Origin of the sequence: Bacillus sp. BR3(2024) (genome assembly GCF_039134555.1) — a bacterium.
Taxonomy (GTDB): Bacteria; Bacillota; Bacilli; order Bacillales; family Bacillaceae_G; genus Bacillus_A; species Bacillus_A cereus.
Map to the genome: position 1 here is coordinate 483015 of NZ_CP152433.1, position 41986 is coordinate 525000.

The window sequence follows — 41986 nt, forward strand, 5'->3', positions numbered from 1 at the left end:
AACATATGAAGGCTATCCATCTGGAACAACAACAATTAATCCAGCTGTTATTGAGGGTGGAAGACATGCAGCTTTTATTGCGGATGAGTGCCGGTTATGGATAACAGTGCACTTTTATCCGAATGAAACACATGAACAAATAATAAAAGAAATTGAAGAGTATATTGGAAAGGTGGCAGTTGCCGATCCATGGTTAAGTGAAAATCCGCCACAATTTAAGTGGGGCGGAGAATCAATGATTGTGGATCGTGGCGAAATTTTCCCTTCTTTAGAAATAGATAGTGAACATACAGCTGTAAAAACGCTTAGCTCAGTACATGAATCAATTCTTTCTAAAAATGCAATTTTAGATATGTCTGCAACGGTAACGGATGGTGGTTGGTTTAGTGAATTTCATATTCCAGCGATTATATATGGACCAGGTACATTAGAAGAAGCACATTCTGTAAATGAGAAAGTTGAAGTTGAACAGTTAATTGAATTTACAAAAGTGATAACAGCATTTATATATGAATGGTGCCACACGAAAAAATAGATTTGTACAGTAAAATCGTACGAGTATGTATACTTGTACGATTTTTTATTGAACTATTTCAGTGTTGAATATAAACAACTGAAATAGTTCTTTATTTTTCTATGTCTTTCGTTTCATTTCAATTAATTTCTCTTTCGCTAATTCAACGGCAATCGCATCATCTAAATAGCCAATTGGAAAGAGATAGTCGGGAATAATATCTGTCGATAATATGAAATAAAGTAATGCGCTCCCAAGAACTGCACGTTCTTCTTTTGAAATGGTTTCATTACAAAATTGTTGATACATATCTGTTAATTGTTCAATAAAAGGACCAGCACTATCAATTTGCTCTAATTTGCTTGCAAAACTGTCATGAATACGTTTTTCGCCTTCTGTTGTCTGGGCATAGCGTTCGTAATTTTCGAGTTCTTGTTTTACGCGAGTTGTAGTGTAATCGAAATCGAATAAGTTAGAGGATTGTAAAGTTTGCTGAATGGTATCAAGAGATGTGTACATATCCGTCTTTTCTTTATTAATGTGAGGAGAATCAGGATACATTTCATCAAATAACAATTGGGGTGGAACTTGCAGACATTCTGCAAATTTTTGTAGGTGTTTTTGTTTTGGCGGTTGTTTACCATTCATAATTCTTGAGATTGTTGCGGGATCAATATTTGTAAGCATTCCGAGTTGGCGCATAGATAAGGCACGTTCTTTTAAAAGTTTTTTTATTAATCTACTAAGCCGCTCATTTGGATTTTCTTTAGGCATAGCGAAGGCACTCCTTTTTATTGTTGAAAAAATGTTGAGCATTTATTACATGTATATGAAACAGACAGGCACAGTTGCTCAACATTTTCATAAGATGCATGGAAAAGTGAGGAAAAGGGGTGGCTATTTATGAGTACGGCAGGTCTATTTTCAATTTTTTTAATCGGGATTGCTTCTAATTTAGATAATGCAGGTGTTGGGATTGCATATGGCATTCGTAAAATTAGAATTTCGTGGTTCAACAATTTTATCATCGCATTTTTTGGGTTTTTATTTACTTTATTAGCTGGATTTTTTGGGAACTGGATTGCGTTATTTATTTCAGAGTTTACAGCAAACCTGATTGGAGCAATCGTTTTAGGGATAATCGGGGTGTTTATTTTGTGCCAGCCTTTCTTGGGGCAAAGAAATACCGTAGGCTCTAAAGATGGTAATGTACTTATGGGAATTTTACGTGATCCAGAAAAAGCAGATTTTGATGGTTCTAAAACAATTAGTTTTTCAGAAGCAATTGTATTAGGGATTGCGTTGTCTATTAATAATATTGCAGGTGGATTTGATGCTGGAGTAACAAACCTGAACCTTTGGGTTACAGCAACTATTTCAGGGGTGTTTAGTTTTATTTGTATTAGTAGTTTTGCGTATGTAGGGAAACGATTTTTAGCAGAATACTTAGGAAAGTGGGCGACAGTTATCGCAGGAGTGTTATTAATTCTTATTGGGATTGATCAGTTGTTGTAAGGAGAGTAGAAAACAAGGTTCGAGTATTTCCTTGGAAATACAGCAAGAGATTGCATATATCGACGTACTTTTCTCCATACTAATACGGATTTCTTTTAAGAAAGGGGGATTTGTATGGGACGCGGGAAAGCATTTGATCATAAGAAAAAAGGGCATGATCATCAACCACCTAAAGGTGCGTTCATTCATAAAGATGTAAATGAACATACTTTGGAAGAGGAAGAGCTACCAGTAAATATTGAGGCGTATAAAAATAGTTTAAAAAAACATTAAAAGCACCTACATAGGTGCTTTTTTACCGTATATCTTCAATTAATTGTTCCGATTCTTCATGCATACTGTACTCACTTAATACTTGAATGCAAAGCCACTTTAATTCCTCAATCGTATGCTCAAGTTCTTCGGGAAGCACATGATAAATGTCTTCAAGTCCCATCCCGAAATGAATAAGTTCAAGTACTTGATCATCGATGTTCCGGTCCATTAATAATTCAAGTACTTCTAAATTGAATATGTATCGGTGAGCTTCGTCGAGTGAAACAACTTTTAACTTCAAGCTTTCTACAATACTCAATATAAAAAGAAGGATTGTTTTTTCAAGAACAGGTTGTTTTCCCATTTGAAATATTAGTTTCATCTTTCACACCTCCACATATAGCGCTAGGTTGTACTATATTATTCGGGAGGGGGGAACAAATATGCATGATATAGAGAAACTTTCAGCACTGTTTTTGTAAGAGTATTGATAACTGACAAAAGGGAGGTTTTGGCGAAATAAAAAATCCTGCTAGTATAGCAGGATAACTCGCGATTAAAAAATGCTCCAACCTTCTTGAGCAGAAAGAAGTTCAAGAATTTTAAAACCAGCAATACTATTTCCGTTTGCATCTAAAGCTGGTCCGAAAATACCGATTCCCATGTCTCCTTTTACGCAGCCAAAAATACCACCGGCTACACCACTTTTTGCAGGAATACCAACACGAATTGCAAATTCACCAGATTCGTTATACATACCACATGTGACCATAAATGTTTTGCAAATTTTTGTAATATGCTTAGGGATAATTTGTTTTTTCTTATATGGGTCATATCCATCCATTGCAAAAATTAAGCCGATACGTGCTAAATCGATGCAGTTTACTTCAACTGCGCATTGACGAGTATATAAATCCATAAGTTCTTCAATATCACAATCGATAATTCCGTTTTGTTTCATATAATAACAAAGTGAACGGTTTAGATAAGCTGTCTCTAATTCTGAATCGGCAACTTTAGAGGAATAATTAATAGTAGGATTATCTGTTATTTCACGTACAAAGTGAAGAATACGTTCCATTTTTTCCTCGTTATCTTTTCCTGCTAACATGCTTGTAATAGCTAATGCTCCTGCATTTATCATTGGATTAAGGGGTTTGGACGGACTTGTCGTTTCTAACTTAATAATAGAATTAAATGGGTCACCCGTTGGTTCCATTCCAACTTTAGAAAATACATATTCTTCACCACGGTCTAAAAGGGCAAGGGCAAGTGTAATTACTTTGGAAATACTTTGAAGAGTAAATAGTGTTTGTGAGTTGCCTGCATGGATATATTCTGTTTCTTTATGGAAAATGGCAATCCCTAAATCGTCTGGATTTGCATTTCCTAGTTCGGGGATATAAGTAGCAAGTTTGCCTTTTTTCGTATATGGTTTTACTTGTTCTAACAACTGTTGTAAGTTGTTTGTTTCAATGCACTGCATAGTACCAACGCTCCTATTTTGAATTAACTAAGTTTACTTTTCCCGATATGCTCGGAAATAAATAATAACATGAAAAAGTGGAATGATAAAACGAAAGTTCAATGTGATATAATAGGTCTTTCGTTTCGAGTATTCTGTATTTTAAAAAGGAGAATTTTCCTTTTATATAACAGTTTGGAAATAGGAGATTTATCCATAAAAAGTTCAGAAATAAAAACTACACATCTATACAACTATATGTTATTATGGTTATGTAATAGAAAGCGTTTTCTAAAGCGTACTTATAATGATAACGATTTCATAAATTTGATTAGGGGGAATTAAAATGTTGCAGTTTTTACAACGTATTGGTAAAGCTTTAATGCTTCCAATCGCAGTACTACCAGCAGCAGGATTATTGCTTCGTTTAGGGCAACCAGATGTATTTGATATTCCTGTTATGGCACAGGCCGGCGCAGCAGTTTTTGATAACTTGGCACTTATTTTTGCAATTGGTATTGCAATCGGTCTTTCAGTGGATGGTAGTGGTGCAGCAGGTCTTGCAGGTGCAATTGGTTATCTTGTTATGAAAAATAGTATTGATGCACTTAGCAAAGGGTATTCAACTGCTGAATTACAAGGTAAATTAGGTAAAGTTCAAGATTTAATAGGTAATAGCGCAAATGTAGATCCATCTAAGCTTGCGGATACAATGACACAAGTATCTAAGGCTGCTGAATTATCGACTAAAGTAGATATGAAAGTTTTAGGTGGTATTATTGTTGGTGTTATAGCAGGACTTCTTTATAATAAATTCCATAAGATTAAACTTCCAGAATGGTTAGGTTTCTTTGCTGGAAAACGTTTCGTTCCAATTGTTACATCAGTTGTGATGCTAATATTAGGAATTCTATTTGCACAAATTTGGCCAACAATTCAAAATGGTATTGATGCATTAGCTCATGGAATTGTTAATTTAGGTGCAATTGGTTCAGGATTATTTGGTTTATTAAACCGTTTATTAATCCCAATTGGTTTACACCACGTAATGAACACATACTTCTGGTTTGTATTTGGAGACTTTACAAATGCAGCAGGTAATGTTGTTAATGGTGATATTGCTCGTTTCCTTGCAGGTGACAAAACAGCAGGTATGTTTATGACTGGTTTCTTCCCAGTTATGATGTTCGGTTTACCAGCAGCATGTTTCGCAATGATTGCAGCTGCTAAACCAGAAAAGCGTAAAGCAGTTACTGGTATGTTAGCTGGTCTAGCATTAACTTCATTCTTAACTGGTATTACAGAGCCTATTGAATTCTCATTCATGTTCTTATCACCAGTATTATATGGTATTCATGCTGTACTAACAGGTCTTTCTTTATTCATTACAACATCACTTGGCATTCATGATGGTTTCTCATTTAGTGCCGGTGCAATCGATTATGCTTTAAACTTCGGTATTGCAACAAAACCAGTCTTACTAGCAGGTATCGGTTTAATTTACGCAGCAATTTATTTCGTAGTATTCTACTTCTTAATTAAGAAGTTCGATTTAAAAACTCCTGGTCGTGAAGATGACGATGAGTTAGTTGAAGATGGTGATGCACCAGTTGCAGGTTCAATTGGTGAAACTTACGTAGCAGCTCTAGGCGGAAAAGAAAACTTAACAGTTATTGATAACTGTGCAACACGTCTACGCTTACAAGTAAAAGATGCTGGTCAAGTAAATGAAGCAGCATTAAAACGTGCTGGTGCAAAAGGTGTTATGAAATTAAGTAATACTAGTGTACAAGTTATCGTAGGTACAAATGTTGAATCTGTTGCCGATGATATGAAAAAACACGTATAAATAATGAGATTAGAGGATATTCAAAAAGATTGATAATATCAATTTTTTAGAGGATATCCTCTTTTTTTGTTAATAATTTAACGGGAATCTTACTTTTGTAAATTTTCTTTTTCTTTTTTGTACATATAGGTTGGTAATATGTGCAGTGCGTGATAAAGTAGGGATGATATAGAATGGATTATCCATAATCTACTAAAATAAATCTTTAGTAGAGGAATTAAATTATTGGTGAGTAAGGGGAAAAAAGCAATTATGGATCAGGAAAAAAATAATGCGAATGGGAAAGCACATCGGCCGATGGTATACATAAAAAGAACAATCATTCTCGTCTTACTATTATCACTTGTATATTTCATGTATACAAAAATTGTTGCGCACAATAAGAAAGAAGAAACTTTAAAAGCGGCAGCAGAAATGAAGAAACAAGAAGAGCTAAAAAAGAAAGAAGAAAAAAAGAAACAAGAAGTACAGAAGCAAAAACAAAAAGAGCAGGAAGAACAAGTGAAGCAAGCGCAAGCTGCGGAACAGCCTGCTGAAGGACCACCTCAAGAAATTAATGAAAACGCTCAATTGGACCAGTATTTAAAAAACGCAGGATTTAGTGGGACGGCTGTTATTGTGAAGAATGGAAAAGTTCTTTTGAATAAAGGGTACGGTATGGCAAATAAAGAGCAGCAAGTACCGAATAATTCAGAGACGACTTTTTATATTGGTTCTATTTCAAAGGCGTTTGTAGCAACTGCTATTATGCAGTTGAAAGATCAAAATAAATTGCAAGTAGAAGATACTGTTGCGAAGTATATTCCAAATTTCCCACAAGGTAATAGTATTCAGCTAAAACATCTATTAACACATACATCAGGGATTCCCGAATATGAGCAGGGAAAAGAAGATATTTCTCATGAAGAACTGATAAAGCGGATAGGTAATCAAAAGCGTATTGGTGGTCCAGGAGAGAAGTGGAAGTATTCCGATTCGAACTACTCTATACTTGCATACATTGCCGAGAAGGTAAGTGGGCAGTCACTCGAAGAATATATTAAACAACATATTTTTGCCACTGCCGGTATGAAACATTCTGGCTTTGGCACAGCGTTAGAACAAACAAGATTCCCATCAACGGGTTATAAAATAGTAAATAATAATATGACAACACCTAATATTCCAAGCATGTCACAACTTTATGGTTGTGGTGATATATATACGAGTGCACATGATTTATATTTATTTAATGAGGCGTTATACTCTGGAAAATTAATTTCAAAAGAGAGTTACGATCAAATGTTTACGGGTGGAAAAAAGGATTACGGGTTTGGATGGTACGTAGACCCAGGAAGCTATTCGAATCATGGTGTAATGCCAGGTTGGAATTGCTTAAACGGATTTAGTAAAAATGGCAGTGTATATGTTGTTTTATTATCTAACATTCAAAATAATATTAAATCATTTGGTAAAGTGAATAATGACATTTATTCGATATTGCGGAATATTGAAGTGTAAGAAACTATCCTTTTGGATAGTTTTTTTATGCTCTGAAACAAATATTTCTTTTAGAAAATGTATGTCTTACCTATCACAAAAATATCCATTTTGTATACATTAAGATGTATGGATGTAAAATTTTATAATCTAAAAATAATAGGAGGAGAAGTGTATGTGTCTGTTCAGAAAATATTGGCATAAATTATCAAGATTGTTTAATAGACAATTAGATTATTTTTTAGATAATAAGTTATTGCCTGCTGTGGAAAGACTTTTATTTTCACAAAACTTCGCGAGATTTATTCAAAGAAACTCTAAGCAAGCTACGGAAGAAGTTATTGAATCAAGTAGATTTCAATCTATTATTTGTAACATTTTAAAAGAATGCAATACATCACCTTTTAAAGAAATTGCAAAGCAGTATTTAGGTAAAAGCGTAGAGATTACGGTGACAGTTGGACAATTAACAGGTGTTATTGTAGCAGTTGGTGATGACTTTTTAACATTGCAAGAAGGAATAGGAACTGAAGTTTTATTACCATTTACAAGTATTATATCAATTAAAGAAGCTTAAGAAAGGAGAGTTATATATGTTATTTACTGATGAATTACGTAACCATGTTGGAGAACTAGTGCAAGTTGTGACAGCTGTAGAAATCATTGTAGGCGTTCTTTTATCTGTGACGGATGGGGCAGTAATTGTTCGTACTTCTCCTTCTTATGGACCACCAGAAGATGTAGTTGTGCGTATTCCTATTATTGCTTATGTTCGCTTGGAAGGGTAAGAGTGATACAAGTATGAGAGTGTCAGTTGTTATTCCAGTGCATAATGAAGCAAGTACTTTATCAAAAGTTTTAGTAGAGGTAAGAAAGCTCGAACCATATGAAGTTATCATAGTAGATAATGGATCGACAGATGGGACGAAGGAAATAGCATTACAGCATAATTGCCGTGTGATTTATTATAGATATTCTCTTGGTAATGATGTGGGACGGGCAATTGGTGCTAGAGAAGCAAAAGGCGAGATTGTTTTGTTTTTAGATGGTGATATCGTCATGAAAAGTGAAGAATTATACAATTTTATTAAAGGAATACGACAAGGACATGAGATTGTTTTAAATAATTTAACATGGTCCGTTTACTTGAAGATGAGACCGCATTATACGACGGTTGGAAAATATATGTTAAATCGTTATTTGAACAAGAAAGAGTTTGTTGTAGGTTCTTTAATTGCAATACCACATGCGATAAGTCGTAAAGTGATTGAAAAACTGGGGTGGTGGAATTTAGCAGATCCAGCATTATTTCAAGCGATGGCGATGTCTAGAGGAGTAGATATTTCTGATATGGCTTCAGTTGATGTCATCTACACAAATAAAGTTCGTCCTGTGCATACTGGTACATCGCCTGGCTCTCCTTATCCGAAAGCGACTAGTCGTATTATGGGTGATCATTTGCGAGCTTTACAATACGTAATCGAAACATATGGTAAACGCGGTGGTTTTTCAGAGGACAATAGAGATAGAGAGTTTGTAGGAAAGTATAAACCAGTTTTATTACAAAAGAATAAAGCGAAATATAGTGCCATTATCCCAGTATCAGAAGAGAAAATAACCATAAGGTCTGTTATAAAAGAAGTGAAAGAAGCAGGTGTAGATGAAATTATAGTTGTCGCGAATGGAGCAGATGTTGAGACTGTTAAACAGGCAAAGCTAGAGAATGTTATTGTTGTTGAGTTTACGAAGGCGCTTGGACATAATGTAGCACGAGCAATAGGTGCCATGCATGCTACGGCAGATATTTGTTTATTCGTTGATAGTGATCTTGTTATTCCAGCAAAAAAACTCACTCTATTTTTACATGCTGTTGAAGATGGAAATGACGTGGTGTTAAATGATTTACAATGCTTATTAGATATGTTTCATCCAGCAGATCCAATTAGTATGGGAAAATACTTTGTGAATTTGATAGCGAAACGACCAGATTTATGGAATAACTCACTAACTGCTGTACCACATGCCATTCATAAGAAGGTAATAGAGAAAATAGGATATGATTCCCTTATCATTCCGCCATTAGCACAAGTGAAAGCTATTTTAGAAGGATTCTCTATTACAACAGTAGAGTTAGTAGATGTTATAAAAACAAATCGCGTACGTCCAGAGCAACACGAATTTGTAAATGGGCGTATTTCAGCATTTGATCGTATTTTCGGTGATCAACTTGAAGCGGTTGCGTATTTATTACAATGTACGGACGAACGTGGTGGTTTTACAGATGGAGATAGAGATAGAGATGTAATTCAACAATTGAGAAGGGAAGAAGAGAATACAAATGAATAGTAGTAAAGTAGCTATTATTGGGCTAGGGTATGTTGGCCTTCCTTTAGCGGTACATTTTGCAGAAAGAGGGCATACAGTACTTGGATTAGATAAAGATATTAGAAAAATAGACTCAATTATAAAAGGAGAAAGTTATATTCCGGATGTTTCTTCTAAAGAGTTACAAAGTTTATTGACGAAAAAAAAATTAACAGTAAATACACCGGATCAAGGCATTGCTGATTTTCAAAATAGTGATTATGTTATTGTCACTGTCCCGACTCCAATTAATGAACAAAGAGAACCAGATTTAAGTGCCCTCATTTCAGCTTCGCATTATATACAACAAAACCTTCAAAAAGGACAAACCTTCATTTTTGAAAGCTCCACATATCCAGGTACACTTGAAGAAGTCATCCTACCTATTATTTCTCAAAATGGTAAAAAGGTAGGGGAAGATTTCTATATCGGATATTCCCCTGAGAGAATTGATCCAGCAAATAGTCAATATTCAGTTCAAGCTATTCCAAAAGTTATTAGTGGACAAACAGAAAAGTGTAAACAAAAGGTACAGGATTTATATAGTACCATTTTTGACGAAGTTGTACCTGTTAGCTCTCCGAAAGTAGCAGAGATGTGCAAGCTATTTGAAAATATTCAGCGCTTAGTTAACATTTCTTTAGTAAATGAACTAAACACACTATGTGAAAGTTTAGGCATTGATTTTTATGAGGCCATTGAAGCGGCATCTACAAAACCATTTGGGTTTACTCCGTATTGGCCAGGGCCAGGGATAGGGGGACACTGTATTCCCGTAGACCCTTTATATTTTCAATGGAGAATAAAAAAGAATGGGGCAATTAGTCAATTAATTGAGGCTGCACATATAATTAATGAAGAAATGCCAGAGAAAATGGTCCGGAAAGTAAAAAGTGTGGTGCAATTACCTGCAACGGTGTTAATTGTAGGGATTGCGTATAAAAAAGATGTAAATGATTTGAGAGAATCACCAGCGTTACCGATTATTCAATTATTAAGAAATCAAGGATACGAGATAGAATATCATGATCCTTATATTTCTTCCGCGGAAATTGGAGATAAGGTGTACCAATCTGTTTCTTTAGATGAAGAAAAAGTTAAAAAAGCGGATTGTATTTTAATTTTAACGGATCATTCTAATATTGATTGGAAGCTTTTTAAAGGAATGGATCGAGTAATAGATACACGCGGGATTGTAAAGAAGGTGAGTAAATGAGTAAGAAATGTTTAATTACAGGTGGGGCCGGATTTATCGGGTCGCATTTAGCTGAAGAGTTGATGAGAAGAGGTTATGAGGCCACTGTTGTGGATAACTTTTATAAAGGTAAAAATAAGTACCATAAAGAGTTAATGAAAGAAATCCGTGTTATTCCAATAAGTGTTTTAGATAAAAATTCTATTTATGAATTAGTAGATCAGCATGATGTCGTGTTTCATTTAGCAGCAATTTTAGGTGTGAAAACAACAATGGAAAAAAGTATAGAGCTCATAGAAACGAATTTTGATGGGACGAGAAATGTTTTACAAGCAGCGTTAAAAGGAAAGAAGAAAGTAGTTTTTGCTTCTACTTCAGAAGTATATGGTAAGGCCAAGCCGCCTTTCTCTGAAGAGGGAGATCGATTGTACGGGGCAACTTCTAAAATTCGTTGGAGTTATGCAGTTTGTAAAACGTTGGAAGAGACATTATGTTTAGGGTACGCATTAGAAGGTTTACCAGTAACGATTGTTCGATACTTTAATATTTATGGTCCAAGAGCGAAAGATGGTCCATATGCAGGAGTAATCCCGCGATTTATCCGCGCGGCACTGCAAGGAGAAGACATTCTCGTATATGGAGATGGAAAGCAGACACGTTGTTTTACGTATGTAAGTGATGCGGTAGAGGCAACGATTCGGGCAATGGATGAGAAGGTAAATGGTGAGATTATTAATATAGGTTCTGAGAATGAAAAGAGCATAAAAGAAGTAGCAGAAGTAATTAAAAAATTAACGAATTCTTCTTCGAAGATTGTCCAAGTGCCTTTTGAAGAAGTATATCCTCATGGTTTTGAAGAAATTCCAAATAGAAGACCAGATGTAACAAAATTAAAAGAGCTTGTTCAATTTCAGGCGAAAGTAACGTGGGAAAACGGATTGAAGGAAACAATTAAGTGGTTTCGTGAACAAAACAATGGCTAAGTCATTATCTGTTATTATTCCTGCATGTAATGAGGTCGATACGATTTCAGACGTTATTCAATCGGTAAGACCATTAAATCCAGTAGAAATCATTGTAGTAGCAAACGGTTGTAATGATGGAACAGAAGATGTTGCAGATCGTTTAGGGTGTAAAGTAATCAAGCATACAGAGCTACTAGGGAACGATGTTGGACGTGCAGTCGGCGCAAAACATGCGATAGGCGATGTATTACTATTTATAGATGGTGATTTTGCTATTCCAACTTCAAAATTAAAATTATTCCTTAATCCGATTTTATACGATCAGGCAGATGTAGTTTTAAATAATTTGGATGCATTATTTTTAAAAAGGCAAAAAACCACTTCTATTACAGTATGGCGCCAAATATTAAATGCAATGTTAGAGCGTGAAGAATTAAAAATGAATTCTTTATTAGATGTACCTCATGCGCTGACGAAAGAAGTCGTTCAAAGCATCGGATATGAATGTTTTGTTAATCCTATTGTGGCTCATTTACGCCTAGTTCAAAGTAAATGGAGAATTAGTCGTCATTGTGCTATTGACGTTATTACGCCGAATAAATTTCGTCCATTCCAGCATGCTGCATATGGGACAAATCTTTCCCAATCTGAAAAAAGAATGATAGGTGATCATATAGAAGCAGTAGCAGAACGGATATTAAGCAGTGATGAGCGCGGAGGATATTATGATGGAAATAGGAAAAGGGATAGTGTCTATCATACTTTAAGTTTTGAAGAGTTTTATCAAGGGTGGGGTGTTACATCTGATTTCTATAAAGGAAAGCAACTATCGGTTGTTATTCCCGTACAAGATGAAGAGAAAACAATTGGAAACGTTATAGAAGAGCTTCGCAAAATTGAACCCTTCGAAATTATCGTTGTCGTAAATGGTTCGTCAGATAAAACGAAAAAAATTGCAAAAGACAAAGGGGCAACGACAATTGTATATAAAGAAGCACTCGGAAATGATGTGGGGCGCTCACTTGGAACGTATTTTGCAAAAGGAGAAATTGTGTTATTTATAGATGGCGATTTTGTTATTCCAGCGAGTGAGCTATATCCTTTTGCGAAAGCTATTGCAGATGGAACAGATGTTGCATTAAATGATCTAAATCATTATTTAGATTTAAGAGTACCGCTTCATCTTGTAACTGCATTTAAATATGCATTAAATTTAGCTTGTGATAGAAAAGATCTAGGCGTAGGCTCTCTTATCGCTGTACCGAATGCGTTTAGCCGTAAGTGTTTGAAAGAAATTGGGTATAGATCTTTACTGGCGCCGTGTGTAGCCCAAGTGAAAGCTATTCTTTCAGGATTTGAAGTTGCATGTGTAAGTCGTGTTGAGGTCGATAAGATGAACCGTATTCGTCCCAGTGAACATTTTGCTAAAATAGGTCATCCACCAGCTGTACTTCGAATTATAGGTGATCATATAGAAGGACTAGATCAAATAATTGCATTAACAGACAATCGTGGCGGATTCTATGATGGCAATAGAAAAAGAGATGTTTTATAGAAGTAACAAAAAAAGTGTACAACATGTGTACACTTTTTTGTTCTGTTATAAAAACTATAACAGATTAGGAGATAAGAGTATTACAGCTCTACAATGGGTATTGTTCTTATATTACAAAATAGGACTCGTATATAAGGATACCAAAAAAATACAATTAAGGAAAGGGTTAATTTTAAAGACTTTTAAATGAAGTTAACACTATATATATAGTAGTTTGCTCAATATTTCACAAACATGTCACAACTATTTCGTTCACTTTCGTAAAAAAGTAGTATTCTAAGTGTGTAAGCTGTTATATAAAAAATCTTAGTCCTGTACTAATCAAAAATGGAGGAGATTAGGATGACTCAAGTATTAGAAAATGTTAAAAACGCATGGGAAAACTTTAAAGGTGAAAAATGGAAAGCAGAGATTGATGTTCGCGATTTCATTTTAAATAATGTAAACGTTTTCGAAGGGGACGAATCTTTCTTAGCAGAAGCAACTGAAGCAACGAAACAACTTTGGGATCAAGTAATGGATTTAACAACGAAAGAACGTGAAAACGGTGGCGTTCTTGATATGGATACAAAAATTGTTTCTTCTATTACATCACATGACCCAGGATACTTAAATAAAGATATTGAAAAAGTAGTCGGTTTCCAAACTGATAAACCATTTAAACGTTCTTTACAACCATATGGTGGTATTCGTATGGCAGAACAAGCTTGTGAATCTTATGGATACGAAATGGATAAAGAACTTAGTCGTATTTTTAGAGAGTGGAGAAAAACTCATAACCAAGGTGTATTTGATGCATACACACCAGAAATGAGAAATGCACGTAAATCAGGTGTTATTACTGGTCTTCCAGATGCATACGGACGTGGACGTATTATCGGTGACTATCGCCGAGTAGCGTTATATGGTATTGATCATTTAATTGAAGCGAAAAAAGCTGATTTGAATTTAACTGGTGGTGTAATGAGCGAAGATACGATGCGTTTACGCGAAGAGTTATCTGAGCAAATGCGTGCACTTCAAGAGTTAAAAGAAATGGCTGCTTCTCATGGCTTCGATATTTCTAAGCCAGCAACAAATGCACAAGAAGCATTCCAATGGTTATACTTCGCATACCTTGCAGCGATTAAAGAACAAAACGGAGCTGCAATGAGTCTTGGACGTACTTCTACATTCTTAGATATTTACATTGAAAGAGATTTAGCAAATGGTACTTTAACAGAAGAAGAAGTACAAGAAATTGTAGATCACTTCATTATGAAATTACGTCTTGTGAAATTCGCAAGAACACCTGATTATAATGAATTATTCTCTGGTGACCCAACTTGGGTAACTGAATCTATCGGTGGTATGGCATTAGATGGTCGTCCATTAGTAACAAAGAACTCATTCCGTTTCTTGCATACATTAGATAATTTAGGACCAGCTCCAGAACCCAACTTAACTGTTCTTTGGTCTAAACAATTACCAGAGAACTTTAAAAACTACTGTGCGAAAATGTCTATTAAAACATCAGCAATTCAATATGAGAATGATGACATTATGCGTCCTGAATACGGCGATGATTACGGTATTGCATGTTGCGTATCTGCAATGAGAATCGGTAAACAAATGCAGTTCTTCGGAGCTCGTGCAAACTTAGCCAAAGCATTATTATATGCGATTAACGGTGGCAAAGATGAAAAGTCAAAAGCACAAGTTGGTCCTGAGTACGCACCAATTACTTCTGAAGTATTAAATTATGAAGAAGTTATGCATAAGTTTGATATGACAATGGAATGGTTAGCGGGTCTATATTTAAACACATTAAATGTTATCCATTACATGCATGATAAATATAGCTACGAACGTATTGAAATGGCACTTCATGATACAAACGTTCTTCGTACAATGGCAACAGGTATCGCTGGTCTATCTGTAGTAGCAGATTCATTAAGTGCAATTAAATACGCAAAAGTAAAACCAATTCGTGATGAAAATGGTATTGCAGTTGACTTCGAGATTGAAGGAGATTTCCCTAAATACGGTAACAATGATGATCGTGTAGATGAGATTGCTGTAAATCTTGTAAAAACATTTATGAATAAACTTCGTAAACATAAAACATACAGAAACTCTGTTCATACAATGTCAATCTTAACAATCACATCTAACGTTGTTTACGGTAAGAAAACTGGTAATACTCCAGATGGCCGCCGTACTGGAGAACCATTTGCACCAGGTGCGAACCCAATGCATGGACGCGATAAAAAAGGTGCATTAGCTTCATTATTATCTGTGGCTAAATTACCATATGAAGATGCACAAGATGGTATTTCTAATACATTCTCTATTATTCCGAAAGCACTTGGTAAAGAAGATGATGTACAAGTACGTAACTTAGTATCAATGCTTGATGGCTATGCAGTAAAAGAAGGGCACCACTTAAATATTAACGTATTTAACCGTGAAACATTAATGGATGCAATGGAACATCCTGAGAAGTATCCACAATTAACAATTCGTGTATCTGGTTATGCTGTAAACTTTATTAAATTAACTCGTGAACAACAAATTGATGTAATTAACCGTACAATGCATGAAAGCATGTAAATGAAAAAAGGAGTCCCTTCGCTCTTAATATATAGCGAAGGGAGGCTGTTTCAATAAAGGAGGAAGTAACATGGTAAAAGGAAGAATACATTCTGTAGAGTCTTGTGGTACTGTTGATGGCCCGGGGATTCGTTATGTCATATTTACACAAGGGTGTTTATTACGTTGTCAATATTGTCATAATGCTGATACGTGGGAAATCGGTAAAGGTAAAGAAATAACAGTTGAAGAAGTGATGCAGGATGTGACATGTTACCTTCCATTTATTGAAGCTTCCGGAGGCGGTATAACAGTTAGCGGTGGAGAGCCATTATTACAGCTAGACTTTTTAATTGAGTTGTTTAAAAAGTGTAAAGCGGCTGGTATCCATACAACAATCGACTCTTCGGGTGGTTGTTATTCTGAGGAACCAGAATTCCAAAATAAGCTAGATATTTTAATGGATTATACAGATTTAGTTTTATTGGATCTGAAACATATCGATTCCAAAAAGCATCGTAAATTAACAGGGAAACCAAATGAACATATTTTACAATTTGCTCGTTATTTATCGGATAAGAATAAACCGATTTGGGTACGACACGTATTAGTTCCTGGTGTTACGGATAATGAAGAGGATCTACAAAAACTATCTAGCTTTATTCAAAGTCTGTCTAATGTTCAAAAAGTTGAAGTGTTACCATATCATAAGCTTGGTGTATATAAATGGGAGGCGCTTGGACACAAGTATCCACTCGCAAATGTAGAACCACCTACTGAGAAAAATGTAGAACATGCTAAATATATTTTACAAGCGGTCTAATCCAAATATTGGATTAGGCTTTTTGCTTTCTTTACAATAAAATCTAGAGTATATATTGATAAAAGATTATACTGAAAGTAGAATATCCATAATTTTGTACGGAATAAATGGAGAAATTTACATAATTGTAAAGGGAAATCAAAATAGTAAAAAGAATTAAGAAGTAAAAGAGTGAGTATCATGGAATAGAGAACACTTGTAAGTTATTGCGAAAGCTCTTATAGGAAAGTATAATGTAAAGATATGAGCACAGATAGGATTAAGGGGTCAATCTTATATGCTTTGCATATCCACGACAGGTACATAGCTGAAAGGGAATTATTAGAATCTGTTTATGTAATTTTTAAGGAAAATGTTTTTCCTATTGTCGTATATGCAATATGGAGAAACAAAAAGCTAGGAGTGGATTTGTTTGATAAAAAACCCCAAGGTTTTAATATTAACTGCACATTACGGTAATGGTCATGTGCAAGTAGCAAAAACATTAGAACAAACATTTCGCCAAAAAGGAATTGAAGATGTTATTGTATGCGACTTGTTTGGAGAATCACATCCATTTATAACTGACATTACAAAATATCTATATTTAAAAAGTTATACAATAGGAAAAGAATTATATCGTTTGTTTTATTACGGGGTAGAAAAAATTTATGATAAGAAAATAGCATCTTGGTATGCGAACTTTGGAAGAAAACGTTTGAAAACACTATTACAGGTGGAGAAACCAGATATTGTAATTAATACATTTCCAATTATCGCTGTACCAGAATTGAAGAAACAAACAGGTATTTCAATTCCTGTCTATAACGTATTAACGGATTTTTGCGTGCACAAAATATGGATTCATCGAGAAGTAGATCGTTATTTTGTTGCAACGGATCATGTGAAAGAATTGATGGTTGATATCGGTGTACCTGCGGAACAAATTGTTGAAACAGGAATTCCAATTCGGAGTAGTTTTGAGTTAAAGGTAAATCCAGAAATCATATATACTAAATATCAGTTATGTAAGAATAAAAAGATTTTACTAATTGTAGCAGGTGCTCATGGGGTATTAGGAAATGTAAAAGAACTATGCCAATCATTTATGTCAGTGCCTAATTTACAAGTAGTTGTCGTTTGTGGGAAAAATGAAGCTTTAAAACAGGATTTATTAAGTTTACAGAAGCAAAATTCCGATGCATTAAAAGTGTTTGGGTATGTTGAAAATATTGATGAATTATTCCGTGTTACTTCTTGTATGATTACGAAGCCAGGCGGAATAACATTAAGTGAAGCAGCAGCGTTGCAAGTACCTGTCATTTTATATAAGCCTGTTCCAGGACAAGAAAATGAAAATGCGATGTACTTTGAAAGAAAGGGAGCAGCAGTTGTCATTCGCGATGATAGTGAGGTTTTTGCAAAAACAGAGGCATTATTACAAGATGATGTGAAGCTTCTTCAAATGAAAGAAGCAATGAAAAGCATCTATCTTCCAGAGCCAGCTGGTCATATTGTAGATGCAATTTTGGCAGAAAATCATGCAGAACCGCGTCATATACCTATTAAATCACCTGCTCTTGCACAATCTTTTACTTAATATGAAACCCTCTTTGTATATGTAAAGAGGGTTCTTTATTATTTTCAAAGAAAATTCAGCCAGTTATCCACAAAAGGATTGCGCTTTCATTAAACAGTAAAGTCGGAATATTAACAACTATATCCACATTGTCCACAATTTTTAGAAAAATATCCACAATTAAAACAGCTGATATATGCTTTAATATAGAAAAATATTAAATGTTTTTGAAAATTACTAACAATTCTGTTGGTTTTGTGGATAAAGTTGTCCACAGCAAAAAAAGCCCCTTATGTATAAGGGGCTTTTTTTGCTTACTTCTATCAATCGAGAAAATTATTCATTTTCACTTTAAATGCTTTTCGAGCGATATCCTGCTGCACGATCTGCTTTTTGAAATTCGCGTTGATAGAGAACTTCTTGTGTACTAGATAATGTGTTTTTTGCTTTATCACGTTTCTTTTTATCCATTACAAATCACCTCGTGTCTTAAAGTTACTATTTATCGTTTCCAAAGACATGAGGGGATATACGCATATGGAAAATGTTAATGATTGATTATCATTTCAGAAAATTTAGATTATGCTTCTTTTAATTGATGAGCATCTTGGAAGGTTGTATCTCGCATTGTAGCAAGTGTGTATTGATCTTTTGGAATTTCATATAAGTTATATACTTCTTCGTTTGCGTTAATTTCATCATATACGGCTTTTCTTGTTTCGTTTGCTAGATTCACATATTGCAGTTTTTCTGCAGCTTTAATAGAACGAATATTTATTTTACGAATACGCATGAAAATTGTTTCAATATCTAATTCATAGAAAAGTTCACTAAAAAATGAATCTTTTGCCAATTTATTATAGCCTTTTCCATGATATGGTTTGCCGAGCCATGTCCCGAGAAATCCAGCTTTTTCTTGCACATCAAATAAAGTAATTGTTCCGATAGGGTTACCCCATTCATCTAAAATTGTGCGTGAAATTAATTCACCACGCTCTTCAGCTTCAATCGTTTGTTTTGTTAAGAATAAATATTCTTCATAAGAATAAGCCTTTTGACGCACAAAAGGGAAGACAGCTGGATCCACCATTAACTCGTATAGAACGTGGCTGTCGTGTAAGTCGCGTTTTTTCAACATACTAACTCCTCCTCACACGAGGGTAGCATGACGAAAAAACACCCCACCCTCGAAATTTTTATATCAATCTTTAAAAAATTTCGGGGTGGGAATCGAACCCACTAGAACCAGTTTCTAACGCTGGTGGCGCACCATTTGCCTTCCCCATTCATCAATTTGAAAATGATAATCACGACACAAATTGATTATGGTTTCATTCAGTTTATAATCGTATAATACTTTATCTAGTCAAAAAAATAAACTAGTTTTTTTTATTTTTTTTGTAAATTATTTTTCCATCAATCATAGTTAGTACAGGCTTGGCTAAATAATGGAAAGGATGATGAGTCCATAACACGAGATCGGCGTCTTTTCCAACCTCGATGCTTCCAATTCTATCCTCTAAACGCAAATTTCGCGCTGGGAATATGGTGATTCCTTCTAGTGCTGTTTTCTCGTCTAATCCTTCTCTTACTGCGACAGCGGCACAAATATTTAAATATTGAATGGGTGTATAAGGATGATCTGTTGTTATAGAAACTTCCACACCATTTTTAGATAATATATGGTAAGTATCCCATGTCTTGTTTTTTAGTTCGATTTTAGAACGACGTGTCAGAGTGGGACCAACTGAAACCTTCAAATTATGTTTCGAAAGCTCTTCAACAAGAAAGTGTCCTTCTGTACAATGTTCAATACGTAGATCGAGGTTGAATTCCGTTGCAAAGCGTAGCGCAGAACTAATATCATCTGCTCGGTGAGCGTGGATACGTACGGGTATTTCACGACGTAATGCTTTTAAAATAGGAAGCATTCGAAAATCAGCTTCGTGCCCGTAGTGTTGTGCTTCATAGAATGATTCCCGAAGTAACCCCATAATCCCCATACGTGTAATGGATTCTTTTGTTCCATTACTATGGACTTTTTTAGGATTTTCTCCAAAGGCAATCTTTAAACCAGCAGGTTCTTGAATAATCATATGATCAATACAAGTTCCAGCTGTTTTTATTACACAAGTAGTCCCCCCGATAATATTTTGACTGCCAGGCATAACGTGAACGGTTGTAATTCCGTTTTGTACAGCGTCTTGAAAGGCGATATCCAAAGGGTGGATTCCATCTAAAGAACGAATATGTGGTGTTGAAACTTCAGATGTTTCATTGGCATCATTTCCAGCCCAACCAGTGCCTTCATCATAGAGACCAAGGTGAGTATGGACATCAATAAAGCCAGGTAAGAGATGGAGTGCTCGTGCATCTATAACGGTCATATCTTGAGTAGGTTGAATAAAAGATTTGACCTCGGTAATTCGCTCTCCTGTAACGAGTACATCGCCTTGAAACTTTTGAGATGTAATAGGGTATACAATGGCTTGTTTGAGCAATATTTTCATAGGTACCTCATTTCTGTTACTTTATAATGCTAATGGAAGTTAAGGGAAAGTAACTGAAAGGTTATTTGTATGGTAATGCTTCGGATCCTAGAAAATGAAAGTTTTGAAAGAGCCCATGTAAAATTGTGTTTTAGAAGTACTACATTGTATGCGAAAGTATATTTTGTAATGCATGGTCTATTGCCGGAAATGTGTATTGGTATCCATGTTCAATTGCCTTAATGGGTAATACACGTTGCCCTTCTAGTACAAGTATGCTCATTTCACCTAATAAAGTTTGAATGATAAATGAAGGTACAGGCAACCAATGAGGCTTGTTCATTATAGTTGCAATGTTTTCTCCAAATTCCTTCATTCTTATGGGTGTTGGTGCTGTCATATTAAGAGGGCCATCAATTTCTTTTTTGTGTATGATGAAATCCATCATACGAACGACGTCGTCTATATGAATCCATGATAACCATTGCTTCCCAGAACCAATGGTGCCGCCGATATAGAATTGATAGGGAAGTAGCATTTTTGGAAGAGCTCCTCCATTTGCACCTAATACGACTCCAAATCTTGCGTAGATTGTTCGTATTCCGAGAGAACGTGCTTTAGATGCTTCTTGTTCCCATGAATATACTGTATTTGCTAAAAAGTCATTTCCAGGAGTCTCATGCTGTTCTGTAAAAGACTCTATTTCAGATGTTCCGTAGTATCCAATAGCACTTGCGTTAATAAATGTGTGTGGCTTTGTATGGAGTCCCTGCAATTGTTTAATGAGTCCTTTTGTTGTTTGAATTCTACTGTTTAAAATGGCTTTCTTTTGTTGCTTTGTCCATCTACTATTAATAGACTCTCCGGCTAGATTAATAACTACATCAATAGAAGAGAGGGGGAAGGTTTGTAAATCTGGTGTCCATTGAACATACTGAAGGTTAGGGTCGGAAGTTTCAGTAGTTTTTTTTCGTGTGAGAATGTAAACAGTATATCCTTTTTGAATAAAAAAAGTAGAAAGGGATTTACCGATAAAGCCTGTACCACCAGAAATTGCGATTTTCACAAGTATTTCCTCCTCATTATATATATTCTTGAAAAGAAAAAATGTTCCTCGACTATGTTAAAATAATAGAGAGGTGAGAGTATGGCTGTCATTACAAAAATAGAAGTACAAAAACGATCGAAAGAACGATTTAATATTTATATTGATAAAGGTCAAGGCGAAGAGTACGGATTTAGTGTGGATCAAGTAATCTTAATAAAACATGGATTACAAAAGGGCTTAGAAATTGATGAAATCGAGTTAGGGAATATTTTGTACAATGAAGAAGTACAAAAAGCATATTTACAAGCAATCTCCTATTTATCCTATCAAATGAGAACAAAACAAGAAATAGAAGATTTTTTACGAAAAAAAGAAGTGGGACAGGCCATCATCTCTGAAGTCGTTTCGAAATTATTACATGACCGATATATTAATGATAAAGAGTATGCTGTTTTATATACGCGAACGCAAAGTAATGTGAATCGAAAAGGTCCAACTGTTATTAAAAGAGAGTTATTAAATAAAGGTGTTCAGGATTTAATTATTACACATAGTTTACAAGAATATCCGAAGGAAAAGCAAATTGAGAATGCCTTGTTTCTCATAGAGAAGAAGAAAAAATCTTATCAAAAACATTCTTTTTTACAAATGAAACTAAAGTTAGATGAGATGCTTGTTCGAAAAGGATATTCTAGAGAAGTAATTCAAATTTGTTTGGAAGAATTGAAAGACGAAAAAGATGACGAAAAGCAACAAGAAGCGTTACACTATCATGGGAATAAATATTATGAGAAATATAAGAAGCATGATGGATGGACATTTGAAAACAAGATGAAACAAGCGTTATATCGAAAAGGATTCTCTATTGATGAAATCGAGATATTTTTGCAAATGAAACGCGAAGAGGAATGAGGAGAATAAGATGAATATGCCAAAACGCTACAGTGAAATGACACCGCATGAGCTAAGGGAAGAAATTGGCGCTTTGAAGGAGCAAGCAGTAAAAGCTGAGCAGCTTGGGATTGTCAATGAATTTGATGTATTAATGAGAAAAATGGCAATGGCTCGTGCTTATATGACGGATATAAACAAGTTCCATATTGGTGAAACATATGAATTAGTAGAAGAACCTGGTGTATTATTTAAAATTACGTATTTCAATGGGGTATTTGCTTGGGGATATAAGCAAAATGATAATGAAGAGATTGGCATACCAATTTCCTTATTGCAAGAAAAATAAAAACCAGAGAGCACATATCTCTCTGGTTTTCATCTTTGGTAGGCGTTAAAGGAGATAGGAGATTCTAAAATTGGCGTTTTTTACATTCATTTGCCAATATAATGAGAGACTGGGTTTGTTGCGTCTGTCCGTTAACTTGCGCTTTCGCATGTTTTGGACGAGTCCACGTATGGTTAAATAATTCAGAACGACTATCTAAGCGATCACGGTAGCTCATCTTTATCACCTCGTGTAGGAAGTTAATTTAATTTGTACTACTCTTCCTGCTGATTTGCAGCACGCATACGTTCTTGTGGGTGCGTGTTAATTGTGCCGTTAGGTCGTTTCGAAGCGAAGCGTGATTTCGCTTTCGGTTGACCGTCGATTTTGCTGTTGTTTTTTGACTCAGACCAAAATTCGGCTTGTTTACCCATTGCGAACGCCCTCCTCATTATCGGTTGATACCTTTTTAAGAAGTATCAATTATAGAATGTGCAAAATTGAAGAAACTATCCTTTAGAAATGAAGGGATAAATAGGTAAAAGGAGATTATAATATGAATGATATTTATGAAACATTAACGAAAGAATTATTAGACAAGAATGACAAGCTTTCTTACGCACAAGCTCGTGCGTGGGTTGAGTTACTATGGGAAGATTTTCAAACAACTTATGCAAAATCAGGTCGTTATCAAGGCGATGAAATGACGGAACAAGTGGTACGATCATGGATTAATAATCATGGTGTACGCCTTCATGAAATGCGGACAAATAATCCGAAGTATAGTCATTTAATTAATCAAGAAGATCATTTGAAACATTAAAAAAAGCGACTTAAGTCGCTTTTTTTAATGTGGAAGTAATTCCAGTTTTTTTCGAAGCTTTTCTTCACTAAAGATCCATCCTGTATAGGAACTAATAATATTTAAATTGTGGTCGAGCTGAACGATTGCAACAAATGGATAATAATCTTTACTTCGATATCGTAAATCAATGAATCGTACTTCATAATAATGGTCATGATCAAAAATATCCCAGCGATATACAGGAGAGAAAGATAGGAAGGCTGAGATGTTTTCATCTTGTTTAGCTGCTCGCATAATATTATTGTCTGGGAACGGTACCCGATCGAACTTGTCATATATCATGATGTTACCACGGTGCCATCTCGCAACGTAGTAATAATCAGCCGTAACGACTGCTAAATGGTAATGATAAAATCGGTAAGAAGGAGAAATGATAATCTTTTCGACATTTTTGAAACGTTTGTGTACAACGCTTCTTATATTTCTGTGCATCATAATCCGTCCGATATAGTAAACAATCATTAATATATATGCCGCTAAAGCTGTATATCCCTTATGAGAACCGACGAGCATGCAAGCAATTGCAAGTATATGGATAAAGAAAATTACGGTATCGAATGTATTAATTATGCCAAGTGCGACCCATTTTTTTGTGAAAGGTCGTAATGCTTGTGTACCATAGGCGTTGAAAATATCTACAAAGACGTGAAGAAAGACGGCAATAAATGACCAAAGTAGTAGATGAAGATATGGAGCTTCTGAAAAGAAGGCGAAAGAGATGCCACTTATAAGGAATGACCAAAGAATTACCGCGGGAATAGAATGAGTAATCCCACGATGATTTCTTATATATTTAGCGTTATTACGCAATTTTAGAACTGTGTCAATGTCAGGAATGTTGGAACCAGCAATTGTAGCAAGCATAACAGCTTGGGGGCCAATATCACTTTGTGCTATGGCTGGATCTAATGTTGCTAAGCTACCTAAAGTGATACCCATAACAAGGTGAGTGGCTGTGTCCATAGAAATCCACCTCCGTTTTTTATTAATGTAACTCTTTTTATTCGATACCTCAAGTCCTTTGCCTTCTATTTCCTATGTCATCTTACTTAAATTTTTTCCTAAAATCTTTATAATAGTACTTATATGCAAAAAAATGAGGGGGATCAAGTTTGACACTTGAAATACTAAACAATTTTAATATAGAACAGTTTCAAAATGATTTAATTGGTTGGTTTGAAGAAGAACAGCGTGACTTACCGTGGAGAAAGAATAAAGATCCATACCGTGTTTGGGTTTCTGAAATTATGTTGCAGCAAACAAGAGTAGAAGCTGTAAAACCATATTACGCAAATTTTATGGGGAAGTTTCCTACACTTGAAGCGTTAGCGAACGCAGATGATGAAGAAGTATTAAAAGCATGGGAAGGTTTAGGATATTATTCTAGAGCACGTAATTTACATGCGGCAGTAAAAGAGGTAAAAGAATTATACGGCGGGGTTGTACCAAGTGATGTAAAGAAAATTGAAAAGTTAAAAGGAGTAGGACCATATACAAAAGGTGCTATTTTAAGTATCGCATATGGTATACCAGAGCCGGCAGTTGATGGAAATGTTATGCGTGTATTATCTCGTATTTTATCAGTATGGGATGATATTGCAAAACCAAAGACTCGAAAAGTTTTTGAAGAGATTGTGCGTGAAATTATTTCAGTAGAAAACCCATCTTATTTTAATCAAGGATTGATGGAATTAGGTGCATTGATTTGTATTCCTAAAAATCCATCGTGCTTACTTTGTCCTGTGCGTGAGCATTGCAGAGGATATGCTGAAGGTGTTCAAAAAGAATTACCAGTAAAAAGTAAAGCGAAAGCTCCTAAAATGGTACCTATTGTTGCAGGCGTACTTCAAACTGAAGACGGTCGTTACGTTATTAATAAACGTCCAAGTACAGGTTTGTTAGCTAACATGTGGGAGTTTCCTAATGCTGAACTTGGAGAAGGTATTCGAAATCAGAAGGAACAGCTTATAGATTATATGAAAGAAAAATTTGAGCTCGAGATTTCTATTGATGAATACGCAATTAATGTACAACATACGTTTACACATCGTACTTGGGATATATTTGTATTTTACGGAAAAGTAACCGGTAATATTGTTGATACAGATACATTAAAATTTGTATCGAAAGAGGTATTTGAGCAATTACCTTTCTCAAAATCACACCGTACTATTTATGAAAATTGTGTGGAGAAAATTACAATGCAATAAATAAAAAAGTGTTCCCAATCTAGGGAACACTTTTTTAATCGTAAGAAATTTTTGTCCCATGAGTCCAACTAGCTTCACCTTCTTGTAAGCCGCCTCTTGATTCGATTTCTACTACAATTTCTTTGTAAATACTTTGCCCTTCTACATTTAAATAAGGCAGAACTTGTTGTAGTGAGTGATGAAAATAAGCTAATTCATCTTCTTTCCATTCATTTTTTGAAATCATCGTTAGTTCAGTCATATCGCGTCCTATATACATATTTCCACCTCCATTTCTTATAGTTTGAATAAGTAACAAAAGATATATGCGGAAATTATTCAAAAGAAAATTACGGATAGCTTCTAAGTGAATTGGTTACATTATTGATTGTGGAGGTGAGAAAGATGAGTAAAAAACAACAAGGTTATAACAAAGCAACTTCTGGTGCTAGCATTCAAAGTACAAATGCTAGTTATGGTACAGAGTTTGCAACTGAAACAGATGTACAAGCTGTAAAACAAGCAAACGCACAATCAGAAGCAAAGAAAGCACAAGCTTCTGGTGCACAAAGTGCAAACGCTAGTTATGGTACAGAATTTGCAACTGAAACAGACGTGCATTCTGTGAAAAAACAAAATGCTAAGTCAGCTGCAAAACAATCACAATCTTCTAGCTCAAATCAGTAATGAAAGAAAAACACTTCTCTAATTCGGGAGAAGTGTTTTCTTTTTGCGTGGATCGTTGTAATGAAAAGAAAGCGAACGACATAACTTCTAATAAGTCAACAAATGTAGTCAAAGGAGAAGGAAGTTAACAATTAGAATTATGTAATTAGGAACAATAACTGATGAATAAGTCCAAAAGGGGGTAAGTAATGAACGATTTTGATAAGTTGGTAGGGGAGCAATTAGAAACGATGGATGAGTTGTTAAAGTTACAAGCACATCTAGAGAAGTATCAACAAATTGAAATGAATGAAAAAGATACGTGCGATAAAAAAGAACTGCATTTTATCCGCCAGGAAATATATAGAACAGAAGTAGCGTTGAAGATGTTACATGAGAAATTTGAAGAACAAACGAATAGTGTAATCCAATCTTTTGCAACTGAAAAAATGATTTCAAATTTAGGATAAGATATATTGTTATCTTTAGGTGAAAAGTCCTTCTTTGTATGGAAATAGAGAAGGGCTTTTTCTATTACATGTCCTCGCTTATAAATAATACAGTACAATCCTTTTATCTCCTAAGAAGTGGTGGGGCATAGTATTCAACGATAAACCTCCTGCATATTCAGTTTGAAAAATAGAGTCTTATCCCTTTAGTTTTAAAATTTCGACAAAAAAGTTATAATAGAAAAAAAGTGAATGCCGTTCAAAGGGCATTTGCAGTTGAAAGAAGGGAGCATATATGGGATTTCCCAAAGAAGGAGAAAAAGTACAAATACATAGTTATAAACATAATGGCTCCATTCATAGAATGTGGGAAGAAACAACAATTTTAAAAGGGACACAGAGTCTTGTAATCGGAGCGAATGATCGTACAGTAGTTACAGAATCGGATGGCCGAACATGGATTACTCGTGAACCAGCAATTTGTTATTTTCATGCCAACTATTGGTTTAATGTGATTGGGATGCTTAGGGAAGATGGCGTATATTATTATTGTAATTTAAGCTCACCTTTTGCGTATGATCCTGAAGCATTAAAGTATATTGATTATGATTTAGATATTAAAGTATATCCAGATATGACATATACGCTTCTAGATGAAGATGAGTATGAAAAACATAGTGAAATTATGCAGTATCCACCTGTTATTGATACAATTTTAAAACGAAATGTAGCACATTTAACACAGTGGATTCATCAAAGAAAAGGTCCATTTGCACCAGATTTCGTAGATATGTGGTATGAACGATATTTAATGTACAGAAATTAAAACAAACCTGCAGGGGGCTTCCCGGCAGGTTTGTCCTATTAGAGGGGGGATTATGTGCAAGGCATAAAAAGATATTTACAATTTGTTAAACCATATCGATGGCTTATTGCTATTACAATTATTATTGGACTAGTTAAGTTCGGTATCCCACTTATTATGCCGTGGTTATTAAAGTATATTATCGATGATGTAATTCAAGGCGCTGGCTCACTTCAAGATAAAACATCTCAATTAATAACAGCGATTGGAATTGCTTTCTTTATTTTTGCGGTATTAAGACCACCGATTGAATATTATCGTCAATATTTCGCCCAACGTATCGCAAATACAATACTGTATGATTTGCGGAAGCATATTTTCGGTCACTTACAAAAGTTAAGTTTACGTTATTACTCCAATACAAAAACAGGGGAGATTATTTCGCGTGTCATCCATGATGTAGAACAAACGAAAGATTTTGTAATTACTGGTTTGATGAACGTCTGGTTAGATACTGCAACAATTGCTATTGCTATCATTGTTATGTTTTCTATGAATATAAAATTAACATTTGTTGCTTTATTGATTTTACCTATTTATGTAATTGCAGTGAAATATTTTTTCGGACGTCTTCGGAAATTGACAAAAGAGCGTTCACAAGCGTTAGCGACGATGCAAGGGTATTTGCATGAACGTATTCAAGGAATGCAAGTGACACGTAGCTTTGCGTTAGAAGAGTATGAGGGGAAGCAGTTTGAAAAAAGAAATAATGAATTTTTAACGAAAGCATTAACCCATACAAGTTGGACGGCAAGAACATTTTCGGCAGTAAACACGTTAACCGATTTAGGTCCGTTACTTGTGATTGGTTTTGCAGCATATGAAGTAATTCAAGGGCAGTTAACGCTAGGAACGATGGTAGCTTTTGTTGGATATATGGATAGTTTATATAGTCCGCTTCGCCGCCTTGTTAATTCATCTACAACATTAACACAATCTTTTGCATCGATGGACCGTGTGTTTGAACTGTTAGATGAAAAATACGATATTGTTAATGTACCAAATGCGGTACAAACGAAAAAATTAAATGGAGAAATTGTATTTGACAATGTTTCTTTTCGTTATAATGTAGATGAAAAAGAGATATTACACAACTTGTCATTAACTATGCAGCCTGGAGAGAAAGTAGCGCTTGTAGGAGCAAGTGGGGGAGGAAAGTCATCTCTTGCTAGTTTGATCCCGCGTTTCTATGATGTTTCTGAAGGCACGGTTTATGTAGATGGCATAGATGTAAGAAAGTATAATATGAGAAATTTGCGTAGTCATATTGGAATTGTACTGCAAGATAATTTATTGTTTAGCGATACAATTGGAGCTAATATTTTATATGGAAATCCGAAGGCTACAGAGAAAGAGGTGATTGCAGCTGCTAAAGCTGCGCAAATTCATGATTTTATTATAGACTTACCAGATGGTTATAATACTGTCGTTGGAGAACGTGGTGTGAAGCTATCGGGCGGGCAAAGACAACGCGTGGCAATTGCACGAGTGTTTCTAAAGAATCCTTCGGTACTTATATTAGATGAAGCAACTTCAGCATTAGATTTAGAAAATGAAAGGTATATTCAAGAGGCGCTTCAGACGTTAGCTGCTGACCGGACAACGATTATAATTGCACATCGATTAGCGACGATTACGCATGTTGATACGATTATTTACATTGAAGACGGTGAGATTAAAGAGACTGGTTCTCATGAAGAGTTAATGCAAAAAAGAGGATTTTATTAAAATTTATATCAACTTCAACATATAACAGAAACAGCTCCTTTAGCATAAAAGGAGCTGTTTTTTTATTCGTCTTCTTTTTTATCATCGATTTGGAGTTCTTTTTCTGGTTTATGGTATGTGTAGAAGCTATCTACAAGCAAATCTAAATGCTCTACTTCTTCACTATAGTTAATGATGGAAGAAATAAGAGGGAAGAGATGTAACCATGTTTTATATGCTTCTTCATCGTCTTTATTTTGATATTCCATAAAGATATCAATTAATTCTTGTTTACCTGTTTCAACTTCATCAAGCATTTCGACTGATTGTTGTTTTTTTGCTTTACCAATAAATTTTAATAAAACTTGTTCATGATAATGCGTTAATGAGTCAAGTTCGTTTTGGATAGATTCCTGAAATTCTTCCGGCATATAGCGCAGTTCATTTTCAGTACGGTGTAATGATTTTAACGTACTTAAAGCACGGCTTGTTGTCGCTAACATTTGTCTGAATAAAACGAGCTTACGAATTTTTGCGAACTTTACTTTTTTCGTGTAGCTTCTTTCTTCTTTATACAGCAAATAGTAATGGTTTAGTTTGATCATTTTTTCTTTCATACGATCAATATCAGTTTTTAGCGTTGTAAAATCAGAAGCCTGCCTGCTATTCATTCGAATCCATTTTACAATTTCTTCTGTATTATCAACGATACGATGATAAAGTTTTGTTTCATATTTTGGCGGCATAAATACTAAATTTACAAGTGAAGCCGCAATAATACCAATCATAATCGTCGCAAATCGAAGTAAGGCAAAACTAAAGAAATCTTCGCCTTGATACTCCATAATGGCGATAACTGTTACTAAAGCAATTGATATTGTGTTTTCTAATCGTAATTGTAATGTAAGAGCAATTACTAATATACATGTTAATCCAATAATAAAAGGATTATGTCCAAAAGCAGTAGCAAATGCGATAGCAAATATCGCACCAATTACATTTGCTTGAATTTGTTCAAGTGCTGTTAAATAAGAACGGTATACAGACGGTTGAACAGCAAAGATAGCTGAAATTCCCGCAAATACCGGACTCGGTAATTGAAGTAAAATACAAGCAAATAAAGCTAACGTGATGGCAATACCCGTTTTTAAAATGCGAGCACCAAGTTTCATACCCTTAATAAGATCCTTTCTCTTGTCATAATGAATGTACAACATGATACTATACATTCATTACAATATGTTAGCAAGTGATATTTTAGTGACGTTAAAAGAAATTAGTGTTCATTTTATCCCGCTAATTGTGAGTAGTAAGATTCACGCCTCAAAATTCAGAAGCTGGATGCCGGTAAACGTCCGATTGGTGTAGGCTAATTAAAGTTTCACTTTATAATTTTTCCTAATTCCTTTTAAACATCAGTTTTTAGTAAAAAAACCTGCTGAATTTCAGCAGGTCTCAAATTGTTACTATAGATTACTATGAGAAGCGTACTTCGTCAATTTTTTCTTAATAATGAAAATTACTCATTTTACTCTGTTGAGATAGATGGATCTGCCTGTTCTTTTTTCGGGATAATCTCAAAAAACTTGTTCTGTATATCATCTAATAATGGTGTTAACAAAGCAACTTCCTCATATTGCTCGTGCTCGTTTAGTACACGAATATAGTCTAGCAATAATTCAGTTACATCTTTCAAACCATTTTTACTAATTGGTTGTAATGTAACATTTGCGCCTTTTGCGATTCTTCTTTTTAAGGCCTGTTCTGTTAAGCCTAAGTTTGAATCACGACGCAAATAAACAACACCGCCAGTCATGCCAGCGCAAATCCATGGACCAGGGTCACCTAAAACAAGCGCTCGCCCGTTTGTCATATATTCAAAAGCAAAACCTTTAATATTGGAGTATGCACCTATATTTCCTTGCTCTTTTTCACGGAGTGGTTTTGTTATTCTACCTCCAATTATCATGTCTGCCCCAGAAAGGCGAATGCCAGCGCGAGCATCAGCGTTCCCTTGTACGTATAGTGCCCCTTTTTGTGCACCATATCCAAATCCTTTTCCGACAGAACCGTTATAATATACTCCGTCTTTTCCTTTTGATTTCGTTATATAAATCCCACCACCAAAGGAAGTTTTACCAATGCCATCTTGTGCGCCGCCATTTACGTGTATAAATAAATTTTCACTATTGTAAGCACCTAACCCATTTCCGGGAATAGAACCATTCGTATACTTTAATGTAAGTGGTTCAAGTTGAGTAGCTTCATATAGTTTACTGCGAACGCGATAACATGATTCTAGACCACCCATAACGCGTTGCTCTACACCAACGCCTACCAATTCTTTTGAGTCAGCGGAATGAACTGTCTTAAATTGTTTTTCCGGTACGCCTTCTGTTGTTGTAACAGATGGATGTTCTATTATTTGTAGTAAATTACGTAAGTTTAATAAATTTTCGCCTCGAACTTGCTCTAATAAATCAGAACGCCCAACAATTGCTTGTAAATTTGTATAACCAAGCTGTCCTGTTAATCGTTTTAGTTCTACACCGAAAGAGGTGAATAAATTTAGCAGGCCAGCAACTGCGCTTTCTAATTCGCGTGGGACGAAGCGGCGTAACCCATGTTCTTTTGCTTGTGCTTCAGACTCGATTTGTGTCGCAATTCCAACATGGCAAGTATCTAGATGGCACCCACGGCAAGTAGTACAGCCGATTGCAATCATTGATAGTGTGCCAAATCCAATACGGTTTGCTCCGAGGAGCATGATTTTCAAGGCATCATTTACACTTCGAATACCACCATCTGCCCAAATCTCTACTTTATGTCTCATGCTTGCTTCTAATAAAGCGTTGTGAGCGGCTTTAACACCAATTTCTACAGGGAGACCTACATGCTGCAATGCGTGAATACGTGCAGCGCCTGTTCCGCCATCGAATCCGCTAATGTTAATAAAATCAGCGCCAGCTTTGGCGATACCGACAGCAATTGTTCCGATATTAGGAACAACAGGGACTTTCACGGCTACTTTGGCAAGTTGATTAGCTGTTTTAATTTCTGTAATCATTTGAGCTAAATCTTCAATTGAATAAATATCATGGTTATTAGAAGGCGAAATTAAATCTGAGCCGATTGTCGCATTACGTGCTTCAGCGATTTTGGCTGTCACTTTTGAACCAGGTAAATGCCCACCTTCCCCAGGCTTTGCGCCTTGACCGATTTTGATTTCAATTAAGTTTGATGAGTTTAGTAGTTCGGCATTTACTCCAAATCGCCCAGATGCTACTTGTTGTCCACGTGTATGTGGATATTTTCCAATCATATCTTTAATTTCGCCGCCTTCACCGTTCAAGCTAATCATATTTAGCTGATCGGCTGCTTCTGCATATGCGCGAAAGGCAATTTCGTTTTGAGAACCAAATGACATAGAACTAATAATAAATGGTAGATTATGATTTTTGATGCCGATAGATACTTCTTCAGTTGGAACGACATGTTTTGTTTGTTTCGTTTGAACAAGGTGTCTGATTGCGATTGGATTATTCTCTTCTAGTTCACTTAACTTGTCACGGTAATCATCATAAGAATTTCCTTTTGCAACATCGCCGATTGCTTTCCAAATTCGCGGGAATATATGAAATGATTTTCGCATTCTAATTTTAGGATTGTTATAATCCTCTGCTCGTATTTTTGCATCTTCAACAAGTGATTCAAGTGAAAAGGCTAAATCATTTGAACCGAAGAAATTTGTAATCTGTAATATATTTGCGATTTCTTCATGTAATCCAATAGATGAATAGAGACGTCCGTAACCACGTAACTCATGAATTCCAATTGTTGAAATGACTTTTTCTAATCCTTTATTAAGTGCATTATATAGATTCGTAATTGGTGTTTTTGTTCCATCATTTACAGTCGCGAATAATAAATATGGATTAATACCATCTGCTCCTAATCCATATAGCGTGACAATGTCATGTAAGGAGCGAAGAGCACCAGAACGTATAACGAGAGAACAATTGCGGCGTAATTTATTTTCACTTAATGCTTGATGTACTTTAGCAGTAACTAAATGTGGATCAATCCACAATCGTTCATTTAGATGGGCTTTTGCGTCATCTAATACTAGTAGGGAAGCGCCATTGTTAACAGCAGCTATCGCTTCAGAACTAATGCGGCTTAATGCGCATTGCAGAGTTTCTGACGAGCTGAATGTAGCAGAGATTGTGGCGATAGAGTTATGAGTCTTAAATAGCTCTATGAGTTGTTCGTACGTAATTGTGTGTAATTCCTCTGCAATAGGTTGTGCCACGCTGCCTTCTAAAATAATTGGTGAAAGCATTTCAACTACAAATGGCCGTTTTGCGCCGCTTAATAAACTTGGACGCTCTCCAAGTACAGTACGTGTAGAGAAGTGTTCAATTTCACGGTCACGGTCAATTGCAGGGTTTGTAACAACAGCTACACTTTCTTTAATAAAGTCAGCGATATTTCGTCTATCAGTATCGAGTGCGGCAAGTGGTGAGTCATGCCCAAGTGAGCGTATTGGCTCAACGCCTTTTGTTGCCATCTGTTCAAGAAGTTGAATATGTTCTCGGTCCCATCCGAAAGCGACGTATTCTTTCGTTTCAACTTGAACAGAATCACATAGCCTTTGGATTTTTTTCGTTTCAGGGATAGATAAATTTAAATGGTAATTGGTAGTATCAATTCGCTTTTTAAAACGGTTATATACTTGGATTTGATATTTGTCATATTCATAAAGAACAAGTTCATCTTGTTCATTCCATTTTAATCCGACTTTTTCTCCAGGAGCGAGTGGTTTTGGTTCTGCTACATATTTAGTTGGTGATACAACTCCAGGTTCAGAAGAGAAAATATAAGAGCTCTCTGTCTCTACTTTCCATACTGGGCGTAATCCAAGGGAATCAACGCTGAAAACAGCTTCATCTTTAAAACGGGAAATGATGCCAGCTGGTCCTTGTGCAAAATGTCCCCATGCTTCACGTATATACGTATATAAATCTTGTAAAGGTGTTTCATAAAGTTTAATTTCATTAATAATTGGTGGGAATAGAATTTCCATTGCTTCAAATAAGCTGTAGCCGTATTGAACAAGTAGGGTTTCTAAGGTGCGGTTTAAATCTTGAGAGTCACTGCCTCCTGCAGTAAGTGGTACATCAATCATTTCAGCTTGATCGCGTAATTTCGCAATTGTGTTAATTTCACCATTATGTCCGAGAATGCTAAATGGTTGTACACGAAAAAAATTAGATAATGTATTAGTAGAGTAGCGGTTATGTCCTAATGTCATAGTTGAAGCGATAAGCGGATGTTGTAAATCATTATAGTAGGCAACAAGCGTATCACCAGCACCTAGAACTTTATATACAACATGATCATGACTTAATGAAGCAACATGAATTGCTTCGTTTTTCTCTATTTTTATTGTGACAGAAAATAATGTTTGCTCAATATTTATAATTTCGTTTTCTGCGATAAGGGCAACTTGCCAAAATAAAGGTTCTTCTTGTTTACCAAGTGGACCGAGCGCATCTGAGTTTGTTGCATCGTCACTTTCGAAAATAATAGTAAAGTTTTTGTTGTTTAATTGCGTACGAATATAATCTTTTAAGGCAGTAATGTTTTCTTTTTTATTTAGAAAAAAATGTCCAACGATAAAGTGGGGATGATCCACAATCGTTGGATTATATCCGCTACTTTTTAGTTTTTCATTCCAAAGTGTTTTTGGTATATCAATGTGAATGCCGATGCCATCGCCCTCGCCATTAATGAAACCAGCTCTATGATTCATTTTGACGAGTGATTGTATGCAAAGGTCAATGTTTTCTTTTGTAGCAATTTTTCGTTTCTCCATAACGGAAACGATTCCACACGCATCATGTTCTGCATTTCTATAATCTCGAAATAAAGACGGTGTCCATGTATTTTTTTTATTGAGCATCCGTCAATCCCCCCTCTTGTAAAAGTTAGAATAATCTTACTATTTAAGGCGCAAATCACCTTGTACACAGAGATAGTAATGCTGTAAAAGAATATAAAACAGATAATTATGAATAATTATACTATTAATACGTAATTTATGAAATAGAAAAAAGGAAAAAAGAAAGGTGAGCTTTCTTTTTTCCTTTTAATGACGGGATTATTTATTGTCTGCTAGGGCAGCAAATGCTCTGCCGACAGCTTCGATTGTATATTCAATATCTTCTTTTGTATGTTCTGTAGTTAAGAACCATGCCTCGTATTTAGAAGGTGCTAAGTTAACTCCTTCTTGAAGCATAAGCTTGAAGAATTTACCGAACATTTCACCGTCTGTATCTTGTGCGGCATCGTAATCTTCAATTGTATTAGTTGTGAAGTATACAGTTAAAGCCCCTTTTAGACGATTTAATGTAATGTCGATATTATGTTTCGCTGCTTGCTCTAAAATTCCTTTTTCAAGCATTGCACCAAGTTCATCTAATTTCTCATAAAGCCCTTCTTGTTGAAGTACTTCTAGACAAGCGATACCTGATGCCATAGAAGCAGGGTTTCCTGCCATTGTACCAGCTTGGTATGCAGGTCCAAGCGGAGCAACTTGTTCCATAATTTCTTTCTTACCACCGTAAGCACCGATTGGTAAGCCACCGCCAATAACTTTACCAAGCGCTGTTAAGTCAGGTGTAACACCAAGTAAGTCTTGAGCACCGCCGTACATAAAGCGGAAAGCAGTAATAACTTCATCATAAATTACTAGTGCGCCAGCTTCGTGAACAAGTTCATTCACTTTTTCAAGGAATCCAGGTTTAGGCTCTACAATACCGAAGTTTCCAACGATCGGTTCTACAAGGATAGCTGCTACTTCATGACCCCATTTATCTAAAGCTTCTTTTAAAGTTTCTACATTGTTAAATGGAACGGTAATAACTTCTTGTGCGATACTTTGTGGTACGCCAGCTGAGTCAGGAGTTCCTAAAGTAGAAGGGCCAGATCCAGCTGCCACAAGTACTAAATCAGAATGACCGTGGTAACAACCAGCAAATTTCATGATTTTTGTGCGACCTGTATAAGCACGAGCAACACGAATCGTTGTCATCACTGCTTCTGTACCAGAGTTTACGAAACGGACTTTATCTAATGCAGGCATTGCTTCTTTTAACATTTTTGCGAATTTTACCTCTAGCGCTGTTGGTGTTCCATAAAGTACCCCATTTTCAGCAGCTGTTGTAATTGCTTTTGTTATATGCGGATGAGCATGTCCAGTAATAATAGGACCGTATGCTGCTAAATAATCGATATATTTATTTCCGTCTACATCCCAGAAATAAGCGCCTTTCCCACGTTCCATAGCAACAGGAGCGCCGCCGCCAACTGCTTTAAAAGAACGAGAAGGACTGTTAACACCGCCAACGATATGCTCTAAAGCTTCTTTATGTAATGCTTCTGACTTTGTGAAATTCACTACAATTCATCTCCTTACAAAAATCTATGTATTATTCTAACATGTTTTTCGAAAAGACGTATTGTTTGTGATAGCGAAGGCAGTTGGGTAAACTATTCGTTGTGACATTTAGGAGGGGGGTCCGATTATGAAATCGGTAATTGAGGTACAAGGGTTACGTAAAGAGTTTACAGCCTATTCAAGTCGTCCGGGCTTAAAGGGTGCATTTCGCGATTTATTAAATCGTAATTATAAAATAGTACCAGCAGTAAATGATGTATCTTTTACTGTAAAGCAAGGTGAAATGGTTGGTTATATCGGTGAGAACGGTGCTGGTAAATCAACAACAATTAAAATGCTTACGGGGATTTTAACTCCGACATCAGGGCAAATCACAGTAAATGGAATGAACCCACATAAACAAAGAGAAGAATTTGTAAGAACAATTGGTGTTGTTTTTGGACAGCGTTCGCAACTTTGGTGGGATATTGCAGTACAAGAATCGTTTCGTTTATTAAAGAAAGTGTATGGTGTATCAGACGCTCAGTATAAGGAGCATATGGAGCACGTAATTGAAACGTTAGATATAGGGCCCTTATTAGATAAACCAGTTCGAAAATTATCTCTTGGTCAAAGGATGCGTTGTGAATTAGCGGCAGCCTTAATTCATAATCCACCGTTATTATTTTTAGATGAGCCAACAATTGGGTTAGATGTACTTGTGAAATTGAAAATACGTGAATTTTTAAAAGAAATGAATGAACGTTATAAAACAACAATTTTATTAACAACACACGATATTACTGATATTGAAGCTTTATGTGAGCGCGTTATCATGCTGGATGAAGGAAATATTATGTATGACGGTTCTTTAAATAATCTTCGTACGCAGTGGGGAGCGGAGAAGGAAATTCACTTTCAGTTTGTTGCACCAGTTTCCTATCAGGCTTTATCAATGGTTATGCCAGATAATCATGTCGTTTGGTCGAAAGCAAAAGAGGAAAATACATGGGTTGCAAAAATTCCGAATGAAGAAGTTATTATTTCAATGCTTATTTCTAAAGTAGTACAAGCCTTTCAAATTAAAGATTTAAAAATTAACGAAGTGTCTACAGAGGAAATTATTCGTAACATTTATGAAGAGGGTATTACGCATGGGTAAGTATATTGAAATGATTCGAATTCGCTTTTTAATGATGCTTGCGTATCGTACAAATTACTATAGCGGGATTTTAATTTATACGATTAATATCGGTGCTTACTATTTTTTATGGCAAGCAATTTATAGCGGAAAAGAGAATATTGAAAGTTTATCTATTTCGCAAATGACCACGTATATCGCAATCGCGTGGATGGCACGTGCCTTCTATTTTAATAATATAGATAGGGAAATTGCGATGGAGATCCAAGAAGGACGTGTGGCTGTAGAATTAATTCGTCCGTATAACTATTTGGGAATGAAAGTTATGCAAGGTCTTGGCGAGGGAATATTCCGTTTTGCCTTCTTTTCCATTCCAGGCATGGTTATCGTTACGTTATTATTTTCGTTGCAAATTACAACAAATTTTCAAACTTGGTTATATTTCTTCTTATCTTTAATATTTAGTTTTATTATTAATACACAAATTAATTTAATGACGGGAATGCTTACGTTTTTCCTATTTAATAATAGTGGGATTATGTATGCAAAACGCGTTGTTATTGATTTATTTTCAGGTCTATTATTACCAATTAGTTTTTATCCGCTATGGGCCCAAAAAGCAATGATGTTTTTACCGTTTCAGGCTATTAGTTATATTCCAAGTATGATTTTTTCTGAAGGTATACAGGGGAGTAAGTTGTATGAGGCTTTAGTATTTCAAGTGATTTGGGCGATTGTACTTATTATTCCAATTGTACTCATGTGGAGAACGGCGAGAAAACGTCTAATTGTACAAGGGGGATGATGAGATGCTATATATAAACTTATTTTTACAATATGCAAGTCAATATATAAAAACAAAATTGGAGTATCGAGGCGATTTTATCGTTGGTTTACTTTCTGATTTATCGCTTCAAGCAGTTAATTTAATATTTATTCTCGTTGTATTTGGGCATACACAAGCATTGAAGGGATGGAGTCGAGAAGAAGTAATCTTTATTTATGGTTTCTTTTTAGTACCATTTGCCATCTTTTCAGCTTTCTTTAATATATGGGATTTTAATGATCGATACATTATTAAAGGGGAGATGGATCGTGTATTAACGCGGCCGATCCATAGCCTATTTCAAATTATATTAGAAAGAATGGAACTTGAATCTTTAATTGGAGCTATTACAGGGATTGTTGTAATGGGATATGCAGCTGTGGAGTTACAATTATCTTTTTACTGGTATGATTTCTTCTTATTTATATTGATGGTAGGAGGAGGAGCACTTGTATATGGAGGGATATTTGTTACGCTGGCGAGCCTTGGTTTTTGGTCGGATGCGAAAAGTTCAATTATGCCTCTTATGTATAACATAGGTAATTACGGGCGCTATCCTGTTAATATTTATAATCGTGTAATTCGTTTCATTTTAACGTTTGTTTTACCGTTTGCGTTTGTTGGAGTATATCCAGCGGCATACTTTTTAAGAAAAACAGAATGGAATAGTTATGCATTTGCGACGCCAATTGTTGGTGTTATCTGTTTTACGATTGCAATCACCCTCTGGAACCAAGGGGTAAAAAGGTATCGTGGCGCGGGTAATTAATTATAGAAGCTTGTTCGTTTCTAAGGGATAAATCAGTTCTCCACCTCATACATATAAAATGAGGTGGAGGACATGTTATGGGGATTTATTCTATTAATTGCAGCAATCGCTATTTTGAAAAGTGTCCAATTATTATGGAGTTCCTATTCGGATTCAACGCGTTTTTTTTCGCTCTATAATTTGGCCACATTATTTTTAATCTATACAACAGTACTAATCGCATTTGGATTAAGTTACGTTGTATTAGAGGAAATGGGTTTCGCAGTTTTGAAAGAGGACGGAGAAAGTTTGAACGCTCATTCTTTTCAACTCGTCGAAGTTTGTTTATATTTTAGCGCAGTTACTTTATTGTCTGTTGGATATGGTGACATATCTCCGATTGGAATTGGGCGATGGATTGCAATCGCAGAAGCGCTAATTGGATATACACTCCCTTTTGCTTTTGTGATGAGGTCTGTAATAGACAATGAAAAATAAGGAAGCATTTGTTATAGTAAAGGAAAAGAGTAGGAGTGATAACTATGATTACAGTAGGAGAAATGGCACCAGAATTCACATTAGAGGGAAGTAACGGAGAAGAAGTTCGCCTAGCTGATTTCCGCGGTAAAAATGTAGTTCTCTATTTTTATCCGAAAGATATGACGCCAGGATGTACAACTGAAGCATGTGATTTTCGTGATGCGTATGGAGTATTTCAAGAGAAGGATACGGTTATTCTTGGAGTAAGTCCTGATTCAGCGAATAGACATTTGAAATTCATTGAGAAACATGAATTGCCATTTACACTTTTAGTAGATGAAGATCATAAAGTAGCAGAGTTATACGATGTTTGGAAGTTAAAAAAGAACTTTGGGAAAGAGTATATGGGAATCGAGCGTTCTACATTCCTTATTAATAAAGACGGTGAACTTGTAAAAGAGTGGCGTAAAGTGAAAGTGAAAGGACATATTGAGGATGTTCTTTCTTATATAAAATAAATCTACATTGGAGATAAAATATGCAGAAACAAGGCAAGTGTCTATACATATTTTACTGCCTTACATAAAGTGGAAGTGTAGGGCATACCTCCTCAGATGATAGTATTCCAAGTGCGATTATGTCGCACTTTTTTCTATGGAATATATGAAGAAAAAAGGGAAAGATACATAAAAACAAGTCCTGAATATAAAAATAAACTACATACTTATAGTAGAAATATTGACGATTTATAAGAAAAGGAGTACACTCTTTATAAGAATTATAAAATAATAATCCGTATAGAATCGGGGTGCATGACGGTGGTCAAAGAAGAATTAAAAGAAGCGCTAGAAATGCTGAAAAATACGGGTGTACGCATTACTCCACAGCGTCATGCTATTTTAGAGTACCTTGTGGAATCAATGACGCACCCAACAGCGGATGATATTTATAAAGCATTAGAAGGTAAGTTTCCAAATATGAGTGTTGCAACTGTCTATAATAACTTACGTGTGTTTAAAGAGGTTGGACTTGTAAAGGAATTAACTTATGGAGACGCTTCAAGTAGATTTGATTATGTTACAAGTCAACATTATCATGTGATTTGCGAAAAATGTGGTAAGATTGTTGATTTTCCTTATGGAGGCTTGGAAAAGCTGGAAGAGGAAGCTGCGAAAACGACAGGCTTCGTTATCAATAGTCATCGCTTAGAAATTTATGGCGTTTGTCCAGAGTGTCATAAGGCGTAATATATAATAAAGAAAGAGGCTGACGGCTATACGTCAGCCTCTTTCTTTATTATATAAGGATTAGCGTGAGGTTAATCAGGATTTACAGTGCTAAGTTAGTAAGAAGGGTTAGATAAAAGTTTGTCGAATTTACTTTGTATTGGTGGAAATGAATTCTTGGAGGGGACATTTTGAAGAAATATGAGATTAAAAATAACATTCCAACATTGGAAGAATATAAATATTTATGTGATTCTGTGGGATGGACTAACTATATGAACTTTGAGGTGGCGGAAATATCACTTCAAAATTCGATTTACTGTATAACAGTCAAGGATAATAATCAAATCATCGGCATGGGGAGAATTGTTGGTGATGGGGCTATCTATTTCTATATTCAAGATATAGTGGTTCATCCAGATTATCAAAAGAATGGTATTGGAAAGAAAATAATGAATACTTTAGTAGAATACTTAAATGGGAATACTCCAGATAAAGCATTCATTGGTTTGTTTGCGT

At 35.4% G+C, this 41986-nt stretch carries 44 protein-coding genes and 1 pseudogene (2 of these 45 only partly in view); 31 read left to right on the plus strand and 14 right to left on the minus strand.

Translation table 11 applies throughout. The features are described from left to right. Window positions 1-535, plus strand: the 3' end of a protein-coding gene (locus V7S45_RS02495) for an acetylornithine deacetylase (RefSeq protein ID WP_025687070.1). The gene continues 740 nt to the left of window position 1, outside the view; 535 of the gene's 1275 nt are visible here — the last part of the coding sequence; its start codon lies off the left edge, out of view; it ends in the stop codon at window positions 533-535. Between the two features lie 99 nt (window positions 536-634). Here V7S45_RS02495 and V7S45_RS02500 read toward each other — a convergent pair whose 3' ends face one another. Then, window positions 635-1288, minus strand: coding sequence for a helix-turn-helix domain-containing protein (locus V7S45_RS02500; RefSeq protein WP_025687072.1), 654 nt, complete (start codon window positions 1286-1288; stop codon window positions 635-637). A gap of 129 nt (window positions 1289-1417) precedes the next feature. On the opposite strand from V7S45_RS02500, the gene ytaF reads away from it, so the two are divergent. Beyond that, a complete protein-coding gene (gene ytaF / locus V7S45_RS02505; RefSeq protein WP_025687073.1) occupies window positions 1418-2029 on the plus strand; it encodes a sporulation membrane protein YtaF in 612 nt (203 codons plus the stop codon). 114 nt (window positions 2030-2143) lie between these two features. After that, the gene (locus V7S45_RS02510; protein WP_000532409.1) at window positions 2144-2302 is read left to right on the plus strand and encodes a hypothetical protein; all 159 of its coding nucleotides are present in this window, start codon (window positions 2144-2146) and stop codon (window positions 2300-2302) included. 22 nt (window positions 2303-2324) lie between these two features. Here V7S45_RS02510 and V7S45_RS02515 read toward each other — a convergent pair whose 3' ends face one another. Together V7S45_RS02515 and glsA are read right to left on the minus strand one after the other, a co-directional pair. Next, complete coding sequence (locus V7S45_RS02515) at window positions 2325-2666, minus strand: DUF3969 family protein (protein ID WP_000766604.1); 342 nt, start codon at window positions 2664-2666, stop codon at window positions 2325-2327. Between the two features lie 174 nt (window positions 2667-2840). Further along, window positions 2841-3770: a glutaminase A gene (glsA, locus tag V7S45_RS02520; RefSeq protein ID WP_001149850.1), complete on the minus strand. Its 930-nt coding sequence runs from the start codon at window positions 3768-3770 to the stop codon at window positions 2841-2843. Window positions 3771-3839: 69 nt separating this feature from the next. Here glsA and V7S45_RS02525 point away from each other — a divergent pair. The 13 genes and pseudogenes from V7S45_RS02525 (at window position 3840) to V7S45_RS02585 (ending at window position 18129) form a co-directional block, all read left to right on the plus strand. Next, window positions 3840-3954 (plus strand): annotated as a pseudogene (locus V7S45_RS02525) (transcriptional regulator). Between the two features lie 141 nt (window positions 3955-4095). Further along, window positions 4096-5598 carry an N-acetylglucosamine-specific PTS transporter subunit IIBC gene (nagE, locus tag V7S45_RS02530; protein WP_025687074.1) on the plus strand — a complete coding sequence of 501 codons (1503 nt, stop codon included), beginning with the start codon at window positions 4096-4098 and terminating at the stop codon, window positions 5596-5598. A gap of 252 nt (window positions 5599-5850) precedes the next feature. Then, complete coding sequence (locus V7S45_RS02535; RefSeq protein ID WP_088346426.1) at window positions 5851-7098, plus strand: serine hydrolase domain-containing protein; 1248 nt, start codon at window positions 5851-5853, stop codon at window positions 7096-7098. A gap of 154 nt (window positions 7099-7252) precedes the next feature. Continuing rightward, complete coding sequence (locus V7S45_RS02540) at window positions 7253-7654, plus strand: hypothetical protein (protein ID WP_000335532.1); 402 nt, start codon at window positions 7253-7255, stop codon at window positions 7652-7654. Window positions 7655-7670: 16 nt separating this feature from the next. Continuing rightward, on the plus strand, window positions 7671-7865 hold the full coding sequence (locus V7S45_RS02545) for a hypothetical protein (RefSeq protein WP_000899470.1): 195 nt from the start codon (window positions 7671-7673) through the stop codon (window positions 7863-7865). 13 nt (window positions 7866-7878) lie between these two features. Beyond that, window positions 7879-9423, plus strand: a complete 1545-nt coding sequence (locus V7S45_RS02550) for a glycosyltransferase family 2 protein (RefSeq protein WP_025687076.1) — start codon at window positions 7879-7881, stop codon at window positions 9421-9423. Beyond that, window positions 9416-10657, plus strand: a complete 1242-nt coding sequence (locus tag V7S45_RS02555; protein ID WP_001088925.1) for a nucleotide sugar dehydrogenase — start codon at window positions 9416-9418, stop codon at window positions 10655-10657. The genes V7S45_RS02550 and V7S45_RS02555 overlap by 8 nt, the downstream gene beginning before the upstream one ends. After that, on the plus strand, window positions 10654-11619 hold the full coding sequence (locus tag V7S45_RS02560) for an NAD-dependent epimerase/dehydratase family protein (protein WP_342761643.1): 966 nt from the start codon (window positions 10654-10656) through the stop codon (window positions 11617-11619). Before V7S45_RS02555 ends, V7S45_RS02560 begins: the two co-directional genes overlap by 4 nt. After that, window positions 11612-13156, plus strand: a complete 1545-nt coding sequence (locus tag V7S45_RS02565) for a glycosyltransferase (RefSeq protein ID WP_013141734.1) — start codon at window positions 11612-11614, stop codon at window positions 13154-13156. Before V7S45_RS02560 ends, V7S45_RS02565 begins: the two co-directional genes overlap by 8 nt. Continuing rightward, window positions 13125-13346 carry a hypothetical protein gene (locus V7S45_RS02570; protein ID WP_002094217.1) on the plus strand — a complete coding sequence of 74 codons (222 nt, stop codon included), beginning with the start codon at window positions 13125-13127 and terminating at the stop codon, window positions 13344-13346. Before V7S45_RS02565 ends, V7S45_RS02570 begins: the two co-directional genes overlap by 32 nt. 152 nt (window positions 13347-13498) lie before the next feature. Beyond that, complete coding sequence (pflB, locus tag V7S45_RS02575; RefSeq protein ID WP_025687077.1) at window positions 13499-15748, plus strand: formate C-acetyltransferase; 2250 nt, start codon at window positions 13499-13501, stop codon at window positions 15746-15748. 70 nt (window positions 15749-15818) lie between these two features. Continuing rightward, window positions 15819-16550, plus strand: a complete 732-nt coding sequence (pflA, locus tag V7S45_RS02580) for a pyruvate formate-lyase-activating protein (RefSeq protein WP_000238458.1) — start codon at window positions 15819-15821, stop codon at window positions 16548-16550. Between the two features lie 412 nt (window positions 16551-16962). After that, window positions 16963-18129, plus strand: a complete 1167-nt coding sequence (locus V7S45_RS02585; protein WP_000594691.1) for a diglucosyl diacylglycerol synthase — start codon at window positions 16963-16965, stop codon at window positions 18127-18129. Between the two features lie 330 nt (window positions 18130-18459). On the opposite strand, the gene V7S45_RS02590 is transcribed toward V7S45_RS02585, so the two are convergent. The 4 genes from V7S45_RS02590 to V7S45_RS02605 all read right to left on the minus strand — a co-directional run bounded on the left by V7S45_RS02590 (window position 18460) and on the right by V7S45_RS02605 (window position 21663). Next, window positions 18460-18579, minus strand: coding sequence for a YfhE family protein (locus V7S45_RS02590; RefSeq protein ID WP_000358482.1), 120 nt, complete (start codon window positions 18577-18579; stop codon window positions 18460-18462). Between the two features lie 109 nt (window positions 18580-18688). Continuing rightward, on the minus strand, window positions 18689-19246 hold the full coding sequence (locus V7S45_RS02595) for a GNAT family N-acetyltransferase (protein ID WP_000914737.1): 558 nt from the start codon (window positions 19244-19246) through the stop codon (window positions 18689-18691). Between the two features lie 241 nt (window positions 19247-19487). Next, window positions 19488-20618, minus strand: a complete 1131-nt coding sequence (locus V7S45_RS02600; protein WP_025687079.1) for an amidohydrolase — start codon at window positions 20616-20618, stop codon at window positions 19488-19490. A 139-nt stretch (window positions 20619-20757) separates the two neighbouring features. Continuing rightward, window positions 20758-21663 (minus strand): TIGR01777 family oxidoreductase, encoded by a 906-nt coding sequence (locus V7S45_RS02605; RefSeq protein ID WP_000684382.1) that lies wholly within the window; start codon window positions 21661-21663, stop codon window positions 20758-20760. A gap of 81 nt (window positions 21664-21744) precedes the next feature. Between V7S45_RS02605 and recX the strand changes: the two genes are divergently transcribed. Beyond that, window positions 21745-22557, plus strand: coding sequence for a recombination regulator RecX (gene recX / locus V7S45_RS02610; protein WP_000268502.1), 813 nt, complete (start codon window positions 21745-21747; stop codon window positions 22555-22557). 10 nt (window positions 22558-22567) lie between these two features. Beyond that, window positions 22568-22885 carry a YfhH family protein gene (locus V7S45_RS02615; protein WP_001057020.1) on the plus strand — a complete coding sequence of 106 codons (318 nt, stop codon included), beginning with the start codon at window positions 22568-22570 and terminating at the stop codon, window positions 22883-22885. 64 nt (window positions 22886-22949) lie between these two features. On the opposite strand, the gene V7S45_RS02620 is transcribed toward V7S45_RS02615, so the two are convergent. Together V7S45_RS02620 and V7S45_RS02625 are read right to left on the minus strand one after the other, a co-directional pair. Continuing rightward, window positions 22950-23102: a YpzG family protein gene (locus V7S45_RS02620; RefSeq protein WP_000122093.1), complete on the minus strand. Its 153-nt coding sequence runs from the start codon at window positions 23100-23102 to the stop codon at window positions 22950-22952. Window positions 23103-23139: 37 nt separating this feature from the next. Then, window positions 23140-23298, minus strand: coding sequence for a small, acid-soluble spore protein K (locus tag V7S45_RS02625; RefSeq protein WP_000517891.1), 159 nt, complete (start codon window positions 23296-23298; stop codon window positions 23140-23142). Window positions 23299-23420: 122 nt separating this feature from the next. On the opposite strand from V7S45_RS02625, the gene V7S45_RS02630 reads away from it, so the two are divergent. Beyond that, on the plus strand, window positions 23421-23687 hold the full coding sequence (locus V7S45_RS02630; protein WP_000998166.1) for a YfhJ family protein: 267 nt from the start codon (window positions 23421-23423) through the stop codon (window positions 23685-23687). A gap of 24 nt (window positions 23688-23711) precedes the next feature. Here V7S45_RS02630 and V7S45_RS02635 read toward each other — a convergent pair whose 3' ends face one another. Continuing rightward, on the minus strand, window positions 23712-24692 hold the full coding sequence (locus V7S45_RS02635; protein ID WP_000379112.1) for a metal-dependent hydrolase: 981 nt from the start codon (window positions 24690-24692) through the stop codon (window positions 23712-23714). A 149-nt stretch (window positions 24693-24841) separates the two neighbouring features. Here V7S45_RS02635 and mutY point away from each other — a divergent pair, with 149 nt between their 5' ends. Continuing rightward, complete coding sequence (gene mutY / locus V7S45_RS02640; protein ID WP_025687084.1) at window positions 24842-25939, plus strand: A/G-specific adenine glycosylase; 1098 nt, start codon at window positions 24842-24844, stop codon at window positions 25937-25939. A 34-nt stretch (window positions 25940-25973) separates the two neighbouring features. Here mutY and V7S45_RS02645 read toward each other — a convergent pair whose 3' ends face one another. Continuing rightward, the gene (locus V7S45_RS02645; protein ID WP_000275436.1) at window positions 25974-26198 is read right to left on the minus strand and encodes a hypothetical protein; all 225 of its coding nucleotides are present in this window, start codon (window positions 26196-26198) and stop codon (window positions 25974-25976) included. 125 nt (window positions 26199-26323) lie between these two features. Between V7S45_RS02645 and V7S45_RS02650 the strand changes: the two genes are divergently transcribed. The 4 genes from V7S45_RS02650 (at window position 26324) to V7S45_RS02665 (ending at window position 29626) form a co-directional block, all read left to right on the plus strand. Beyond that, window positions 26324-26605: a gamma-type small acid-soluble spore protein gene (locus V7S45_RS02650; protein ID WP_025687085.1), complete on the plus strand. Its 282-nt coding sequence runs from the start codon at window positions 26324-26326 to the stop codon at window positions 26603-26605. Between the two features lie 188 nt (window positions 26606-26793). Beyond that, window positions 26794-27054 (plus strand): YgaB family protein, encoded by a 261-nt coding sequence (locus tag V7S45_RS02655; protein WP_000997575.1) that lies wholly within the window; start codon window positions 26794-26796, stop codon window positions 27052-27054. 274 nt (window positions 27055-27328) lie between these two features. Beyond that, on the plus strand, window positions 27329-27859 hold the full coding sequence (locus tag V7S45_RS02660) for a DUF402 domain-containing protein (protein ID WP_000506622.1): 531 nt from the start codon (window positions 27329-27331) through the stop codon (window positions 27857-27859). Between the two features lie 54 nt (window positions 27860-27913). Beyond that, the gene (locus V7S45_RS02665; RefSeq protein WP_342761644.1) at window positions 27914-29626 is read left to right on the plus strand and encodes an ABC transporter ATP-binding protein; all 1713 of its coding nucleotides are present in this window, start codon (window positions 27914-27916) and stop codon (window positions 29624-29626) included. A 62-nt stretch (window positions 29627-29688) separates the two neighbouring features. On the opposite strand, the gene V7S45_RS02670 is transcribed toward V7S45_RS02665, so the two are convergent. The 3 genes from V7S45_RS02670 to hemL form a co-directional block, all read right to left on the minus strand. Beyond that, entirely contained in the window at window positions 29689-30777 is a 1089-nt protein-coding gene (locus V7S45_RS02670) for an aromatic acid exporter family protein (RefSeq protein WP_000765787.1), read from the minus strand. A gap of 356 nt (window positions 30778-31133) precedes the next feature. Then, window positions 31134-35570 (minus strand): glutamate synthase-related protein, encoded by a 4437-nt coding sequence (locus V7S45_RS02675; protein ID WP_025687086.1) that lies wholly within the window; start codon window positions 35568-35570, stop codon window positions 31134-31136. A 198-nt stretch (window positions 35571-35768) separates the two neighbouring features. Then, window positions 35769-37067 (minus strand): glutamate-1-semialdehyde-2,1-aminomutase, encoded by a 1299-nt coding sequence (gene hemL, locus V7S45_RS02680; RefSeq protein ID WP_001011863.1) that lies wholly within the window; start codon window positions 37065-37067, stop codon window positions 35769-35771. A 127-nt stretch (window positions 37068-37194) separates the two neighbouring features. On the opposite strand from hemL, the gene V7S45_RS02685 reads away from it, so the two are divergent. From V7S45_RS02685 to V7S45_RS02715, 7 genes are all read left to right on the plus strand, one after another. Continuing rightward, on the plus strand, window positions 37195-38208 hold the full coding sequence (locus V7S45_RS02685; protein WP_025687088.1) for an ATP-binding cassette domain-containing protein: 1014 nt from the start codon (window positions 37195-37197) through the stop codon (window positions 38206-38208). Beyond that, a complete protein-coding gene (locus tag V7S45_RS02690) occupies window positions 38201-38992 on the plus strand; it encodes an ABC-2 family transporter protein (RefSeq protein ID WP_000521519.1) in 792 nt (263 codons plus the stop codon). The genes V7S45_RS02685 and V7S45_RS02690 overlap by 8 nt, the downstream gene beginning before the upstream one ends. 4 nt (window positions 38993-38996) lie before the next feature. After that, window positions 38997-39782 (plus strand): ABC-2 family transporter protein, encoded by a 786-nt coding sequence (locus V7S45_RS02695; RefSeq protein ID WP_000965773.1) that lies wholly within the window; start codon window positions 38997-38999, stop codon window positions 39780-39782. Window positions 39783-39854: 72 nt separating this feature from the next. Beyond that, entirely contained in the window at window positions 39855-40259 is a 405-nt protein-coding gene (locus V7S45_RS02700) for a potassium channel family protein (protein WP_000964343.1), read from the plus strand. Window positions 40260-40303: 44 nt separating this feature from the next. Next, window positions 40304-40759: a thioredoxin-dependent thiol peroxidase gene (gene bcp, locus V7S45_RS02705; RefSeq protein ID WP_000633710.1), complete on the plus strand. Its 456-nt coding sequence runs from the start codon at window positions 40304-40306 to the stop codon at window positions 40757-40759. A gap of 300 nt (window positions 40760-41059) precedes the next feature. Beyond that, the gene (gene perR / locus V7S45_RS02710) at window positions 41060-41488 is read left to right on the plus strand and encodes a peroxide-responsive transcriptional repressor PerR (protein WP_000237829.1); all 429 of its coding nucleotides are present in this window, start codon (window positions 41060-41062) and stop codon (window positions 41486-41488) included. Window positions 41489-41658: 170 nt separating this feature from the next. Further along, window positions 41659-41986 carry the 5' portion of a GNAT family N-acetyltransferase gene (locus tag V7S45_RS02715; protein WP_000759735.1) on the plus strand. Its footprint extends 92 nt past the window's final position, so only the first 328 of its 420 coding nucleotides appear in the window; the start codon lies at window positions 41659-41661; the stop codon falls past the right edge of the window.

Coding starts and splice junctions, on each gene's coding strand:
- V7S45_RS02685 (WP_025687088.1), top strand. CDS start 37,195: ATGAAATCGGTAATTGAGGTACAAGGGTTACGTAAAGAGTTTACAGCC.
- V7S45_RS02550 (WP_025687076.1), top strand. CDS start 7,879: ATGAGAGTGTCAGTTGTTATTCCAGTGCATAATGAAGCAAGTACTTTA.
- V7S45_RS02695 (WP_000965773.1), top strand. CDS start 38,997: ATGCTATATATAAACTTATTTTTACAATATGCAAGTCAATATATAAAA.
- V7S45_RS02500 (WP_025687072.1), bottom strand. CDS start 1,288: ATGCCTAAAGAAAATCCAAATGAGCGGCTTAGTAGATTAATAAAAAAA.
- V7S45_RS02670 (WP_000765787.1), bottom strand. CDS start 30,777: ATGAAACTTGGTGCTCGCATTTTAAAAACGGGTATTGCCATCACGTTA.
- pflA (WP_000238458.1), top strand. CDS start 15,819: ATGGTAAAAGGAAGAATACATTCTGTAGAGTCTTGTGGTACTGTTGAT.
- pflB (WP_025687077.1), top strand. CDS start 13,499: ATGACTCAAGTATTAGAAAATGTTAAAAACGCATGGGAAAACTTTAAA.
- V7S45_RS02630 (WP_000998166.1), top strand. CDS start 23,421: ATGAATGATATTTATGAAACATTAACGAAAGAATTATTAGACAAGAAT.
- V7S45_RS02690 (WP_000521519.1), top strand. CDS start 38,201: ATGGGTAAGTATATTGAAATGATTCGAATTCGCTTTTTAATGATGCTT.
- V7S45_RS02600 (WP_025687079.1), bottom strand. CDS start 20,618: ATGAAAATATTGCTCAAACAAGCCATTGTATACCCTATTACATCTCAA.
- V7S45_RS02650 (WP_025687085.1), top strand. CDS start 26,324: ATGAGTAAAAAACAACAAGGTTATAACAAAGCAACTTCTGGTGCTAGC.
- V7S45_RS02615 (WP_001057020.1), top strand. CDS start 22,568: ATGAATATGCCAAAACGCTACAGTGAAATGACACCGCATGAGCTAAGG.
- V7S45_RS02675 (WP_025687086.1), bottom strand. CDS start 35,570: ATGCTCAATAAAAAAAATACATGGACACCGTCTTTATTTCGAGATTAT.
- V7S45_RS02625 (WP_000517891.1), bottom strand. CDS start 23,298: ATGGGTAAACAAGCCGAATTTTGGTCTGAGTCAAAAAACAACAGCAAA.
- glsA (WP_001149850.1), bottom strand. CDS start 3,770: ATGCAGTGCATTGAAACAAACAACTTACAACAGTTGTTAGAACAAGTA.
- V7S45_RS02535 (WP_088346426.1), top strand. CDS start 5,851: ATGGATCAGGAAAAAAATAATGCGAATGGGAAAGCACATCGGCCGATG.
- bcp (WP_000633710.1), top strand. CDS start 40,304: ATGATTACAGTAGGAGAAATGGCACCAGAATTCACATTAGAGGGAAGT.
- V7S45_RS02515 (WP_000766604.1), bottom strand. CDS start 2,666: ATGAAACTAATATTTCAAATGGGAAAACAACCTGTTCTTGAAAAAACA.
- V7S45_RS02645 (WP_000275436.1), bottom strand. CDS start 26,198: ATGTATATAGGACGCGATATGACTGAACTAACGATGATTTCAAAAAAT.
- V7S45_RS02540 (WP_000335532.1), top strand. CDS start 7,253: ATGTGTCTGTTCAGAAAATATTGGCATAAATTATCAAGATTGTTTAAT.
- V7S45_RS02560 (WP_342761643.1), top strand. CDS start 10,654: ATGAGTAAGAAATGTTTAATTACAGGTGGGGCCGGATTTATCGGGTCG.
- V7S45_RS02570 (WP_002094217.1), top strand. CDS start 13,125: ATGATGGCAATAGAAAAAGAGATGTTTTATAGAAGTAACAAAAAAAGT.
- V7S45_RS02595 (WP_000914737.1), bottom strand. CDS start 19,246: ATGTTGAAAAAACGCGACTTACACGACAGCCACGTTCTATACGAGTTA.
- V7S45_RS02555 (WP_001088925.1), top strand. CDS start 9,416: ATGAATAGTAGTAAAGTAGCTATTATTGGGCTAGGGTATGTTGGCCTT.
- V7S45_RS02545 (WP_000899470.1), top strand. CDS start 7,671: ATGTTATTTACTGATGAATTACGTAACCATGTTGGAGAACTAGTGCAA.
- V7S45_RS02565 (WP_013141734.1), top strand. CDS start 11,612: ATGGCTAAGTCATTATCTGTTATTATTCCTGCATGTAATGAGGTCGAT.
- V7S45_RS02635 (WP_000379112.1), bottom strand. CDS start 24,692: ATGGACACAGCCACTCACCTTGTTATGGGTATCACTTTAGGTAGCTTA.
- V7S45_RS02660 (WP_000506622.1), top strand. CDS start 27,329: ATGGGATTTCCCAAAGAAGGAGAAAAAGTACAAATACATAGTTATAAA.
- recX (WP_000268502.1), top strand. CDS start 21,745: ATGGCTGTCATTACAAAAATAGAAGTACAAAAACGATCGAAAGAACGA.
- V7S45_RS02590 (WP_000358482.1), bottom strand. CDS start 18,579: ATGGATAAAAAGAAACGTGATAAAGCAAAAAACACATTATCTAGTACA.
- V7S45_RS02700 (WP_000964343.1), top strand. CDS start 39,855: ATGTTATGGGGATTTATTCTATTAATTGCAGCAATCGCTATTTTGAAA.
- V7S45_RS02620 (WP_000122093.1), bottom strand. CDS start 23,102: ATGAGCTACCGTGATCGCTTAGATAGTCGTTCTGAATTATTTAACCAT.
- V7S45_RS02510 (WP_000532409.1), top strand. CDS start 2,144: ATGGGACGCGGGAAAGCATTTGATCATAAGAAAAAAGGGCATGATCAT.
- ytaF (WP_025687073.1), top strand. CDS start 1,418: ATGAGTACGGCAGGTCTATTTTCAATTTTTTTAATCGGGATTGCTTCT.
- nagE (WP_025687074.1), top strand. CDS start 4,096: ATGTTGCAGTTTTTACAACGTATTGGTAAAGCTTTAATGCTTCCAATC.
- V7S45_RS02655 (WP_000997575.1), top strand. CDS start 26,794: ATGAACGATTTTGATAAGTTGGTAGGGGAGCAATTAGAAACGATGGAT.